Annotated in this window: 54 protein-coding genes (2 of these 54 only partly in view); 32 read left to right on the top strand and 22 right to left on the bottom strand. The window is 39.9% G+C overall.

Annotated elements, in window-relative coordinates; all coding sequences use genetic code 11:
• Nucleotides 1-1,088, bottom strand: the 5' portion of a protein-coding gene (locus tag F984_RS15840) for a glutamate-5-semialdehyde dehydrogenase (RefSeq protein WP_002053346.1). 178 nt of this gene lie to the left of the window's left edge; 1,088 of the gene's 1,266 nt are visible here — the first part of the coding sequence; its start codon is at nt 1,086-1,088; its stop codon lies off the left edge, out of view.
• Nucleotides 1,089-1,387: 299 nt separating this feature from the next.
• Between F984_RS15840 and F984_RS15835 the strand changes: the two genes are divergently transcribed.
• Entirely contained in the window at nt 1,388-2,701 is a 1,314-nt protein-coding gene (locus F984_RS15835; protein WP_004710665.1) for an alpha/beta fold hydrolase, read from the top strand.
• Between the two features lie 60 nt (nt 2,702-2,761).
• Here F984_RS15835 and F984_RS15830 read toward each other — a convergent pair whose 3' ends face one another.
• A complete protein-coding gene (locus F984_RS15830) occupies nt 2,762-3,604 on the bottom strand; it encodes a class I SAM-dependent methyltransferase (protein WP_004710664.1) in 843 nt (280 codons plus the stop codon).
• Nucleotides 3,605-3,900: 296 nt separating this feature from the next.
• Nucleotides 3,901-4,920 carry a beta-N-acetylhexosaminidase gene (gene nagZ / locus F984_RS15825; protein WP_004710663.1) on the bottom strand — a complete coding sequence of 340 codons (1,020 nt, stop codon included), beginning with the start codon at nt 4,918-4,920 and terminating at the stop codon, nt 3,901-3,903.
• A gap of 192 nt (nt 4,921-5,112) precedes the next feature.
• On the opposite strand from nagZ, the gene F984_RS15820 reads away from it, so the two are divergent.
• The 14 genes from F984_RS15820 to F984_RS15755 all read left to right on the top strand — a co-directional run bounded on the left by F984_RS15820 (nt 5,113) and on the right by F984_RS15755 (nt 19,773).
• A complete protein-coding gene (locus tag F984_RS15820; RefSeq protein ID WP_004710662.1) occupies nt 5,113-7,296 on the top strand; it encodes a carboxy terminal-processing peptidase in 2,184 nt (727 codons plus the stop codon).
• Nucleotides 7,297-7,433: 137 nt separating this feature from the next.
• A complete protein-coding gene (locus F984_RS15815; RefSeq protein ID WP_023188485.1) occupies nt 7,434-8,732 on the top strand; it encodes a glycosyltransferase family 4 protein in 1,299 nt (432 codons plus the stop codon).
• 24 nt (nt 8,733-8,756) lie between these two features.
• On the top strand, nt 8,757-9,308 hold the full coding sequence (locus tag F984_RS15810; protein WP_004710660.1) for a phosphatase PAP2 family protein: 552 nt from the start codon (nt 8,757-8,759) through the stop codon (nt 9,306-9,308).
• A 99-nt stretch (nt 9,309-9,407) separates the two neighbouring features.
• Nucleotides 9,408-9,608, top strand: coding sequence for a Fe-S cluster assembly protein IscX (iscX, locus tag F984_RS15805; RefSeq protein ID WP_000524329.1), 201 nt, complete (start codon nt 9,408-9,410; stop codon nt 9,606-9,608).
• 113 nt (nt 9,609-9,721) lie between these two features.
• Complete coding sequence (gene ndk, locus F984_RS15800; RefSeq protein WP_000963851.1) at nt 9,722-10,153, top strand: nucleoside-diphosphate kinase; 432 nt, start codon at nt 9,722-9,724, stop codon at nt 10,151-10,153.
• Between the two features lie 122 nt (nt 10,154-10,275).
• Nucleotides 10,276-11,508 (top strand): dual-specificity RNA methyltransferase RlmN, encoded by a 1,233-nt coding sequence (gene rlmN, locus F984_RS15795; RefSeq protein WP_002053401.1) that lies wholly within the window; start codon nt 10,276-10,278, stop codon nt 11,506-11,508.
• Between the two features lie 15 nt (nt 11,509-11,523).
• A complete protein-coding gene (pilW, locus tag F984_RS15790) occupies nt 11,524-12,324 on the top strand; it encodes a type IV pilus biogenesis/stability protein PilW (RefSeq protein WP_004710659.1) in 801 nt (266 codons plus the stop codon).
• Nucleotides 12,315-13,106, top strand: a complete 792-nt coding sequence (locus tag F984_RS15785; RefSeq protein ID WP_002053491.1) for a helix-turn-helix domain-containing protein — start codon at nt 12,315-12,317, stop codon at nt 13,104-13,106. The genes pilW and F984_RS15785 overlap by 10 nt, the downstream gene beginning before the upstream one ends.
• A 21-nt stretch (nt 13,107-13,127) precedes the next feature.
• Nucleotides 13,128-14,243 carry a flavodoxin-dependent (E)-4-hydroxy-3-methylbut-2-enyl-diphosphate synthase gene (gene ispG, locus F984_RS15780; RefSeq protein WP_004710658.1) on the top strand — a complete coding sequence of 372 codons (1,116 nt, stop codon included), beginning with the start codon at nt 13,128-13,130 and terminating at the stop codon, nt 14,241-14,243.
• Complete coding sequence (gene hisS, locus F984_RS15775; protein ID WP_004710657.1) at nt 14,240-15,532, top strand: histidine--tRNA ligase; 1,293 nt, start codon at nt 14,240-14,242, stop codon at nt 15,530-15,532. Before ispG ends, hisS begins: the two co-directional genes overlap by 4 nt.
• 28 nt (nt 15,533-15,560) lie before the next feature.
• Nucleotides 15,561-16,259 (top strand): YfgM family protein, encoded by a 699-nt coding sequence (locus F984_RS15770; RefSeq protein ID WP_002053293.1) that lies wholly within the window; start codon nt 15,561-15,563, stop codon nt 16,257-16,259.
• A complete protein-coding gene (gene bamB, locus F984_RS15765) occupies nt 16,259-17,404 on the top strand; it encodes an outer membrane protein assembly factor BamB (RefSeq protein WP_004710656.1) in 1,146 nt (381 codons plus the stop codon). The genes F984_RS15770 and bamB overlap by 1 nt, the downstream gene beginning before the upstream one ends.
• Before the next feature lie 188 nt (nt 17,405-17,592).
• Complete coding sequence (der, locus tag F984_RS15760) at nt 17,593-19,002, top strand: ribosome biogenesis GTPase Der (RefSeq protein ID WP_002053398.1); 1,410 nt, start codon at nt 17,593-17,595, stop codon at nt 19,000-19,002.
• Between the two features lie 114 nt (nt 19,003-19,116).
• Nucleotides 19,117-19,773, top strand: coding sequence for a 4'-phosphopantetheinyl transferase family protein (locus F984_RS15755; RefSeq protein WP_004710655.1), 657 nt, complete (start codon nt 19,117-19,119; stop codon nt 19,771-19,773).
• 71 nt (nt 19,774-19,844) lie between these two features.
• Here F984_RS15755 and secB read toward each other — a convergent pair whose 3' ends face one another.
• The 4 genes from secB to rsgA all read right to left on the bottom strand — a co-directional run bounded on the left by secB (nt 19,845) and on the right by rsgA (nt 22,172).
• Nucleotides 19,845-20,303 (bottom strand): protein-export chaperone SecB, encoded by a 459-nt coding sequence (gene secB, locus F984_RS15750; protein ID WP_002053511.1) that lies wholly within the window; start codon nt 20,301-20,303, stop codon nt 19,845-19,847.
• A gap of 27 nt (nt 20,304-20,330) precedes the next feature.
• Nucleotides 20,331-20,588 carry a glutaredoxin 3 gene (gene grxC, locus F984_RS15745; protein ID WP_000729828.1) on the bottom strand — a complete coding sequence of 86 codons (258 nt, stop codon included), beginning with the start codon at nt 20,586-20,588 and terminating at the stop codon, nt 20,331-20,333.
• Between the two features lie 11 nt (nt 20,589-20,599).
• Nucleotides 20,600-21,016: a rhodanese-like domain-containing protein gene (locus F984_RS15740; protein ID WP_000443006.1), complete on the bottom strand. Its 417-nt coding sequence runs from the start codon at nt 21,014-21,016 to the stop codon at nt 20,600-20,602.
• 97 nt (nt 21,017-21,113) lie between these two features.
• On the bottom strand, nt 21,114-22,172 hold the full coding sequence (gene rsgA / locus F984_RS15735) for a ribosome small subunit-dependent GTPase A (RefSeq protein ID WP_002053397.1): 1,059 nt from the start codon (nt 22,170-22,172) through the stop codon (nt 21,114-21,116).
• Nucleotides 22,173-22,297: 125 nt separating this feature from the next.
• Between rsgA and orn the strand changes: the two genes are divergently transcribed.
• From orn to F984_RS15720, 3 genes are all read left to right on the top strand, one after another.
• The gene (orn, locus tag F984_RS15730; RefSeq protein ID WP_002053300.1) at nt 22,298-22,864 is read left to right on the top strand and encodes an oligoribonuclease; all 567 of its coding nucleotides are present in this window, start codon (nt 22,298-22,300) and stop codon (nt 22,862-22,864) included.
• Between the two features lie 154 nt (nt 22,865-23,018).
• A complete protein-coding gene (locus F984_RS15725; RefSeq protein WP_002053496.1) occupies nt 23,019-23,750 on the top strand; it encodes a Bax inhibitor-1/YccA family protein in 732 nt (243 codons plus the stop codon).
• Nucleotides 23,751-23,886: 136 nt separating this feature from the next.
• Nucleotides 23,887-24,690: an enoyl-ACP reductase FabI gene (locus F984_RS15720; RefSeq protein ID WP_002027450.1), complete on the top strand. Its 804-nt coding sequence runs from the start codon at nt 23,887-23,889 to the stop codon at nt 24,688-24,690.
• A gap of 69 nt (nt 24,691-24,759) precedes the next feature.
• On the opposite strand, the gene F984_RS15715 is transcribed toward F984_RS15720, so the two are convergent.
• The 7 genes from F984_RS15715 to F984_RS15685 form a co-directional block, all read right to left on the bottom strand.
• Nucleotides 24,760-26,154, bottom strand: coding sequence for an efflux transporter outer membrane subunit (locus F984_RS15715; protein WP_080631655.1), 1,395 nt, complete (start codon nt 26,152-26,154; stop codon nt 24,760-24,762).
• Nucleotides 26,155-26,176: 22 nt separating this feature from the next.
• Nucleotides 26,177-28,171 (bottom strand): MacB family efflux pump subunit, encoded by a 1,995-nt coding sequence (locus F984_RS15710; protein ID WP_004710652.1) that lies wholly within the window; start codon nt 28,169-28,171, stop codon nt 26,177-26,179.
• A gap of 2 nt (nt 28,172-28,173) precedes the next feature.
• Nucleotides 28,174-29,514 carry a MacA family efflux pump subunit gene (locus tag F984_RS15705; protein WP_004710651.1) on the bottom strand — a complete coding sequence of 447 codons (1,341 nt, stop codon included), beginning with the start codon at nt 29,512-29,514 and terminating at the stop codon, nt 28,174-28,176.
• Nucleotides 29,515-29,621: 107 nt separating this feature from the next.
• Nucleotides 29,622-30,611, bottom strand: a complete 990-nt coding sequence (holA, locus tag F984_RS15700; RefSeq protein ID WP_002053357.1) for a DNA polymerase III subunit delta — start codon at nt 30,609-30,611, stop codon at nt 29,622-29,624.
• A 20-nt stretch (nt 30,612-30,631) separates the two neighbouring features.
• The gene (locus tag F984_RS15695; RefSeq protein WP_002053498.1) at nt 30,632-31,141 is read right to left on the bottom strand and encodes an LPS-assembly lipoprotein LptE; all 510 of its coding nucleotides are present in this window, start codon (nt 31,139-31,141) and stop codon (nt 30,632-30,634) included.
• A gap of 27 nt (nt 31,142-31,168) precedes the next feature.
• Nucleotides 31,169-33,793 (bottom strand): leucine--tRNA ligase, encoded by a 2,625-nt coding sequence (leuS, locus tag F984_RS15690; protein WP_004710650.1) that lies wholly within the window; start codon nt 33,791-33,793, stop codon nt 31,169-31,171.
• Nucleotides 33,794-33,980: 187 nt separating this feature from the next.
• Complete coding sequence (locus F984_RS15685) at nt 33,981-34,334, bottom strand: DUF4124 domain-containing protein (protein ID WP_004710648.1); 354 nt, start codon at nt 34,332-34,334, stop codon at nt 33,981-33,983.
• Between the two features lie 503 nt (nt 34,335-34,837).
• On the opposite strand from F984_RS15685, the gene F984_RS15680 reads away from it, so the two are divergent.
• From F984_RS15680 to F984_RS15660, 5 genes are all read left to right on the top strand, one after another.
• Nucleotides 34,838-36,562, top strand: a complete 1,725-nt coding sequence (locus F984_RS15680; RefSeq protein ID WP_002053493.1) for an acetolactate synthase 3 large subunit — start codon at nt 34,838-34,840, stop codon at nt 36,560-36,562.
• Nucleotides 36,562-37,053: an acetolactate synthase small subunit gene (ilvN, locus tag F984_RS15675; protein ID WP_001215920.1), complete on the top strand. Its 492-nt coding sequence runs from the start codon at nt 36,562-36,564 to the stop codon at nt 37,051-37,053. The genes F984_RS15680 and ilvN overlap by 1 nt, the downstream gene beginning before the upstream one ends.
• A gap of 32 nt (nt 37,054-37,085) precedes the next feature.
• Entirely contained in the window at nt 37,086-38,102 is a 1,017-nt protein-coding gene (gene ilvC / locus F984_RS15670; protein ID WP_001165443.1) for a ketol-acid reductoisomerase, read from the top strand.
• A 462-nt stretch (nt 38,103-38,564) separates the two neighbouring features.
• Nucleotides 38,565-40,619 (top strand): bifunctional diguanylate cyclase/phosphodiesterase, encoded by a 2,055-nt coding sequence (locus F984_RS15665; protein WP_004710647.1) that lies wholly within the window; start codon nt 38,565-38,567, stop codon nt 40,617-40,619.
• A gap of 604 nt (nt 40,620-41,223) precedes the next feature.
• Nucleotides 41,224-41,787, top strand: a complete 564-nt coding sequence (locus tag F984_RS15660) for a TetR/AcrR family transcriptional regulator (RefSeq protein WP_002053434.1) — start codon at nt 41,224-41,226, stop codon at nt 41,785-41,787.
• A 234-nt stretch (nt 41,788-42,021) separates the two neighbouring features.
• Here F984_RS15660 and F984_RS15655 read toward each other — a convergent pair whose 3' ends face one another.
• Entirely contained in the window at nt 42,022-42,594 is a 573-nt protein-coding gene (locus F984_RS15655; RefSeq protein ID WP_002053226.1) for a TetR/AcrR family transcriptional regulator, read from the bottom strand.
• A 330-nt stretch (nt 42,595-42,924) separates the two neighbouring features.
• Between F984_RS15655 and F984_RS15650 the strand changes: the two genes are divergently transcribed.
• From F984_RS15650 to F984_RS15620, 7 genes are all read left to right on the top strand, one after another.
• A complete protein-coding gene (locus F984_RS15650) occupies nt 42,925-43,788 on the top strand; it encodes a heme oxygenase-like domain-containing protein (protein WP_004710645.1) in 864 nt (287 codons plus the stop codon).
• A gap of 227 nt (nt 43,789-44,015) precedes the next feature.
• Nucleotides 44,016-45,608: a peptide chain release factor 3 gene (locus tag F984_RS15645; protein WP_004710644.1), complete on the top strand. Its 1,593-nt coding sequence runs from the start codon at nt 44,016-44,018 to the stop codon at nt 45,606-45,608.
• Nucleotides 45,609-45,677: 69 nt separating this feature from the next.
• Entirely contained in the window at nt 45,678-46,520 is an 843-nt protein-coding gene (locus F984_RS15640; RefSeq protein WP_004710643.1) for a hypothetical protein, read from the top strand.
• Between the two features lie 87 nt (nt 46,521-46,607).
• Nucleotides 46,608-47,549: an RsiV family protein gene (locus tag F984_RS15635; protein WP_025469352.1), complete on the top strand. Its 942-nt coding sequence runs from the start codon at nt 46,608-46,610 to the stop codon at nt 47,547-47,549.
• A complete protein-coding gene (locus F984_RS15630; RefSeq protein ID WP_004710641.1) occupies nt 47,549-48,361 on the top strand; it encodes a TatD family hydrolase in 813 nt (270 codons plus the stop codon). Before F984_RS15635 ends, F984_RS15630 begins: the two co-directional genes overlap by 1 nt.
• 124 nt (nt 48,362-48,485) lie before the next feature.
• Nucleotides 48,486-51,242 carry an aconitate hydratase AcnA gene (gene acnA / locus F984_RS15625; protein WP_004710640.1) on the top strand — a complete coding sequence of 919 codons (2,757 nt, stop codon included), beginning with the start codon at nt 48,486-48,488 and terminating at the stop codon, nt 51,240-51,242.
• Between the two features lie 366 nt (nt 51,243-51,608).
• Nucleotides 51,609-52,370, top strand: coding sequence for a tRNA threonylcarbamoyladenosine dehydratase (locus F984_RS15620; protein WP_004710639.1), 762 nt, complete (start codon nt 51,609-51,611; stop codon nt 52,368-52,370).
• Nucleotides 52,371-52,435: 65 nt separating this feature from the next.
• On the opposite strand, the gene F984_RS22595 is transcribed toward F984_RS15620, so the two are convergent.
• On the bottom strand, nt 52,436-52,558 hold the full coding sequence (locus tag F984_RS22595) for a hypothetical protein (protein ID WP_009503237.1): 123 nt from the start codon (nt 52,556-52,558) through the stop codon (nt 52,436-52,438).
• A gap of 102 nt (nt 52,559-52,660) precedes the next feature.
• On the opposite strand from F984_RS22595, the gene F984_RS15615 reads away from it, so the two are divergent.
• Nucleotides 52,661-53,554 carry a LysR family transcriptional regulator gene (locus F984_RS15615; protein ID WP_004710638.1) on the top strand — a complete coding sequence of 298 codons (894 nt, stop codon included), beginning with the start codon at nt 52,661-52,663 and terminating at the stop codon, nt 53,552-53,554.
• Between the two features lie 11 nt (nt 53,555-53,565).
• On the opposite strand, the gene F984_RS15610 is transcribed toward F984_RS15615, so the two are convergent.
• Entirely contained in the window at nt 53,566-54,075 is a 510-nt protein-coding gene (locus tag F984_RS15610) for a hypothetical protein (RefSeq protein WP_004710637.1), read from the bottom strand.
• Between the two features lie 336 nt (nt 54,076-54,411).
• A complete protein-coding gene (gene dusA / locus F984_RS15605) occupies nt 54,412-55,431 on the bottom strand; it encodes a tRNA dihydrouridine(20/20a) synthase DusA (protein WP_004710636.1) in 1,020 nt (339 codons plus the stop codon).
• A 119-nt stretch (nt 55,432-55,550) separates the two neighbouring features.
• On the opposite strand from dusA, the gene F984_RS15600 reads away from it, so the two are divergent.
• A complete protein-coding gene (locus F984_RS15600) occupies nt 55,551-56,717 on the top strand; it encodes a tyrosine-type recombinase/integrase (protein ID WP_004710635.1) in 1,167 nt (388 codons plus the stop codon).
• A 12-nt stretch (nt 56,718-56,729) separates the two neighbouring features.
• Here F984_RS15600 and F984_RS15595 read toward each other — a convergent pair whose 3' ends face one another.
• The 4 genes in view from F984_RS15595 to F984_RS15580 are tightly spaced (at most 2 nt apart) and all read right to left on the bottom strand, a layout consistent with a single transcriptional unit that may run on beyond the window.
• Nucleotides 56,730-56,981, bottom strand: a complete 252-nt coding sequence (locus tag F984_RS15595) for a hypothetical protein (RefSeq protein ID WP_004710634.1) — start codon at nt 56,979-56,981, stop codon at nt 56,730-56,732.
• Nucleotides 56,981-57,277: a hypothetical protein gene (locus tag F984_RS15590; protein WP_004710633.1), complete on the bottom strand. Its 297-nt coding sequence runs from the start codon at nt 57,275-57,277 to the stop codon at nt 56,981-56,983. The genes F984_RS15595 and F984_RS15590 overlap by 1 nt, the downstream gene beginning before the upstream one ends.
• 2 nt (nt 57,278-57,279) lie before the next feature.
• The gene (locus tag F984_RS15585; RefSeq protein WP_004710632.1) at nt 57,280-57,582 is read right to left on the bottom strand and encodes a hypothetical protein; all 303 of its coding nucleotides are present in this window, start codon (nt 57,580-57,582) and stop codon (nt 57,280-57,282) included.
• Nucleotides 57,579-57,671, bottom strand: partial view of a hypothetical protein gene (locus F984_RS15580; RefSeq protein WP_004710631.1) — the end only. Its footprint extends 486 nt past the window's final position; the window shows 93 of its 579 coding nt (coding positions 487-579); the start codon falls outside the window, past its right edge — the gene reads right to left on this strand; its stop codon occupies nt 57,579-57,581. Before F984_RS15580 ends, F984_RS15585 begins: the two co-directional genes overlap by 4 nt.

Below are 57,671 nucleotides of genomic sequence, written 5' to 3'. Positions count from 1 at the left end.
ACACGAGCCAAGAACTGACGAGCTAAAGTATAGTTTTCAGTCACAATTGCATCGGTATGATGCGAACCATATTTATTGATATGGTCAATTGCTTCATCAATCCCGCTAACCACTTTAATTGCAAGAATTGGTCCTAAATATTCGGTATACCAGTCTTCTTCTGTTGCAGGTTTGACAGTCGTACCCAAAATACGACGTGTTTCTGGACAGCCACGTAACTCAACTTGTTTTTCAGCATAAAGTTCAGCAATGCGTGGTAAGAAAACATCTGCAATTTTTTCATCAACAAGCAGTGTTTCCATCGCATTACAAACACCGTAACGATGAGTTTTGGCATTTAAAGTAATCGGTAATGCTTTTTGCAAGTCTGCTTGTGCTTCTACAAACACGTGGCAGTTACCATCAAGATGCTTAATCACAGGAATACGGGCTTCGTTGGTCACACGCTCAATTAAGCTTTTACCACCGCGTGGAACAATGACATCTACATACTCAGCCATGGTAATGAGGTGACCAACTGCCGCACGGTCAGAAGTTTCAATCACTTGTACTGAGTGCTCAGGTAAACCAGCAACTTTTAAACCATGTTTAACTGCTTCTGCGATTGCTTTGTTTGACTCAAGTGCTTCTGAACCACCACGTAAAATAATGGCATTGCCCGATTTAATCGCTAACGAGGCAGCTTCAAGTGTTACGTTTGGGCGTGATTCATAAATCATACCTACTACACCCAAAGGCACACGCATTTTCCCAATTTGAATGCCTGTGGGGCGATATGCAAGATCCGTAATTTCCCCAATTGGATCGACGAGAGCGATCACATCTTTTAAACCTTGCAACATCCCCTTAAAACGTGCGGGCGTAAGTTCAAGACGATCAAGTAAGGCACTGTCAAGTTGGTTACTACGGCCTTTTTCCATGTCGAGTTGATTCGCCGCCAAAATCGCTGCCTGATTATTTTCTAAAGCAGTGTAAATAGCAGAGAGTGCATGATTTTTAAGCGAAGTCGAAGCACTTGTTAAAACACGTGAAGCCTCACGTGCTTGTTGCCCGACTTTTTGCATGTATTGTTCAATTGAATCTTGCATAGCAGTTTTTAATCATTTACCAATGACTACGATAGTAGCAGTCAAATGCGGAACAATGAATGGCTTTTTTTGAAAAATGTGACCGCTATAAAAAAACATTTAAATATTTTGCAAACTATTCGCGGCTTAAACAAGATGAGCGGTCATTTCAGCGATTGCGTATATTTCAGACAATTGTTTAGAATGGACTTGTGCAATACAAACTAATACAAATTTTAAAGATTTGTGCATAAAAGATTACATGTTCAAGAAGGAACTCTTGCAGCATAAAAAAATTACAGCAAGGAGGAAGCAAGGATATGAATTCCATTATTCAAATGGATTCGGAGATAAACCAAGCTTATGCCGGTTTTGGGTTTTTCGATATCTACCATAGAGATAGTTTTAAACAGCCAGCTCGTACCACATGGATTGACGGTTGGAAAATTGAATACATGGCGATTGCAGACCCAAAAACCATTCACAAAACACCGATTGTGATTGTTGGTGGTGCTTTTCAAAATTTTAACTCTTATAAATATTGTGTTGAGCAACTGTTTGAAAGTGGCCCGGTCATTTTAATCGACTTGCCATCTATGGGCGCAAATCAACAAATTACCAATCGAGATACCGGAATTTCTGCTGGAACATTAGAACTACCTGATTTGTCCGAAATGTTAGGTCGCTGGTTAGATATTGTGGGAATTCAAAAAGTTTCTGTAATGGGAATGTCGTTGGGTTCAGTTGTTGCTTCTTGTTTTGCTTATCACCGTCCAGATTTAATGGACCGTATGATTTTAATGGGTGTCATGCAAAAGACCCGTAAAAGTTGGCGGATGATTTTGGAAGAATCACTCAAACTCATGCAAGAAAACCGTATGGAAGAGTTTGGACAAGCGGTGATTCTATATTTGGTGAATCATGCCAAATTAGATAAAACACGTATGTCACCGACAGCTAAAAAATTATTTTTTAGGCAAATGGCTGAGTTTACGGGGACCGAGCGTGAACGTTATGACATTAACTGTAATCGACTTTTACGCTTAACAGATGTACCGATTCCACAGTGTAAAACACTGGTCGCAGCAGGGCAGTACGATAGTTTTACTTTGCCTCATGAAAATGCCAATTTTGCTTTGCAATGTCCGGATATGGAATTTGCTCTGATTGCTAACGCAGATCATGTGCCACAGCTTCAGCGCCGTAAAGAAACTATGAGTTTGTTCACTTCATTTTTGAAGGGTGAATCTATCCAAAATCTGGATGGCATTATTCCAATGACGCGTGAGCAAATGCAAAACATGGAACGCCGAGGTGAAGAGCGTATACCAGTTCTCCAGCCTAAAACGAAACTGAGCCACCGTGAATGTCAAACAGAGGTGCCAGTGACGATTGTTGATGTGACTTTCTTTGGGATGTATTTGAAGTTAGAGGATGTGAAACAGCTCGACTTTGTAAATGAACACCCACGTGATTTGGCTTTACATTTAGAAGATGAAGAGGGCGCTTTTTCGATTGAGTGTTTAATCTTTGAAGCTACTGAACAAGGAGTCCGTGCCTTATTTAAACATGGTAGTTTTGAGCTTGCTGACCGTTTAAGCCGCTTCATTGCTCGCCAGAAACAAGCAGCTTAACGTTTAACTCTTTTATGATTTGGAAGCCTCAAGACCAAGACTCAAGAGGCTTCCATTTTTTTACTTTAATTGAGCATGGACAGTCCAGACTAAGTCGCCTAAATGCTCTTCATCGCTCTCTTTAGTAACTTGTCCGAAGAATATTTGCGGTTGTTCAACGTTAACTTGATTAAAGCCTGCATCTTTAAAAAAGTCTTTCACTTCTAGTGGAGTCTTAAAATGAAAACTAAATGAGCTTCGAGACATAAGTTTAAGTAATTTACTACTGTTCCAGATAATACTTGCGAGTTTGTTCTTAACGGGTTCAGGATACAGGTCAGTTAAATAATGAAGCTTTTTAAAGGAAGCACCATAGTGGGCAATGGATTGGATCAGTTGCTTTAATAAGTCTTTATCAAAATAGTTAATTAAACCTTCACTGATGATAACCAATGGGCGGCTAGGGTCAAACACTTCAAACGCTTGTGCGAAAGCCTCGGTAAATAAATCGACCGATAAAATTTCAGGTGCATTTTTTTCAATTTGTTTTAGTGCATTTTGTTTTGTCTGAGCCATATCGGGCAAATCAAGCTCCCGATAGGTAATAGAAGGATAATGCTGCCTAAACCACCAACCACGTGGTGATAAACCACAAGCAATTTCAAGCACCTGTAAATCAGGATGTTCTTGAATTAACTTCTCTAAATCATGATCAAGCATGGTATGGCGCTGTTTAAGCGTCGTGCGCATACTGCCACCGACATATTTCTCTGCCCAAGATTCTAATGGGTGAACTAAATATGCCAACGATTTTCCTTTGTTGGTGGCAAGTGCTTCGTGTGAGATCCCCATTTGGTACCAGATATAGCCTGTATAGTGGGCTGTAAAAGAAATGTGGCGGTGTTTTGAAAGGTGTTGTGTCATTCGTCCTGAACTCGATTTATTGTTTTTGTGTGATCTTAGTTGCCTAGGCATTTATAAGACCTTGCATTGAAGTTATGTCATTTAAGCTGACATACATCACGGCAGAGTTTTACTGTGTAAATGTTTCATTTCGGCAGTAACCTTCGGTTCGACCTACTTTTGTTTCGACAAAAGTAGGCAAAATCATTGTCATCTGCAAAACCTGTTAGATGTATCCATCTGTCTTATATATTGCAAATACAATATCTATTTAAGAACTACGCAGGTTGCAGATGACGCTTCCACGTATTCCTACTTTAGAGTGAGTTTTTAAACTCTTCAATGGCTGTTTTGACAGCTTGCCATTCATTTCCAAGCGATAAAGTTTCACCAACTTGGATTTGTGGAATTCGACCACGCATACGTTCTAAACGTTCTTGATTTGGTAGTTCTAAGTTTGCAATACCATCGAGTGCTGTACATGCTGCACTACGGTCATTACACACTAGCCCCATATCACAACCAGCTGCCAGAGCTGCTTGAATACGCGCATCTGCACCTCCAGCGACACAAGCAGCTTGCATGCTTAAGTCATCAGAGAAAAGTACACCATTAAACTTCAAACGATTACGAAGGACTTCTTGAATCCAGAAAGGTGAGAAACCTGCCGGATTTGGGTCAACCTTGTCGTAAATTACATGTGCAGGCATGAGCGCATCGAGCTCAGGCATAAGCTTAATGAAGCTTTGCATATCATGGTTGTAAATTTCGTCATAGCTACGGCTGTCAATTGCGGCTGCGACATGTGAATCGGCTTTGACCGAACCGTGACCCGGGAAGTGCTTACCAGTATTTGCCATGCCGGCTTTTTTCATGCCGCGCATAAATGCACCAGCAAGCGGAGCAATATCCTCAATATTTTTAGAGAAGCCACGGTCACCAATCACATCACTAATCGCATTGAGGTCTAGAACCGGTGCAAAACTAAAATCGATCCCCACAGCTAAGACTTCAGTTGCCATTAACCAGCCACACTGTTCGGCCAGTTCTAGAGCCTTTTGTGGTTGAGTAATATAGAGTTCGCCAAAGCGGCCCATGGCTGGCAATAGCGTAAAGCCAGATTTTAAACGTTGAACACGGCCACCTTCTTGGTCAACGGCAATTAAAATATCTGGGCGAATATGGCGCATATGGTCGGTTAAAGCACGGACTTGTTGTGGTGATTCAATATTTCGTGCAAATAAAATCATGCCACCGACTTGCGGAGCTTGTAATAGTTCAATATCTTCTTTAGTAAGTTCTGTGCCAGCAATGTCCAGCATCAACGCGCCAATCATATTGGTTCCATTTGAATTTTGATTGAAAAACAATAAGCGAATTTTGCAATGATTTGCTACATTTTGTCAGTACAGAATATGATAAAACTACACGGTATAAACAATTTAGTTGGTTAAGATGTTGAATCTGCTTAGTTCATATCGAAAACAGAGCGTGTAAGATACGAACACCCAAGGAAGTATTAAGAATTTATGAAACTTCAAACTATAGCTTGTGCAGTAGCAATCGCGACTGGCGGTTTATTCTTCTCTCATACGATGAACGAAGCAAGAGCAGCAACCAATACAGCTGCTGTTTCTCAATCGATCCAGCCAACGCAAGAGCAGGCCTTGGTGGCTCGTCAACTGGCAACTTTAGTTGATCGCCAACATTATTTAAATATGCGTTTGGATGCGAATACATCTAACCGTATTCTCGATATGTATTTAGATAGCCTTGATCCAGACCATTCATTATTTTTAGACGCTGAAGTTCAAAATTATAAAAAGCTCTATGGTTCAAATTTTGGTGCTTCATTAAAAGCGGGGAATTTAACTGGACCGTTTGCTATTCACCAGCAATATCGTGAACGCTTAAAACAATTTTATGAGTTCATGCTTGCTGAGTTAAAGAAACCACAAAATTTAAAACAGCCAAATACCTTTATTGAAGTAGATCGCGAAAAAGCACCGTATTTTAAAACATCGGCTGAGCAGCAAAATCACTGGCGTAAAATGTTAGTTTCGCAGTTAATTAATTTAACGATTAGCCGTGAAGAAGAGCAGGCGAAACAAAAGGCATTAAAAGAAAATCCATCACTTGCTGATGGTCAAGACTTAACAGGCCCAGAAGATTTAACACCGGCTCAGACTTTGACCAAGCGTTATACACGTCAGCTTGAAAGAATTAGCCGTGTGAAAAGCGACGATGTTTTAGATAAAACATTAAATGCAATGTTGGCGACTTATGATCCACATAGTAACTATTATCCGCCAATTGATGCGATAGAACTGAACCGCCAAACGACCTTGCAACTTGAAGGTATTGGGGTATCGATTCGTCCAGAGCGTGGCAATGAAGATTACACCAAGATTGAAACCATTGTAGAAGGTGGTCCGGCAAGTAAGTCTGGTCAAGTGAAATCAGGAGACCGAATCGTTGGTGTCGCTCAAGAGGGCGGTAAAATGATTGATGTGGTCGGCTGGTCGAGTTCAGAAATTGTTGGGTTGATCCGTGGTAAACGTGGCACAAAAGTAACGCTGAAACTTCTTGGTGCTGGTGCGTCAATGAGTCAGGCACGCAATGTGACCTTGGTGCGTGATGTCATTCAAGAAGAAGATGCGGGCGTCCGTTCACGTACAGTTGAAGTAACACGTGATGGTAAAAAACATCTATTAGGTGTCATTGAAATTCCATCGTTCTATTTTGACTATCGTTCACGTCGTGCTGGTCAGCAATATCGTTCAGTTTCTGAAGACACTGCAAATGCGTTTGAGGCATTAAAAGCTAAGAAAGTCGAAGGTATTATTATTGACTTGCGTAATGACCCAGGTGGTTCATTAGAAGAAGTTGCACGTATGCTTGGGCAGGTAATTAAGTCAGGTCCGGTTGTGCAAATTCGTGACGGCAATGGCAATGTAAGTGTATTTGAAGACAACGATGGTGGTCAGCAAATCTATACAGGTCCACTCGCTGTATTGGTAAACTTGGCATCGGCATCTGCAAGTGAAATTTACTCTGCTGCAATTCAAGATTATGAGCGTGGCATTATCATTGGTAGTACAACCACAGGTAAAGGTACAGCTCAGGTCCAACTCGATACTTTGGCATATGGTCAAGCAACCTTAACTCAGCGTAAATTCTACCGTGTTACCGGTGGTAGTACGCAAAACAAAGGTGTAGTGCCAGATATTAAGCTTGTTGATATCTATAACGAAGAGTTTGGTGAGCGTAAATCGAAAAATGCGTTAAAGTGGGATACGATTCCAACTGCACCATTTAAACGTGAAGGTTCAGTGCAGCCATATGTGGCGAAGTTGTCTCAACTTTCAGAGCAACGTGTAGCAGTCGATCCGCAGTTTAAATATTTAAATAAACGTACGGCAATCGCAAAGGTGACTAGCGATCAGAAACAAGTTGTTCTTGATATTGATAAGCGCCGTGCAGAGCTTCTGAGTTTAGAAAAGCAAACTTTAGATGCTGAAAATGAACGCCGTGTAGCGACAGGTCAAAAACCTTTTGCTAACTGGGAAAGCTATCAGGCTTCCTTAGATGCATTGGCTGAATCTCGTGCCAAAATGAAAGCCAACCAACGTCCTGCATTACCAGAAGAAGAAACATTTGTGAATGAAGCAGCAAATGTACTTATGGATTATGCAAAATTGCAGAACCGTTAAGTTCTTTGTCTGTTTATAAAAAAGCACGCTGTTCTCAGCGTGCTTTTTTAATTTTTCATGTCAGTAAACTGTCATGCATTTATCATCAAAGTGTCAAGAAAGCTGCTTAATCTTTAAGCATGAAAATAAATACATTGATGGATGGCGCTATGCAAGGCTCATACGCGACAGCACTATTAAAACAACAGCAACTCCCTGAAAGCTTCCACTTCTATTTTAAACAAAAACAGCAGTTGTCTAATACTCAGGAATTGCACCAACTCCACGGGTTGGTTCGTCCTCGTTTAAAAATTGCGATTGTGACAGAGACATGGCCACCAGAAATTAATGGTGTAGCGCTTTCCTTATTACAGTTATGTCAAGGTTTGCAAAAACAAGGTCATAAAATTCTACTGGTTCGCCCAGAACAAAAAGCCAAGTGTCATGATTTTCTACCAGAGCAAGAATGTCTCGTCATGTCACAGGCTATTCCTAAATATCCAACTCTGCAATTTGGTTGGCCTCAATATTTAAAAGTTTCAAAAGCTTTTGAAAAATTTGCGCCAGATGTTGTGCACATCGTGACGGAAGGGCCTTTGGGCTTAACTGCCATGCAAGCTGCAAAAGCAAAAGATATTCCGGTCTCTAGTGGCTTTCATTCACCATTTCAAGATTTTAGCCGATTCTTTGATTTGGCTTTTTTAGTTAAGCCAATTCAAAAATATCTTTGCTGGTTTCATAACAATACTCAAGTGACTTGTGTGCCAAGTAAAGATACCGAAGAAGCTTTACGTGGTTTTGGTATTACCTGTCCACTGGTTGTGGTGGGACGAGGGGTCGATACCACACGCTTTTCACCAAAACATCGTTCGGAAAGCTTACGCCAGCAATGGGGTGCCGATGCCGATACTCGTGTCATGCTGTATGTAGGGCGTTTATCACCAGAAAAAGAAGTTCAATTGATAGTTGAAAGCTATGCAGCTATGCAAAATATGCAGCAACATAAAACTAAACTTGTGGTGGTAGGAGATGGCCCAGATCTTGCTCGATTAAAAGCATTACCTGAAGCGACAAATGTCATTTTTACGGGTAGTTTGCGTGGACAAGATTTAGCAATAGCATATGCAAGTGCTGATGTCTTTGTATTTGCGAGTCAGGTTGAAACGTTTGGTAACGTAGTTTTAGAGGCAATGGCAAGCGGTTTGCCTGTTATCGCGTATGATTATGCATGTGCACATCAATATTTAGTCCATAACGTAAGTGGCTGGTTAAGCCCACTTGGACAGAAAAACCATTTTATACAACAAATTTATCAACTCCCTTCAGTACAACAACTTAGAGAAATGGGCATACAAGCCTGTCGTAAAGTACAGCAAAGCGGTTGGCAACTTCCGGTACAGCAATTAGAACAGGCATTTTATCAGGTAGTGAAGGAATCCTCGGTGGACTTCACCTAAGTATCCTAAAATAGGAGAACAACCATGAAATTAAAGAATGCAAAAATAAAAATACTCGATCTAGATTTACGAGGCTGTTTATACCTCAATCATTTTTCCCATTCACAGCGTGTAGCTTTATTTTTCAAAATTATTAGCCGTGCGGGTGATGGGCCATTTTGGTACCTCATGCTGGCAATTGTATGGGGAATGCATGGCATTACCTATAGTTTGCAAATTATCTATTTGCTACTTGGCGGTTCAGTCGGAACGGCAATTTATAAATTCTTAAAACATAAAACCACGCGTCCACGCCCTTACCAAGTACATCAGGTGATTGTGCTTGGGGAGAGACCACTTGATCACTTTAGTTTTCCATCAGGCCATACGCTACATGCAGTGATGGTGACAATTGTGTTGGGTTATATCCAGCCTGTGTTGCTGGCTGCCATGTTGCCATTCATGGTGCTTGTGGCATTGTCTCGTATGGTGCTTGGACTTCACTACCCAAGTGATGTGATTGTAGGCGCACTTATTGGTGCGGCAGTAGCAAGTCTGATTATTTTTGTCGCGCCATTATTGGGCATTGCTTTATAACGAACAGTAATTTTTATCAGCTTAAGCTATCGATTACGTTTGTGGATTTGCTAAAGTACACAGTTCGTGATTTAGCAGATTAAACAGATAGGAGCCGCTATGGGCTTACGTTGGACAGATACGATTGATATTGCCATTGAATTGTCAGAAGCACATCCAGAAGTTGATCCGCAATGGATTCGTTTTACCGATTTACATGCATGGGTATGTGCGTTACCAGACTTTAGTGATGACCCAAATAAATCAACTGAAGGATTGCTAGAAGCCATCCAAATGGCTTGGTTAGATGAAGTTCGCTAAAAACAGTAGAAAAAATCGCAACTTTTACACATTCAAAGCTGATTATTGCCTATGACATCGGTATAATGCGGCAAATTTTTTAAAGTTTAAATCTTAAAATAAAGGAGCCACTCATGGCAATTGAACGTACTTTGTCTATCGTAAAGCCAGATGCTGTGTCTAAAAACCACATCGGTGAAATTTTTGCTCGTTTCGAAAAAGCGGGTTTAAAAATTGTTGCGACTAAAATGAAACACCTTTCTCAAGCTGATGCTGAAGGTTTCTATGCAGAGCACAAAGAACGCGGTTTCTTTGGTGACTTAGTTGCATTCATGACTTCTGGTCCAGTTGTAGTATCTGTTCTTGAAGGTGAAAACGCAGTTCTTGCTCACCGTGAAATTTTAGGTGCTACAAACCCTAAAGAAGCGGCTCCTGGTACTATCCGTGCTGATTTCGCTGTAAGCATCGACGAAAATGCTGCTCACGGTTCTGACTCAGTTGCTTCTGCAGAGCGTGAAATTGCTTACTTCTTTGCTGACAACGAGATCTGCCCACGCACTCGTTAATCGAAAGCATTCAAACCAGATAAGTGGTATACTACTTATCTGGTTTTTTTATTCTCTCAAGAGCATATTGTTTGATTCTTGAACAATATATTCTTTTTTTGACATGGTTTAGGTAAATACACATGAGTTCTGCAGTGGTCGTTTCATCTGAAAATCTTGATGGACAGCAGCAATCTTCGTCCACGCCAGCATCGCCTGCTGCCGAAAAAGTGAATTTACTCGGCATGTCACGCGCTCAATTAGAAAAATTCTTTGAAGATATTGGTGAGAAAAAGTTTCGTGCCGGGCAGGTTATGAAATGGATTCATCAATATTTTGTCACTGATTTTGCTGAAATGACCAATATTTCAGGCAAATTGCGCGCAAAGCTTGAACAAATTTGTGAAATTAAAGCCCCTGAAGTGGTTCACCGTCATTATTCAAAAGACGGAACGCGTAAATGGGTGTTTCGCGTAGGTGAAGGTTCTGGCTCTTTAGTAGAAACTGTATTAATTCCTGCCGAAGATAAAACTGGTTCACGCAAAACCTTATGTATTTCTTCACAAGTGGGCTGCGCATTAGACTGCTCATTTTGTTCAACAGGTAAGCAAGGTTTTCAGCGCGATTTAACGCCAGATGAAATTATTGGGCAACTTTGGATGGCAAACTATTCCTATATGGAAGAAGTGCCTGTTGCCGAGCGCGAGCGTTCAGTAACTAATGTGGTGATGATGGGTATGGGTGAGCCATTACTCAACTATGATGCTGTATTAAGCTCAATGCACATTATGCTTGATGACTTTGCTTATGGCATGTCAAAACGTCGCGTGACTTTGTCAACGTCTGGTGTTGTACCGAAAATTGACCAACTTGCACAAGATATTGATGTTGCATTAGCAATTTCTTTACATGCACCAAACGATGAACTACGTAATGAACTTGTACCTATTAATAAAAAATATCCATTGGCTCAGTTGATTGCAGCGTGTCAGCGTTATATTGCCAAAGATGGTAATGAAAGTGCGCGTAAACATGTGACTATCGAATATGTGATGTTAGAAGGTGTAAATGATCAGCCTGAACATGCACAGCAGTTACTTAAGTTGCTTAAAAACTTACCAAGTAAAATTAATTTAATTCCATTTAATCCATTCCCTCATGCGCCATATGGTCGCTCAAGTCGAAATCGTATTATCTCGTTCCAAAAAACTTTGTCTGATGCCGGATTTGTGTGTACGATTCGTCAAACACGTGGTGATGATATTGACGCTGCATGTGGACAGTTAGTGGGTCAAGTTGCTGACCGTACGCGCCGTGCTGAGCAGTGGCAAAAGAAAGTAGCACAGCGACAAGAGATTTTACGTACACAAGGATAAAGTTGAGGGCAGACTTTGAGTACTCCGAAGTTAAAGATCATGTTATGTATGGGGGTTGCTGTTGCATTTCTGGCCAGTGGTTGTCAGTCTTCGCCAACGCTTAAAAAGGACCCGGAAAAAGCAGTTAAGGTGCGTACGCAGCTTGCCGCAGAATACATTCGTTCTGGTGACTTGGACTCTGCAAAGCGTTCCCTTGACCAAGCTTTAAGTGTCGATAGCCGTGATGCAACGGCAAATATGATGATGGGCATTTTATTGCAACAAGAAGGCAGTAAACCCAATTTAGAAAAAGCAGAACATTATTTTAAACGTGCAATTTCATCTGAGCCAGATAATGCTCAGGCGCGTAATAATTATGGTACGTATTTGTACCAAATGGAGCGTTATAATGATGCCATTGAGCAATTCCGTATTGCTGGTGCAACATTAGGTTATGATCAACGCTATCAAGCCTTAGAAAATCTAGGGCGGATTTATTTAAAATTAGGTGATATTGCGAGTGCTGAAAAAACATTCAAACAAGCACTCCTTGCTAACCGCGATTCTTACATTTCAATGTTAGAGTTAGCAGAAATTTTTTATTTGCAGCAGCAGATTCCGGCTGCTACACAAATGTATGAACAATACGTTCGTACAGTGGGGCAGAAAAATCAGGGTGCTCGCGCACTTTGGATTGGTTTAAGAGTGGCTCGAGCCAATGCGGATAAAATGGGAATGCAAGTTTTAGTAAACCAGTTACGTGCTTTATTCCCGGAAAGTCCAGAATATCAACGTTATTTGCAATTACAGTATAGTACTGAGGCCGTATGGAAATAAATCCTAATTCACAGCAGCCAACTGGCTCAAGCTTACCGACTTCTGCTTTAGGAAATATTCAACGTCCTGGTGAGTATTTACGTCAAATTCGCGTTTCTCAGAAAAAAGAATTAGAGCAAGTATCTTCAGATTTAAATATGCCGCTTAAAACGCTAAGTGCGTTAGAGCAAGACGATTATAAATCTTTGCCAGAAGCAACTTTTATTAAAGGTTATTATCGTTCTTATGCGAAATATTTAAATGCTGATGCAACTGCAATTATTCAGCGTTTTGATGAAATTTATGCGAACGATACAGGTCTTTTGCCAAATCATGCTTTAAACAACTCACCAATTAAAATCATGGGTAAATTACCGGGTTCTAATAGTGATCGTAACAAAAAATGGTTAAAGCGAGCGTTACTTGCGATTTTGATTATTGCTGTCGTGTCATTGATTGTGATGGGTGTCCAAAAATGGACTTCAAACAAAGAAGAAGCTGATGTGCCAAAAGCCAATCAGTCTAATGTTGAAGTTTTACCTATGAAAGGAAGTGCCTCTGCAACAGCGGGTGATCAATTGGTGTTAAACTTTAACCGTCCAACTTCTGTTCATATTGTAGATGCAACAGGCAAGGTTTTAGCGACGGGTCGTCAGGCATCGACTTTAACCTTAAATGGTGAGTCTCCATTCCAGATTCGTCTTGATGATGCAACAGCTGTGTCATTAAGTCTAAACCAAGAACAGATTTCATTGTCTCCATATACGGTAAACGGTAAAGCTGAATTCCGTTTATCCCGCTAATACCATGAGTTGAGCGATACAATGATAGAGAACCCAATTAAACGTCGACCAACACGTAAAATCCGTGTTGGTTCGATCTATGTCGGTGGCGATGCACCTATTAGCGTGCAAAGTATGACAAATACCGAAACTTGCGATGTCGATGCAACTGTTGCTCAGATTGAGCGTTGTGTTGACGCAGGTGCAGATATTATGCGTGTTTCAGTTCCTTCTATGGAAGCAGCTGAAGCCTTTGGTGCGATCCGCAAACGTGTTTCAGTTCCATTAGTGGCTGATATTCACTTTGACCATAGAATTGCCTTGGCAGTTGCAGACTATGGTGCAGACTGTTTGCGTATTAACCCAGGTAACATTGGTTCAGATCAAAAAGTTCGTGAAGTTGTTGCTGCTGCACGCCATCACGGCATTTCTATGCGTATTGGTGTGAATGCGGGTTCTCTAGAAAAAGATTTACAGAAAAAATATGGCGAGCCAACAGGGCAGGCACTGCTTGAGTCAGCTTTACGTCATATCGATATTTTAGACCGTCTAGATTTCCATGAGTTTAAAGTCAGCGTAAAAGCATCAAATGTGTTTTTAACCATGGATGCTTATCGTTTGCTTTCTCAGCAAATCGACAATCCATTACACCTTGGTGTGACTGAAGCTGGTATTTACCGTACAGGTACTGTGAAATCAGCGATTGCTCTTGGTGGATTATTGATGGAAGGTATTGGCGATACCATGCGTATTTCACTTGCTGCTGAACCAGAAGATGAAATCAAGATTGGTTTTGACATCTTGAAATCGCTTGGCCTACGTTCTAACGGTATTAACTTTATTGCTTGTCCAAGTTGTTCTCGCCAAGAGTTTAACGTGATTCAGGTGATGCAAGCCTTAGAAGAGCGCCTAGAAGATATACGTACGCCAATGGATGTTTCAGTTATTGGTTGTAAGGTAAATGGCCCAGGTGAAGCAAAAGAAGCAGATATCGGGGTTGTTGGGGCTGCGCCTCGTTCACTGGTTTATCGTAATGGTGAGAAAAGCCATTTAATTGATACCAATCAATTGGTTGATGAAATCGAAACTATGGTTCGTCAACGTGTTCAAGAGCTTGAAGAAGCTAAATCTAAAGAAATTATTCGTAGTTCATCATGAGTTCAATTGTCGCAATCAAAGGTTTTAATGACGTTTTACCAACGCAAACAGCAGCGTGGAGACGTCTCGAGCAGCATTTAGCATCGTTAATGGATGCTTATGGTTACCAACAAATTCGTTTGCCGATCGTTGAACAAACGGGACTGTTTAAACGTGCTATTGGTGATGCAACCGATATCGTTGAAAAAGAAATGTATACATTCTTCGATAAAGGAAACCCACCTGAATCATTAACTTTGCGTCCGGAAGGAACAGCTGGTTGTGTACGTGCTTTGGTTGAACATAACTTGTTGCGTGGTGCTACACCGCGTGTGTGGTATATGGGACCTATGTTCCGTTATGAAAAACCACAAAAAGGCCGTTATCGTCAGTTCCATCAGTTTGGTGTAGAAACTTTTGGTGTGGCAACTCCTGATATTGATGCTGAATTGATTCTGTTAACAGCTCGTTTGTGGAAACGTATGGGCGTTGATCATATGGTTCAGCTTGAGTTGAATACTCTAGGTGAAACCGATGAGCGTACAGAATATCGTAATGCTTTGGTTGCCTTCTTAAATGAACATAAAGATGCTTTGGATGAAGATTCACAGCGCCGTTTAACAACAAACCCATTACGTATTTTAGATTCTAAAATTGAATCGACTCAGAAAATTTTGGAAAATGCGCCGAAATTACACGACTTTTTAAAAGAAGACAGTCTAAACCACTTCCAGCAATTACAAGATTATTTGACTGCTGCGGGCGTTAAATTTGTAATTAATCAAAAACTGGTACGTGGTTTAGATTATTACAATAAAACTGTTTTTGAGTGGACAACAACAGCTTTAGGTTCGCAGGGTACGGTATGTGCAGGTGGGCGCTATGACGGCTTGGTTGGCCAACTAAAAGGCAAGGCTGATCAGTCTGTACCAGCAGTTGGTTTTGCAATGGGTATGGAGCGTTTATTGCTTCTACTTGAGCAAGTTGAAAAAGCTGAAATTGTACGTGATTGTGAAGTTTTCTTGGTAGCAGAGCCAGCTTATCAAGCTAAAGCATTAGTTTTGGCAGAACAATTACGTGATCAGTTAGAAGCTGCTAATAGCAATGTTCGCATTAAAACGGGTTCACAGGGTAGCATGAAGAGTCAGATGAAAAAGGCTGATCAGGCTGGGGCCGTTTACGCCATGATTTTGGGTGAACGTGAATGGGACGCACAGCAGCTTGCTATCAAAGAGTTGGCAACAGCTGGGCAGACACAAGTTGCACTAGCTGAACTCGTACCATTCTTAATTGAAAAATTTACAAAATAAACTGAAACATCTGGAAAAGGACAATCACATGAGCTTAAGTGATGAAGAACAATTCGACAGCTTAAAGTCGTTCGCCAAAAAATATGGTTCTGCCATGATTAGCGGGATTCTCATTGCATTGATTGCCTTTTTCGGGTGGGAATATTGGCAAAAAAGAAACCTTGCAACAAGTCAGACAGAAACTGCAAAAGTACAGCAGTTAATGGATGAAGCGAATGCAACAGCCGATAATCCAAATGCTTTAGCTTCAATAACAGCATCGGCAGATAAACTTGTAAAAGACGATATTGATTCAGTTCAGGCGATACAAACTCAATTTGTATTAGCAAAGCTTGCATATGAAAAACAAGATTATGCTGCTGCTGAAAAAGCTTTGAAAAAAGTTGAAAACTCAAAAGTAAAAGATGAAGGATTGATTCAGGTTGTAAAATTGCGTTTAGCAGATGCACAATTAGCGCAAAACAAATATGATGAAGCTCTAAAAACCCTGTCTGGTAATGTCGATCCGGCATTTAAAGCAACAGTAGAAGAGTTACGTGGTGATATCTTTGTTGCTAAGAAAGATATTGATTCTGCTAAAAAAGCGTATCAAGCTGCATGGGATTCGTTACTGGAACGTAAACAAGAGCGACAAATTTTACAAATTAAACTCGAAAGTGTTGGCGTTTTAGTTGAAGATCCACAGATTGAGCGCCCAATTTTGGAAACACAGGTGGAAGAGTCTTAATGAATCAGAAATTCAAACTGCCTTTGGCAATTGCAATCGCATCGGCTGTATTGGTCGGATGTTCTAGCAACAAAGTAAAAGAAGCAAAACCAAATCCACTACCGAAATTGACTGAGTCAAATAAGAGTTTGGTGCCTGTGTTTTCACGCAGTGTTTCTTCTACGAATAAGGCAGATCCATTACGTTTACAACTTGACGCTAGCGAAGGCGTTGTTTTTACCCTTGACCCTAAAGGTGAAGTTGCTGCATACCGTGGTAAACAACGTCTTTGGGAGAAAAAAGTTAGTAAATTGGGCTTAAGCTCTGGTGTTGAAGCAGCTGAAGGTATTGTTGTTGTTGGTAACAGTAAAGGTCAGTTATTTGCTTTAGATCAGGCAACGGGCGAGCAAAAATGGACTGCACAATTATCTGGTGCTTTATTAAGTCCTTCTTTAGTTCAGTCTGGACGTGTGATTACAATTGCAAACGACGGTACTGTATTTGCACATGATGTATCATCAGGGCAACAAGTTTGGGCATATAAATTGCCAAATGTTCAGTTCAGTTTACGTGGTCAGCCATCGCCAGTGAGTCTTGACCCCCGTACTGTTTTAATTGCTTCTGCAAATGCATATGTTTATGCAATTGATACAATTAGTGGTATTCCGCGCTTCCAACGCCGTGTTGCAGTAAGTGAAGGGCGCTCTGATATTCAGCGTTTAATTGACATTGATGGTGATCCGGTTGTTGCGGGTCAACTTATGGTAACAACTAGTTTCCAAGGGCAAGTCACAGTGACTGATTTGGCTTCTCAACGTGTAGTTTGGAGTGAAGATTCAAGCAGCACCAAGCGTCCAGAAGTTTATGACAATAAAGTATTTGTTTCATCAACTGATGGCAAGTTGACTGCTTATGATTTATCTACAGGCGAGAAGCTTTGGGAAAATGATAGCTTGTTGAATCGTCATTTAAGTAACCCTGTTGTGTTGGGATCGGACCTTATTGTTGGCGATTTGGATGGTGTTTTACACCTGATCGACCCAGCAACTGGTAAATTGGTAGGTCGTTCTAAAACAAGTGGTGAGGTCAATACTTTACGTGTTATTGAGAATCAACTCTACGTTTCGACCCGAAAAGGCGATTTAAGTATTTGGCAGAATCGTTAATTTTGTTCGCTTGTGCTAAAATAGCCGCTTAACAAATTACGCTGTTAAAAAATATCGGGGTGTTTGAATTAAATCAGTTCAAAGCCCCGTCTTTTATTATGGTCATATCTGACCTTAAAATATATCTCCTGTACTGTTTCTAATGCTCATGCCATGAGATATGGCTGGTCTTGAATTAAGGTTATTGTATGAAACCCGTTATTGCGCTCATTGGTCGTCCGAATGTCGGAAAATCAACGTTATTTAACCAGATTACCAAGAGTCGTGATGCACTTGTAGCCGACTTCGCGGGTCTGACTCGTGACCGTAAATATGGTGATGCGACTTATCAAAATAAGTCTTTCATTGTTGTTGATACGGGTGGTATCGGTGAAAGTGAAGGCGGTATCGATAACTACATGGCCGAGCAGTCAAAAACTGCCATCAACGAAGCAGATATTATTATTTTTGTGGTTGATGCGCGTGCTGGATTGTTAGCTTCTGATGAACAAATCGCTCGTGAACTTCGTACGTTAGGCAAGAAAATTTATCTTGTTGCGAACAAGGTAGATGGTGTGCATGCTGAAGCTGCTTTAGTTGAGTTCTATAAACTTGGTATGGGTGAACCATTACAAGTTGCAGCGAGTCATGGTCGTGGCGTTCAGCAAATGCTTGAAGATGTACTTCAAGATGTTCCTGAAGATGAAAACCCAGAAGAGCATGATAAAGATACTGGTTTACGTTTAGCCATTATTGGTCGTCCAAACGTGGGTAAATCAACGTTGGTAAACCGCTTACTTGGTGAAGACCGTGTAGTGGCATTTGACCAACCGGGTACAACTCGTGATTCTATTTACATTCCTTTTGAACGTGAAGGCCGTAAATACACTTTAATTGATACAGCGGGTGTACGTCGTAAAGGTAAAGTTGATGAAATGATTGAGAAGTTCTCAATTGTGAAAACTTTACAGGCAATGAAAGATGCTCACGTTGTAGTGGTTGTCGTTGATGCACGTGAAGGTATTGTTGAGCAAGACTTACATTTAATTGGCTATGCGCTTGAAGCTGGTCGTGCCATGGTGATCGCCATTAACAAATGGGACAACATGAGCGAGTACGACCGTAAACAATGTAAGCTTGACGTTGAACGTCGTTTTGACTTCATTCCTTGGGCAAAAATTCACTTAATTTCTGCTTTACATGGAACAGGTGTAGGTGAGTTATATCCTTCTATCCACCGTGCTTATGAGTCTGCAAATTTAAAAGTTTCACCAGCAAAATTAACTCAAATTTTGAGTGATGCGACAGAAGCTCACCAACCGCCAATGATTAGTGGTCGCCGTATCAAAATGCGTTATGCGCATATGGGTGGACAAAACCCACCGACTATTGTGATTCATGGTAACAAGGTTGATAAGACACCTGCGGACTATCGTCGTTACTTAGAAAACGTGTTCCGTAAAGTGTATAAACTTGAAGGTACGCCAGTTCGTATTGACTTTAAAACTTCTGAAAACCCGTTTGAAGGTCGTAAGAGTCAAGTTGATGAACGTACAGCTGCGCGTCGCCGTCGTTATATTCAGAAATTCAAAAAAGCGGAAAAGAAATTTAATCGTTAATCTGTATAAATGTAAAAAAGCCCAAAGTATTCTTTGGGCTTTTTATTATATGGTTTAATAAGTTATTGGTATTTTTATATTAGCTTTAATCCTTAATTAGATGGATTTAAAAAGATGAATGATAGGAAAATTGAGGTTTATATAGGAAAGCTCAATGAGTTTTTAAAACAAGAACAGCAAGACTTTCCTGACTTTCGTACATTTAATAATTATAAAAAGCAGCAAATACAGCATATTAAAAATAATTTATTAGCTCAAAAGCTAAATGTAAATCCAGAAGATTTGTTATTTGCTAAACATGAGTATGGCAAACCTTATTTGTTAAATCATACGTTGCATTTTAACCATTCACATAGCCAACAATATTATGCTTTAGCGCTAAGTGAGCGAGTTAAAGATATTGGTATAGATGTTGAAGAACTTGACCGTAAAGTACGTTTAGATAGTTTGGCACAACATGCTTTTCATACTGATGAATATGCAACATGGCAAAATCTAGAACAAGATAGAGAGTATTGGTTTAAAGTCTGGACGACTAAAGAAGCTGTTTTAAAAGCATCGGGCCTTGGTATACGTTTAGATTTAAATACCTTAAACACTCAAGCACACCCTACAAATCATGGCGGATTATGTTCGCATGAACTTATTGGAACATTTGCTTATCAAAACTTTATCTCAGGTAACATGATTTTAACAGTGGCATGGCGTTCAGAGCAGTCTTGCCGTGGGTTTCAGTTACCTTCTATTCAGCTTCATTCACTTGAAGGATAGAGTGAGCCAAATAGCACATATAAAAAAACCGCGAATTACGCGGTTTTTTTAGTTGAGAGCAAGCTATAAAATTAAGCTTGACCTTCAACAGCAGCAGCTTGAGCACGTTCCATATTTGCTTCGAACTCTGCATCAAAGTTGATTGGAGTAAGAAGTAATTGTGGGAAGCTACCCTTAGTAACTAAGTCGTTTACAGCTTCACGTAGGAACGGGAACAAAATGTTCGGGCAGTATGCACCCAAAATGTAAGGTAAGCGGTCTTCTTCGATATTATCGATTAAGAAAATACCAGATTGAGTTACATCTACGATGAATGCTGTTTCATTGTCGTTATTGGCTTGAACCACAACTTTTAAAGATACTTCAAAGTGAGTTGGGTCAATCTTTTCAGCAGCAGATGAAAGATTGATGTTAAGTTCAGGTTGCCATTGTTTAGTAAAAACTTGTGCCCCTGGAACCTCAAAAGAAATATCTTTTGTATAAATACGCTCTAAAGCTAATTGTGGTTGAACTTGTTGTTCTTCGCTCATTGTTTTTTCCTTAATATGGATGCGATGTTAAGCCAATAATTCGTCGAGTTTACCTTCACGCTCTAAAGCATAAAGTTGGTCAAAACCACCGATAAACTGATCATTAATAAAAATTTGTGGAACAGTACGATGATTTGTACGTTGCATTAATTCAGCACGTACTTCTGGTGCCTCAACAGAAAGATTTACTTCTTTGTAAGCAACACCTTTACGCTCAAGTAATTGTTTCGCGCGAACGCAGTACGGGCATACAGAAGTTGAGTAAACAATGACATTTGCTGCCATAACAATTCTCCTTAAGCTTTTGGTTTGCTTTTAACGAGAGGTAAGCCTTGAGCTTTCCAGTTACTGATACCACCATCAAGGCGATAGCTGTCATGGTGAGCAACTTTCTGTAAAGCGCTACCAGCAACTTGCCCTAGGTTGCAAATAAATACCAATGGACGGTCACTTGCTTTTAATTCATCAGCATGACTTGCAATTTGGCTATAAGGAATATTGCGGCTACCACTAATGTGACCTTCGCGGAAGTCTTTGCTATCGCGTAAGTCAATCAAAAGAGCATTTTTCGCTTTCACTAAAATACCAAGCGACTGTGGAGAAATTTTACGACCGTTACGTTGACCTTCAAAAATGAAGAACAATACGATCAAGACTCCGAGTGTACCAAACAAAATGGGGTGATTCCCCATAAACTCTAACCAGCGTTCCACAAGTCACCTAAAAAAATTAAAAACAAAATTGACCTAGAGTATAGCGTATATAGATGGTGATCAAAATCACCACTTCAAGGGCAAAAGGGGTAGAAAATTAGTTTTTTTGCTGCGCTTCTTGAATCTCGTCGATTAAACGTAAGAAGCTATCTAAGCGTCGCGGCAAAATTTCACCTGCTTCAACAGCCTGTTTTAAGCCACAGTTCTTTTCATGAGTATGCGTGCAGTTACGGAACTGACATGAACCTAAATGCGCTTCAATTTCAGGAAAACCCATACGAATTTTATCTAAATCGAGATGCCAAAGCCCAAACTCGCGAATTCCCGGCGAATCAATTAAGGCGCCATTTTTACCAAAGTTGATTAAGCGCGTAGAAGTCGTGGTGTGTTGTCCAAGTGCCGAGTTTTCAGAGATGATATTGGTTTTCTGCTCGGCATCTGGAATGAGCACATTAATAAGTGAGCTTTTACCAACACCTGACTGGCCTACAAAAGCTACTGTCTCACCATCAAGTCGTTGAGATAATGCTGAAATATCACCTTTAGAATGACAAATCATGACTTCATAACCTAAATTTTCATACTCTTTGAGCATGTCGAGAATCGGATCATTTTCAGTGAGTAAATCCGATTTATTTAGTACTAGAAGAGCAGGAATATTTGCATCTGCACATGCTACTAAATAGCGATCAATTAAAGTCGGTGCCGGTTCTGGAAGCGGAGCAAAAACAATAACGATTAAACTAATATTGGCTGCTACAGGCTTTACTTTATGATAGCGATCTGGACGAGTAAGTAATGAAGTACGAGGGTGAATTGCAGTAATAATCCCTAAGCCTGTGTTAGGGTCTGCTTGCCACTTCACTCTGTCACCCGTGACTAGTAATTCAAGATTTGTACGAGTGTGGCAACGCCAAATACTTTTTAGTTCAATCGGTTTCCAAAATGGTTCTGGTTCGCCTTCGGCAACTTGAGGTTTTTCTGGGTGATGCTCGGGTACAGAAAGTGCCTGTACTTCAAGTTGACGGCCATAGTGCTGCACAACCAGCCCATCTAGATCTTGTGAAGTATCGACTTCTTCTTGGCGAGTTTTATGCTGTTTTTCAATACGACGTTGCTGTTGCTCAGTTAAACGACGCTTACGAATTAGAGCCATTCATATCCCAAAAAAACCATTGTTTGAAGACCGCAAAAATAGCACGAAGCTGGTATGGAATTACAGCGCAGAAGCAAGAAATTTGCTACTATTGATGTTTTTACGGCATTTTAGAACGTACATACATGAGCAGTACTTTAAATACACGATTAATTTGGATTGATCTGGAAATGACCGGTTTGGATACCGACAACGACCAGATTATTGAAATCGCAACAATTATTACAGATGATCATTTAAATGTACTTGCCGAAGGTCCGGTTTTGGCTATTCATCAACCTGATCGTATTTTAAATGCAATGGATGAGTGGAATACGCGTCAGCATGGCCAGTCAGGTTTAATTGAGCGAGTTCGCCGTAGTAAATTGACAGCTCGTGACGCTGAGTTACAGACTTTAGAATTCTTAAAAAAATGGGTCAATCCAAAAGTTTCACCAATGTGTGGTAACTCGATTTGTCAGGATCGCCGTTTCTTGCATCGTCTTATGCCTGAGCTAGAGCAGTATTTCCACTATCGTAATCTCGATGTGTCTACGATCAAAGAACTCTCAAAACGCTGGCGCCCTGAAATTATGAGCGGTCTGAAAAAGAATGCATCGCATTTAGCTATGGATGATATTCGCGATTCAATTTCAGAGTTGAAATACTACCGCGAATATTTCTTCATTATGAACACTGATGGTAAAGATTGATTACGTTGTTCAAGTCATATGAAAGGGGGCGGTAGCCTCCTTTTTTATTGCTTATAAGACATCGTTACAATAATACCAAGGGGTAATTTGGCTTTCATATTCATTTTGCTTAAAATGATGTTTTAAGTTTATTTATTATAAAAAGAGAGCATTTATGCAAAGTAATAACCCGATACTGACTCGCGTTGAAACGGTCAGTGACTACAGTCAACCAATGACCGTGCAAGGTGCGATTCAAAAATCTGTGATGTTGACTATCATTGCTGCTGCAGTGGGTGTCGCTTTATTTTTCTATGCAGCCTTTACTGCAAATGTTGGTATTGCTTACGCAGCTTCAATTGTGGGTGCAATTGGTGGCTTGGTTTTAGCTTTAATCACAACGTTTAAACCAACGACTGCGCCAACTTTAGCAATTCCTTATGCTTTATTCGAAGGGGCATTTATTGGTGGTATTTCTTTTACTTTCCAGTTGAAATATCCGGGCGTTCCGCTTCAAGCCTTATTAGCAACTTTCGTTACCACTTTAGTGATGTTTGGTCTCTATAAGTTCCAAATTATACGCGCAACCGAAAAGTTCAAATCAGTTGTAATTTCGGCATCTCTAGCAATCTTTATTGTATTTATTGTACAGATGGTGATGCGTTTAGCGTTTGGTTCAAGCATTCCTTATATTTTTGAAAGCAACTGGTTGGGTATTGGTTTTGCTGCATTTGTTGCAGTCATTGCTTCACTTAACCTGATTTTAGATTTTGACTTGATCGAAACCAATGCAGCATACCGTGCTCCAAAATTCATGGAATGGTTGTGTGGTATTGCCTTACTTGCAACTTTAGTTTGGATGTATATCTCGTTCTTACGTCTACTTGGCTTATTGTCTGATGACTAAAAATGAGATGATAAAAAGTCGCTCCTAAATCGGGGCGATTTTTTTTCGTGCGATTTTTGAAAAAAGATGCATTATGCAATTTCGAAAAATGTTGAATATTGGCATTATGCTGGAAATTGTTTTGAGTGAGATCGGCATGACACAAGGACTTTTAGCAGGTAAACGCTTTTTGATTGCAGGCGTTGCTAGTAAATTATCAATTGCTTATGGTATTGCACAAGCATTACACCGTGAAGGTGCTGAGCTTGCATTTACTTATCCAAACGAAAAATTAAAAAAACGTGTAGATGAGTTTGCTGAGCAATTCGGTTCTAAACTTGTGTTTCCATGTGATGTTGCCGTTGATGCTGAAATTGATAATGCATTTGCGGAACTTGCAAAACATTGGGACGGCGTAGATGGTGTTGTACATTCAATCGGTTTTGCACCTGCACACACGCTTGACGGTGACTTTACTGACGTGACTGACCGTGATGGTTTTAAAATTGCTCATGACATTAGCGCATACAGCTTTGTTGCAATGGCACGTGCTGCAAAACCTTTATTACAAGCTCGCCAAGGTTGTTTATTAACTTTGACTTACCAAGGTTCTGAGCGCGTTATGCCTAACTACAATGTAATGGGTATGGCAAAAGCTTCTTTAGAAGCTGGTGTTCGTTACTTAGCATCAAGCTTAGGTGTTGATGGTATCCGTGTAAACGCGATTTCTGCGGGTCCAATCCGTACTTTAGCTGCTTCTGGTATTAAATCTTTCCGTAAAATGTTAGATGCTAACGAAAAAGTTGCACCGTTAAAGCGTAACGTAACGATTGAAGAAGTGGGTAACGCAGCGTTATTCCTATGCTCACCTTGGGCTTCAGGTATTACTGGTGAAATTCTATATGTAGACGCTGGTTTCAATACTGTCGGTATGAGCCAATCTATGATGGATGATGAATAAGTCTTAAGATTTATTCAGACATAAAAAAAGCCGTAGTTGAAGGACTACGGCTTTTTTACTGGGCGCAAGTTATTGTGGCAATTCTTTTACAGGTGAACCACCTAATGCCTGCATGAGGGTGACATAAGCGTTGTATTGGCTTTGTTTGGTTTCAACAAGACTCAAGCGCGCAGTACGTGTTGTTTGCTGGGCATCGAGAAGTGTTTTTAACGCAACAGCGCCATAACGGTAACGTACTTCGGTTAAACGTTCGGTTTTTTCTGCAAGTTCAACATTACGTTGTTGCAGTTCTACTTGTTTGTCGAGTTCTGTGCGTTTTGATAACGCGTTTTCTACATCAGCAAAAGCCTGATAAAGCGTTTGGCGATATTGAATAATCGCTTTTTCATAATCAAGATTACTAATCGCAATATCTTTCTTCATATCGTTATATTGCAAAAACGGTAAGCTCAAACTCGCCCCAAGCGTGAGAGCAGGGTTGCGTAATAACTCGGTTAACGATGTGCTGCTTGAACCTAAACTACTGGTTAAGCTAATAGACGGATAGTAACTTGCTTTGGTCGCATCTTTGGTTGCCAGAGCCTTTCTTAAACGAAGCTCGGCTGCTTGCAAGTCAGGGCGGCGTGACAAAATATCCGCCGGTAAACCTGCACCAATAGCAGGAAGCGCTGTACGTGGTAAACGCTGTGGTTCTTGAATGTTGAGTTGCTGTACTGGCTCATGCAATAACACTGCAATGGCTGTACGTGTTTCTACAAGCTGTTGTTCAATTTGGCTTAAACTTGCTTTTTGACTTTGAACAGATTGCTCGGCTTGCGTAAGGTCTAAGCCTGAAACTGCACCTGCTTTATACTGAGTTTGAACTAACTCATAAAGCTTTTGTGAAGTGGCTAAGCTCTGCTGTGCAGTTGCATAACGTTCATTTAAGTAGCCCAGTTGCCAGTAGAGTTTCGCTGTAGTGGCAATCAGACTTTGACCTGTAGACTGTAAGTCTTGTTCAGTCGCTAAAGCTTCCCATTTGCTCGCTTCGGTTTGGCGAGCAAGCTTGCCAAACAAATCAAGTTCATAACTTACGCCTGCACTTAAGGATAGTCCTTTAGCACTATCATCGCCTGAATTTAAGTCGAAAGTATGGCCTGTAGAAACATTTGAACTGGTACGTAGGCCTTGTTGATTTGCCGTTAAATCAGCTTTTAAGCGAGCTTGCTTTAAGGTAATTCCCGCTACAGCTAAATCGCTATTACGCTCTAATACGTTGTTTACAAGCTGATTGAGCTGTGCATCTCCAAACAGTGTCCACCAACGGTCAGAGTATTGTTCAACTGATGCTGTTTTAGTTTTAGTCGTATCGTACTGAAAACTACCCGGAACTTGTACAGACGGTGCTTGGTAAGGCGTTTTAACCATTGCCGCACATCCCACAAGAGAACTGCTGAGGAGAAGTGCTGCGCTAAGTTTAGTCATTGAAAAAGACATGCAATTTTCCTTATTCTCGTGATAGTGCTGCAACAGGGTCAAGTTTTGCGGCATTTTTGGCAGGCAAGAAACCGAATACGACACCAATCAGTGTTGAGCAAACAAATGCTGCCACAATCGAAGTCGTTGAATATGCCACTGCAAAATTACCTGCGGCTACTTTGTTAATAAGCTGTCCTAACCCCAGCGAAAGTAATACGCCGAGAACACCACCAATTAAACACACTAAAATTGCTTCAATTAGGAACTGTTGCAAAATATCACTTTGTCGAGCACCGACAGCCATACGTACACCAATTTCTTGCGTACGTTCAGTTACCGAAACCAACATAATGTTCATTACACCAATACCACCAACTACCAGAGAAATGACGGCAATTGCTGAGACCAGAAGGGTCATGGTGCTGGTTGTTTTTTCAATGGTTTGACGGATACTGTCACTGTTCATAGTGAAAATATCTTGGGCACCATGTCGCTGCGTTAATAAATTAACGATGGCGTTTTCAGCAGCGCTGGTCGAGTATTTATCATTAATACGTACAACAATATTGCGGACATGTGCCTGACCTAACATACGGCTCATGACCGTGGTATATGGCATATACACATTAAGCGTATCATCTGAGCCCATACTACTGGTCTGAGGTTCAACAATGCCGATAATACGAGCCGGCACACTACCTAGTAAGACCACTTGCCCGATTGGGTTGGTGCCATCGCTAAAGAATTGTTTTTGCGTATTCGTGTCAATCACTACATCTTGTGAACGGTCACGTACACTACGTTGATCAAAAGTTTGACCATCTTTAAAAACCAGACCTTTTACATCAAAAAAATCGTTACTTACGCCATTAATGGTCGCGTTCGCTTCATTTTGTTGATAACGCATAGTTTTGGATGTGCTGACCATTGGACTGACAGCACTCACATAAGGCTGCGTCATTAATGCATCGGCATCGGCAGGTACCAATGTTTTAAAATTGGCCGTCTTGGAGTTATCACCAAAACCACGCCCTTGGAATACCGTAATTGTGTTAGTACCGAGGCCGCTAATATTTTCCAAAATCTGCTTTTGTGAACCATTACCCAGTGCGACTACCGTTACGACAGATGCAATACCAATAATAATCCCGAGCATGGTTAAAAAGGTACGCATACGGTGGGCATTCATAGACAGCAAAGCCATTTGGAACGCCTCAGATAAGCGGTCTAAAGTTGAACGCCAAGCTGAAATGCTTTTACCTTTTTTCTGCTTATTTTGTAGAGCAGGGGCAGCATCGGGGTCAGATTTAACTTCTTCTGTAGATTGGTCTGGAACATTAGGACGGTCACTAATAATTTCTCCGTCACTAATTTCGATAATACGCGTTGCATTTTTCGCAACTTGCATATCGTGCGTGACCAAAATAATGGTGTGACCAGCCGCATTGAGTTCACGCAAAATTCGCATTACCTCAATACCACTATGTGAGTCGAGTGCACCTGTTGGCTCATCGGCTAAAATCACATCACCGCCATTCATTAAAGCACGGGCAATTGAAACACGTTGCTGTTGACCACCTGAAAGTTGGCTTGGTCGGTTTTGTGTTTTTGTGCCTAAACCTAACTCGGTAAGTAAGGCGGTTGCACGCTGTTTACGATCTGAAGGTGTAACACCTGCATAAACGGCTGGAACTTCAACGTTACCTTCGGCTGACAAGTCACCAAGTAAGTGATAGCGCTGGAAAATAAAGCCAAAATATTCACGGCGTAATTGGGCTAACTGGTCAGGTTCTAGCTTACCGGTTTCTTGACCATTAACCTTGTAACTACCACTTGTTGGGCGATCCAGACAGCCCAAAATATTCATGAGCGTTGATTTACCAGAACCGGACTGGCCGACAATCGCAACCAGTTCACCTTCATAAATGGTCAGGTCAATGCCTTTTAAAATTTGAATCGTGCTTTCGCCAGCAGGGAATTCCCGGACCAGATTGCTGACTTCAAGCAAAGCTTGTTTTGTCATGCTTACATTCCCATTGGACCATTACGGCGACGGTTATTACCACTATTTGCAGAGGCAGCAGAGTTTTCTGAACTATCCGCAATTACAACTTGATCACCTTGTTTTAATCCGGCAAGTACTTGTGCATTTACACGGTTATTAATACCTACCAAAATTTGTGTTGGTTTAGCTGTACCATCTGCTTGTAAAACACGAACTACGCTCAAGGTTGCTTTACCTTGTTCAATAAGTTGTTTTTGTTCAGGAGTTAAGTTTAAGCGTTCTAAACGGGCACCATTACCTGAATGTTTTCTTTCGGCATTTGGAGTTGAAGCTGCTTTATCTGCTGACTGACCAGGTTTTTTCTGACCAGAAAATTGTTTGCTACTTAAGGCAGAAGATGGAACCAGTAAGGCATTTTTTGCTGAATCTAATACGATATAAACTTGAGCAGTCATATCAATACGCAATTTGCCATCTGTATTTGGAACGTCAAATAAAGCGTTGTAGTAGACAGCTGAGCTACTAGTTGAACTTGTAGTACTGTTTGACTCACTAGAAATTGAATCTGGTGCTGGCTCAATCTGACGTAATGTCGCATAACGCTTACTGTCATCGCCTAAAGTAGTGAAGTAGACTTTTTGACCTTTTTCTACTCGCATGATATCTGCTTCACTTACCTGCGCTTTAATCGTCATATTTTGCAGTTTTGCAATTTTAACGATCGTTGGAGCACTTTGGTTCGCGTTTACGGTTTGGCCTTCTTCAGTCACAATCGCAACAACGGTGCCATCAGTTGGCGCAACAATACGGGTATAACCAATATTTGTTTGTGCTGTTGAACGAGTAACTTTCGCAGACTCGATTTGTGCATCTAATGCTTTGACTTGTGCTTGGGCTGTTTTATAAGCAGCTTCAGCTGACTCTAAATCTGCACGAGGTGTCGCATCTTGAGCATACATTTGTTGCTGACGACGATATTCGAGTTGCTTTTCATTTAAAGATGCCACTTGTTGAAGGCGCTGTGCCTCTAAGTTTTTAATATTGGCATCAGATGTTTTTAAACTGTTTTCTTGGGTGGTTGAGTCAATTTGTGCAATAAGTTGACCTTGTTTCACTTGATCACCAAGCTGCACATACATCTTTTTAACCTGACCGGATACCTGAGCACCGACACTAATGAGCTTGGTTGCATCAAGCGTACCGGTTGCAAGTACATTATTCTCAATATCTCCGCGAGTTACCTCAGCTGTAATATATTGAGGCTGCTGCTGTTTAGGTTTAAAAAACTTCCAAGCTAATGCAGCAATAACGGCTATACAGACGACAATAATAACGAGTTTAATGGGCTTTATTTTTGGCATGGCGAGAGGTCGAAAAGTCTAAAATTTTAATTAGTATAAGAGTCAATTGAGGATAAAACGTGAATTTTTATGATATTTCAACAAAGCAGACAAAGGATTTGGCCGCTCTATTGTATAAATAATGTTTTCCCACACAACTCGGCAATCGCTTGTTGCATTAAATGTTCGGCATTTTCATTAGACATGCCTTTAATTGCCGCATCGATTTGCAAGAGTAGAGCAGACCATCCCAAAAATTGCTGTGGATTGAGTCTTCTTAAAGCTTGTTGATATAAGCTAACTTTGGTTTTCCAAATACCGAGTTGCAATGCATTGTGTGGCTGTTCAAACAACTGCATTAATAAACGCATTTCTTTACTTAATGTCCATAAGATCAGACTTTCTGGTTCACCCGAACCAATTAAATATTGGAAAATCTTAATAGACTGAGCAAGATTGCCTTCTAATAAAGCATCGCTTAAATCATAAGTGGTGTAACGAGACTGATCTTGCAAACAAGCATATAACTGTTCAATTTGAATCAGTTTCTGGTCTGGGAAAGTATCTCTTACGCGCATCAAACTATTTTTAGCTGCGAGTAAATTGTGCTCATGATGCTGCATGAGCCACTGCCAAGCATCATTGTCGAGTTGAATTTCAAGCTTTTCTGCTTCAGCAGCTAAAATTCTTTGGCGGTCTTGCGGATAGTTTGCAGTAAGAGCAACAACAACGCCGTTTGCTTCAACAACTTGGAAAAAAGCAGACTTTAAGCTACTGCTATCTTGTTTGGGTAAAACAATTAACAGCAGGTTGGTTTCATTATGCTGAATATAACTTTTAAGCTGTTTTAAACCATTTGCATCGGGCTTGATATTGCCGTGAACTTCAATAGCAAGTTGCTGTGAAAATAAAGACAAGCTGTTCAGGGCATTAAACACATTTTTCCAGTCACTCACACTACTAATGTCATAGCGCTGTCTTTCAATGTCTTGTTGCTGCCAGCTTTTACGGAAAGTATCTAGTAAATTTTGTTCAAGTAATGGTTCCTGACCATGCAGGATCCACGCACCCCGAGCTTCCGGAATGCGTTTAAGGGCTTGTAAGTAGTCAAGTTTCATTACTAAAGAATAGATAAATCTTATGGTTGAGCTTTTGGTAAGCGATTAGCTGAAATTTGACGAGTAATTTGCTGAGCAATGTCATCAATCACAATACGTTGCAAGTAACCTTCTTGCTGGTTTTCAGTGTTGACAGTTGCCAAGTCGTATTGATAACTACGAGCTGCGGTTAAAGTACGAGGCTCGGTAATTTTATTCCCTTGACGGTCTTCAATTTGGAAAGTCACAGTCAGACGTAATAGAACTTCTGTAAGCTTACCATTTAGAAGTTGACGACGAGGCGTGTACTCTAAAACATGAAGAACATAGGCGTCGTTGTCATTGGTGAGCTGAACGCCATTTGCTGTTAAGTACACTTTTAATTGTGTTTCTAAGTCATCGGTTTTTGCCGGTAACTCAAGGCTCAACTTTTTATAAACAAGTGGAGTCGCAGTCGGGTTAGTTCCTTTTAAATGGAAACCACACCCGACTAAGCCTGCACTAAGGCCTAAGGTTAAAACAACAGCGGCTAAACGTTGGGCTAAGTGCATGCTTGATCCTCTCATTAATACCTGTAATTAAACCACGAGGTTAACCAATTTGTTTGGAACCACAATTTCTTTTTTGGTTGGTCCTGTTAAGAACTGTTGAACTTCTGGTAACGCTTTAGCTTGAGCTAATAATTCATCTTTAGAAATATCAACAGAAACTTCAAGTTTACCGCGAAGTTTACCATTTACTTGTACAACAATCGTTTGGGTATTGCGTGTTAACGCAGAAGCATCAACTTCAGGGAAAGTTGCTTCTGTTAAGTCCGTACCAAACTGAGCCAATAAAGTCTGGCTTAAATGCGGAGCAAATGGAGCAAGCAACGTTAACAATGTCGTGATTGCTTCACGTTCTACAGCAACGTCGTTGTCATCTTTTGCTTCAAACTTATTGCTTGCGTTTAATAATTCCATTAATGCGGCAATTGCAGTATTGAATGCATGACGACGTTCAATATCATCACTTACTTTTTGAATCGTTTCGTGAGTCTTACGACGTAAATCTTGAGCGTCTTTAGACAAGTTTGCCGTATCGATTGCAGTTGCAGCGTTTCCTTTTTCAAGGAAGCTTGCTACCAGACGCCATACACGTTTCAAGAAACGGTTTGCGCCTTCAACACCTGCATCAGACCATTCTAAAGATTGATCTGGTGGAGCAGCAAACATCATAAATACACGTGCTGTATCTGCGCCGTATTGATCAATAATGGCTTGTGGGTCAATACCGTTATTTTTCGACTTAGACATTTTTTCTTGTCCGCCGATAATCACTTCTTGACCGTCACCTGAATATTTTGCAGAAATGATGCGACCTTTCTCATCACGTTCTAATTCGATGTCAGCAGGGTTGAACCAAGTTTTCTTACCATTTTCGGCTTCACGATAGAATGTATCTGCAAGCACCATGCCTTGAGTTAACAGGTTGGTAAATGGTTCATTACCTTGTACAACGCCTTCATCACGCATTAATTTGTGGAAGAAACGTGCATAAAGTAAGTGAAGAATCGCGTGTTCAACACCACCAATATATTGGTTTACAGGAAGCCAGTTTTGAGCTGCTTCAGGTTTAACCATACCGCCAGTGAAGTCTGGAGATGCATAGCGTGCGTAGTACCAAGATGACTCTACGAATGTATCCAATGTATCTGTTTCACGGCGTGCATCGCCACCACAGCAAGGACATTTCGTTTCATAGAATTCAGGCATTTTATTAAGCGGGTTACCTGAACCATCTGGAACAACGTCAGTTGGTAATACAACTGGAAGTTGGTCTTCTGGAACTGTGACTTGACCACAAGTATCACAGTTAATCATTGGAATTGGACAACCCCAGTAACGTTGACGAGAAACACCCCAGTCACGTAAACGGAATTGAACTTTAGAGTTTGCTAAACCTTGTGGTTCTAATTTCGCAAGGAATGCGTCAAACGCAGCTTGGAATTCTAAACCGTCAAACTCGCCAGAGTTAACAAGTTTACCTTCTTTAGAACCGTACCATTCTTGCCACTCAGTTGCAGAGTAGTCTGCATCGTCAGCGCCTTTGGCATCAATCACTTGTTTAATTGGCAAGTTGAACTTGTTTGCAAATTCAAAATCACGTTCGTCATGTGCTGGTACAGCCATTACTGCGCCAGAACCGTAAGACATTAATACGTAGTTTGCAATCCAGACAGGAAGCTCTTCACCAGTTACAGGGTGTTTTACAAACAAGCCTGTTGCCATGCCTTTTTTCTCGGCTGTTGCCAAGTCAGCTTCTGCAACTGAACCCATGCGACATTCTTCAATAAATGCAGCCAATTCAGGGTTATTTTCAGCAGCTTTAAGTGCAAGAGGGTGTTCTGCTGCAACAGCAACGTATGTTACGCCCATAAGCGTATCAGCACGTGTTGTATACACAGTTAAGCCGTCAGCATAAATTTCGGTATTGGCAGATGGGAAAGTAATTTCCATACCTGTAGAGCGACCAATCCAGTTACGTTGCATGGTCAACACTTGTTGAGGCCAGCCTTCTTGTAGGGTGTCTAGGTCGTCTAATAATTCTTGTGCATAGTCCGTAATACGGAAGTAGTACATTGGAATATCGCGTTTTTCAACCAATGCACCAGAACGCCATCCGCGACCATTTTCAACTTGTTCATTTGCCAAAACTGTTTGGTCAACCGGATCCCAGTTTACTGTTGAAAGTTTACGGTAGATCAAACCTTTTTTATAAAGCTGAACAAACAACCATTGTTCCCAGTGGTAGTACTCTGGTGTACACGTTGCAAATTCACGGTCCCAATCAACAGATAAACCTAATTTTTTTAATTGGTCACGCATATAAGCGATGTTTTCAAATGTCCATTTTGCCGGAGCAACTTTATGGGCAATTGCAGCGTTTTCCGCAGGCAAACCAAAAGCGTCCCAACCCATAGGTTGTAGTACGGTTTCGCCTTTTAAACGATAGAAACGGCTAATTACATCGCCAATTGTATAGTTACGCACATGACCCATGTGCAGTTTGCCACTTGGGTAAGGGAACATTGACAGGATGTAACGATGTTTACCTTCGACAGTGTCGGCAACTTTAAAGACTTTACGATTTTCCCAATCTTGTTGGACGGATGGTTCAATCGTGTTTGCTTGATATTCTGGGTCAATGTGAGAAATAGTCATAGACGTAAGCTATACAACGAAAATTGAAATGAAAGATTGCTGCACAGCATAGCGCAAAATAGAGGAAAATGTCAGTTTTTAGATCACGATTTTATCTTTTAATATGCGCTATAAAAATTTCCCAACTTATTCTTCTTTATTTTAAATCCGAGAAGAGTGGTGAAAGTATTCACCACTCTCATTTTACTTATCGTGGTGCTGAAGCTGATGGAGCAGGTGCGGGTGCAGCAGGTGAAGCTGCTACTGCAGGTGCAGTTTTTTCCTGCGTGGCGTTAGCTGCTTCTGGTACGGCTTTATCTGTTTTAGTCTGAGCTGGTTGTTCTGGGTTTGATGTCGGATTCTTTACAGAAGGCTGGGTACCGTAAGTTGAAACTTTGTTCAAATGTTTCGCACCCTTAGGTGGTGGCGTCGTGGTGTAATGTGTCGAGCCGTTTTTATCTACCCATTTATAATACTGCTCGGCCTGACTTTGAGTTGAGCAAACTAAAATTGCTGTGGTGATTACTGTATATAAGCTTGTTTTTAAATAAGATAAATTCATATTAGATGTTCCCCAAAAAATACTGACTATATTTAAATAAAGTTCATAAATAAGCAATTTAGAATGCATGGTTTTATATAAAAAAGAGTGTTTTTTTAATAAAAATGGAGAGGGGATGAACAAATTTACGGCTTAATATTAGATTAAAAAAACAACAGCTAAAACTTTTTATGGAAAAACCATTTCTTTATTCTTGACTTTATATATAGAAACAACAAAAATGCTTTCTCTAGTTTTATATGTATTTACTCGATCACCCTTCGAATAAATATCATGTTTTGTAATAGACATTCTCTCTAGCCGAGAGATTGATTTTACTAAAGTATGTATATCCAGACATGCTTTATTAATGTTAAAACAGCTTATACGGCTGAAAAACAGAAATTTTTCTATTGCAACGAAAACTAGACAATATGTGTGCTATAACAGTGCAGACAATTCAATGAATGAAACACTATTTGTGCCTTCCATAAATAGTGATAAAAATTTTAGGGTGAATCACGTTGGAACTTTTATCTGGTGGTGAAATGCTCGTTCGTGCTCTTGCGGACGAAGGCGTTGAACATGTTTTTGGTTATCCAGGCGGCGCTGTATTACATATTTATGATGCGCTATTTCAACAAGACAAAATCAATCATTACCTCGTGCGCCATGAGCAAGCTGCTGGTCATATGGCAGATGCCTACTCGCGTGCTACAGGTAAGACTGGCGTAGTACTGGTCACTTCTGGTCCGGGCGCAACCAATACAGTAACTCCAATTGCAACAGCTTATATGGACTCAATCCCAATGGTGATTTTGTCTGGCCAGGTTGCATCACATCTGATTGGTGAAGACGCTTTCCAGGAAACTGACATGGTTGGTATTTCACGTCCTATCGTGAAACACAGCTTTCAGGTCCGTCACGCGAGTGAAATTCCTGCAATTATTAAAAAAGCATTCTATATCGCGTCAAGTGGGCGCCCTGGTCCAGTTGTAGTTGATATTCCTAAAGATGCGACGAACCCTGCAGAAAAGTTTGCCTACGAATACCCTGAAAAAGTGAAGATGCGTTCATATCAACCGCCTTCACGTGGCCACTCTGGTCAAATTCGTAAAGCAATTGATGAATTACTTACTGCAAAACGTCCTGTTATTTATACAGGCGGTGGTGTCGTACAAGGTAATGCTTCTGCGTTATTAACCGAACTTGCACATTTACTTGGTTATCCGGTAACTAACACACTTATGGGGTTAGGCGGATTCCCAGGCGACGATCCACAATTTATTGGCATGTTGGGCATGCACGGTACATACGAAGCCAATATGGCAATGCACCATGCAGATGTAATTTTGGCGATTGGTGCGCGTTTTGATGACCGCGTAACAAATAACCCAGCCAAATTCTGCCCGAACTCAAAAGTGATTCATGTCGATATCGATCCTGCGACCATTTCAAAAACGATTATGGCGCATATCCCGATCGTTGGTGCAGTAGAGCCTGTTCTTCAAGAAATGTTGGCACAGTTAAAACAGTTAAATGTGTCTAAACCAAATCCTGAAGCAATTGCGGCTTGGTGGTCTCAAATTAATGAATGGCGCAAAGTTCATGGTTTGAAATATGAAAACCCATCTGATGGCACCATGAAGCCACAGCAGGTTGTTGAAACTTTATATAAAGTAACCAATGGTGATGCCATCATTACTTCTGACGTTGGTCAACATCAGATGTTTGGTGCACTTTATTATAAGTATAAACGTCCTCGTCAATGGATCAACTCAGGTGGTCTTGGCACCATGGGTGTTGGCTTACCTTATGCAATGGCTGCGAAGCTTGCTTTCCCTGACCAACAAGTTGTTTGTATTACGGGTGAAGCTTCAATTCAGATGTGTATTCAGGAACTTTCAACCTGTAAACAATATGGCTTGAACGTAAAAATCTTGTGCTTGAACAACCGTGCTTTAGGTATGGTGAAACAATGGCAAGATATGAACTATGAAGGTCGTCATTCAAGTTCTTATGTTGAGTCATTACCTGACTTTGCCAAGTTAATGGAAGCTTATGGTCATGTAGGCATTCAAATTAATCATGCCGATGAACTTGAATCTAAGCTTGCAGAAGCAATGGCCATCAATGATAAATGCGTATTTATCAATGTTATGGTTGACCGTAGCGAACACGTTTATCCAATGCAGGTTGCAGGTCAATCTATGCGTGACATGTGGATTTCTAAAGGGGAGCGCATTTAATGAGACATATTATTTCTGTACTCGTTGAAAACGAAGCTGGTGCGCTTTCTCGTTTGGTGGGCTTATTCAGCCAACGTAACTACAACATTGAAACTTTAAATGTTGCACCAACCGAAGATCCGACATTATCGCGTTTGACGTTAACGACTTATGGCGATGACCATAAGATCGAACAAATTACGAAACAGCTCAACAAACTTGTTGAGGTGGTAAAAGTAGTTGATTTATCAGAAGGTTCACACATTGAACGTGAACTCATGCTAATCAAAGTAAAAGCATTAGGTGCTTCACGTGCTGAAATTAAGCGCACTGCGGATATTTTCCGTGCGCAAATTGTAGACGTGACACCAACGACCTATACCATTCAAATAGCAGGGACAACTGAAAAATTAGATGGTTTTATCGATGCGCTTGCAGAAAACACCATTCTTGAAGTCGTTCGCTCAGGTGTATCAGGTATCGCCCGTGGCGAAAAAGTTTTAGCCATTTAATTTTTTAAAAAGTATTTTAGCGGAGAACACAAATGCAAATTTTTTACGATAAAGACTGTGACTTATCAATCATCCAAAGCAAGAAAGTTGCGATTATTGGTTACGGTTCTCAAGGTCATGCTCATGCACTTAACCTTAAAGACTCAGGCGTAGACGTAACTGTAGGTTTACGTGCAGGTTCAGCTTCTTGGAAGAAAGCTGAAAACGCTGGTCTTAAAGTTGCTGAAGTCCCAGCAGCAGTTAAGCAAGCTGACCTCGTAATGATTTTGACTCCAGATGAATTCCAATCACAACTTTACCGTGACGTGATTGAGCCAAACATCAAAGAAGGCGCGACTTTAGCATTTGCTCATGGTTTCTCTGTTCTATATAACCAAGTTGTTCCACGTAAAGACTTAGACGTAATCATGGTTGCGCCTAAAGCTCCTGGTCACACTGTACGTTCTGAATTCCAACGTGGTTCAGGTGTTCCTGACCTAATCGCGATTCACCAAGACGCTTCTGGTAATGCACGTAACGTTGCACTTTCTTACGCTTCTGGCGTAGGTGGTGGTCGTACAGGTATTATCGAAACTTCATTCCGTGAAGAAACTGAAACTGACTTATTCGGTGAGCAAGCAGTTCTTTGTGGTGGTGCAGTTGAACTTGTTAAAATGGGCTTCGAAACTTTGGTTGAAGCTGGTTATGCACCAGAAATGGCTTACTTCGAATGCTTACACGAACTTAAGTTAATCGTTGACTTGATGTTCGAAGGCGGTATCGCTGACATGAACTACTCAGTTTCTAACAACGCTGAGTACGGTGAATACGTAACTGGTCCTGAAGTAATTAACGAACAGTCTCGTGAAGCTATGCGTAATGCATTAAAACGTATTCAATCTGGTGAATACGCGAAGATGTTCATCCAAGAAGGTGCGTTGAACTACCCATCTATGACAGCTCGTCGTCGTCAAAATGCTGCACACGGTATTGAACAAACTGGTGCTAAATTACGTGCGATGATGCCTTGGATTCAAGCAAACAAGATCGTAGATAAAGAGAAAAACTAAGTTTTTTCTTTAGCTTGAAACGCGCGTTAGCGAAGTAAAACTTCGCTCTTGCGCTCGGGTAGAGCAATGCTCTACTAGTCCTTGCTCATACCTTGGATTCAAGCAAACAAGATCGTAGATAAAGAGAAAAACTAATACTCTTTTCTATTGTTTAAAAAGACCCTGCTTCATGCAGGGTTTTTTTATTTTAGAGCAGCTAAAATAAGCTTAAAAAAACATCATTAAGGTCAATTGACCTAGATTTAAGAAATCCTATATTTTTCATATAATTGGATGCTTAATTTTTGTTTACTTTATTGATTTCTAAAGTAAAAAATACTTGACCAAATGTTAGATAATGTTATTGTTTATAACTGACCAAAAAAGTCGAATTTACTATTTTTCTTTAACGTGTTTAATTGTATTTTGTGCAATGAATTGAACAAAATAAAAAAAAGTATTGAATAATCATGGAAGTCCAATATGGGTCATGTTGATTACGATAGCACATTGATCGTCGGCTCTTTTATTGCGGCTGGCGCTATTTGCTATATTGTGATTTCCATGGAGCAATTAATATTTAAGCAAGCCTATCAAAAGATTGAACCGCTTATTTTATTATTTAATGGATTATTACTCGCTGCGGCTATTAGTATTGTCCATATTGTTGGCATGCATGCTTATCATTTATTTGAAACTGCCAACGCTAATCTTTCTTTAATTACGCTTTCTTTTGGTATTAGTGCTGTACTTTCTTGTGTGGCAATTTGGCTCACTTCCCGTTTTACACTACCATTATTTAGGTTGGTTTTAAGCTCAGTCATTATGGGCATTGGTATTTCAGCTTCATATTATGTGAGTATGCTGGGCTGGAATATTGATATTTATAAGAAAGATTACACCTCATTTCTCATTTTATTTTCTGTCTTAATTGCCATGAGTGGTTCAGGTCTAGCTTTTTTGTTGGCGTATAAATTAAAAGAGAGCGAGCGTAATCGAGTAAGTTTAAAACTCGCTTTTGCAGTCATGATGACTTTAAGCATTATGGGCATGCACTATACGGCACTCATTGCGACTAATATTACCGATAAATTTGTGAGCCAATATCAGGCTGAACATGACCTGTTGCTGTTTACTATTATTCTAGTTACATGTCTGGTGCTGGTCGCGAGTTTTATTGTCGCCGTGCTGGAACAACGACTGAACCAACGAAATTTAGAACTCCGTAAAGCCAATAAAGAACTCGCCAATCTCTCCATTCAAGATAACTTAACTAAACTACCAAACCGACTTTATTTAGTTGATTACGCAGAAGTTCTTCTGTCAGACCATCGTTATAAAGACCAGAAAATTGCTTTTCTCTATATTGATTTAGACCGTTTTAAATCGGTAAATGATGCCTTTGGTCACCACATTGGTGATCAACTGCTTATACAAATGGCCAATCGCTTACATTGGCAACTCAATGAAAAGTGTAAGTTGCTTAGGATTGGCGGAGATGAGTTTTTATTAATAGCTGAAAATACCGATACTGAAGAGGCAATGCAACTTGCTGAAAAAGTATTGCAGCTTATTCAAGACAGTTACCAGATTTCCGGTAAAGAAATTAATATTTCGGCAAGCCTTGGCATCGCATTGTTCCCTGAACATGGGCAGAATGTTCAAGACCTGCTAATGAATGCCGATGCCGCCATGCTGATGTCTAAAGAGCAGGGCCGCAATACTTACACCGTCTTTAGTTATTCAACCCACCAGCAAGAAACCAGAAGTCAGTCAAAACTGATCAATGATTTATATAAAGCAGTCGAAGAAAAACAATTTGTTCTTTATTACCAACCTAAATTTAATACCAATCTTGAGATTTGTGGGGTTGAGGCACTCATTCGCTGGAACCATCCGTCTTTAGGTATGCTGACACCACATATGTTTATTGGTGGTGCAGAAAAGACAGGTTTAATTATTCCAATGGGATATTGGGCACTTGAGCAAGCTTGCCAGCAAATTCAGGAATGGGAACGTAGCAATACGCAGTTTTATCCAATCGCAGTCAATTTATCGGCTTTGCAGTTTGAAAATAAAAAGCTCTTTAGTACCCTCGAAGGTTTGTTAAAAAAATACCAAATTAAGCCTCATCACCTCATTATTGAAATTACTGAATCAACTGCAATGCGGCATATCGACTTAAGCATTCGTGCTTGTGAGCGGCTGCGTGATATGGGCATTCGTGTCGCAATTGATGACTTTGGAACAGGGCACTCAAGCTTCTTATATTTAAAAGACTTACCAGTCGATGAGCTTAAAATTGACCGTGGTTTTATTGTCGATTTAAAACCGGGTTCCAAAGAAGAAGTGATTTTAGAAAGTATTATTCATTTGGCGAAAAAGTTAGGCTTAACCGTAACAGCCGAAGGGGTGGAAACTCAGCAGCAAGTCGAAATTTTAACGCGTTTAGGCTGTCAGCAGTTCCAAGGTTACTTGTTAGGAATGCCTGTAAATGTAGGGCAACTGATTCAGTCACAAGGCGCTCATTTTGTTTAACGAACTTGTGATAAATTTTAAAACTACAACTTTATATAATATCTAAAATAATAATTTAGTTAATCTAATGAAAAATAATAAGAATTTTGAAAACTTGTCATAAATTCCACATTGACACTTCTAAACTCTCAGATTATCCTTTGCCTGCTGGCCTACATTGCCAGGTGGTTTTGACAGACCACATACGACCGCATCAGAGTTTTCCCGTCTGAGGGATAGTTCTGTGTGTAAGCTCCTCGTCTCCTCCCGTAGCGGTAGGACGGGAGAGGGACACCTTCGGGTGTGCTGGCGTCGTACCAGTCTGTCAACCCTCTTTCGTTCTGCCACCATAATTCTTTATTAATGCTTTGGCAGAACTCCCCATATAAGGAGTTGGCTGTGCATACTTTTTTTACACCTCCCGATTAGTCTTTAGCGTTGTTTGATCACTTTCGAGTTTTCAGGCTTTAGTTCGTCACGACTAAAAAATCATATCAACAATAAAACTTGAGATGCCTTAGGGCCATCTTTGGGGCCTTTACATGCTTTTTTTGCCTAGAGTAAAAGTTGCGGCTGTTTTATCTCATTTAGACACAACAACAAATTATTTTATAACGGTACATATATGCCATATTCAGATCTCTCATTTCGCGCGTTAAGTGTGCTTCATACATCTCGTTATCTTTTTAATGACCATGGTTTTCACAACGTTGGTGTAGACCGCATTGTAGAAGAAGCGGAAGTGACCAAAACCACGTTTTATAAATATTTTCAGTCTAAAGAGCGGCTTATTGAAATGAGTTTAAACTTTCAAAAAGATGCTTTAAAAGAAAAAGTCTTCTCAATTATTTACACACAAAAAGATTTAGTGGTGCGTGAAAAGTTAAAGGAAATATTCTTTTTACATGTCAATCTGGAAGGGCATTATTATTTGCCATTTAGAGCTATTTTTGAAATTGAAAAAATTTACCCTACAGCCTATCAAGTGGTTATACAGTACCGTCAATGGTTAATTGATGAAGTTTATAAATTGCTTTTAACAGCGAAGAACGATGCTACTAAAAAAGATGCTCATATGTTTTTATTTGTAATTGATGGTGCCATTATTCAACTGCTAGATGAAACGAAGGCTGATAATAGAGAACTGTTATTGCAATATATTTTAAAAAGTATTTTTCTTAGTGATTAATTAATTAAATAGATGAGCTTAACTAACATTAGAGTTTTATTAATAAATTTTTTTAAGAAAAGCTTGAGCTTATATAAAATAAGGCCGCTATGCATTTAAAACATAACGGCCTAATCTATATATAGCTAAGAAGATGAAACAAGTCTGTTCATGTAAAAGAGTATGTATTCAAGCTTTCGTATGGGTTAAAACAAGGTTTATTTATGAGATAGCATCATAAATAATTAAATCTATTTACGCAGCCGCACAGCTCTGCGTTGTTTCAAGCTCAATGAGTTTATTTATATAAGACCATGTTCTTTCAGCATTAATTTCTGGTTTATTAATGGTGCCATCGATAATAAGCCCATCAATAATATTTAGAAAAAGGCTGCTTAGAACTGTTGGATCTTCAATTTCTAGCTCTAAAAACATAGAGACTACTAAGTCGTAAATCCATTGTCTATATTGGTTCACTTGGCTTTTAATGGATGGATACATTTGTAAAACTTCTATAGTCGCTTTTTTAAATAAACAACCATAAAAATCTTCAGTGTTAATCCAGTCTATATACCAGTTAAAAACATTTTTAAGTTTATTTAACGGATCATGTGCGCGGTTTACCTTTTCTAATAAAGAAGCCTGCACTTCCAAAATTCTTCGCTGAAGGCATTCTTCAATTAAAACTTCTTTAGAAGAGAAGTACTTATAGAAAGTCATTTTTGCAACATTGGACTCAGCAATAATTTTGTCTACCCCAATTGAGGTATAACTTTTCTGATTAAAAAGGGTCATTGCTGTTGTTATAATCGTTTCTCTTTTTGACATTGGTTGCCCCGTCATAGATATTTTTTGATTAACTTTGCTATTGTAAAGTATGAAAGCTTAAATAAAACTTATTTTATGATATTTAAAAAATTATATTTATTCAATAGTTTGGTTTATTTTAAAAAACAATAATATATATTTTTTATTGGCAATAGTTTACTTTTTTAAATAATATTAATTAATCCATTGATTTGTTGAGATAATAAACATAATATCGACTCGTTAAGTATGGGTATATGGAATTTATCCTTTTAGCAATTGAGTGCGAAATGGAAATAGAGGGATAAGCCTTAGCTTAACTATAAGAAAAACTTTTTATTGAGAATGATTATGTCAAAAAAATTTGAAGACTTTGATAATCCAAGACAAAAAGCATTACAAGGTATGAAAAATAGTATTTCTGCCCAACAGTGGGAAGAAAACTTACAATTTCTCAAACAGTTAAGGAATAGAATTGCACATTTACCAGTAAGTCATCATCCAGCCATTGAAATATTAAATAACGGTTATCTTGATAAACAAACCTTGACACGTATTCATTTAGAATATCGTCATGCCATCGTACAAATTTTTACTGATGCTTTATTACAGGCACAGTTTTTAACAAAGCAATTGGAACCAAAGCTTCACTCTGGCGCCAAAATGTTTCCACGTGTGCTATTAAGCCTAAATATATTAGATGAATTTGGTTTTAGACCGGGTTTGGGTAAAGATAATTATTATTTAGGAAACCCTGAATACGCACATTATCCATTATATGAAGATTTATTAAATGACTACGGTTTGTCTGAGGACGACCGCCGTAATTATAAACCTTCAAAAATTGCAGATCAGGTGAGAACATTTTTAGAAGCTTCTTATGATAGCTATATGAATGTAGTGGCTTTATTGGCTGTAGCAGAAGAAGAGGTTATTCTTTTTAGCCCGCCATTAAGACAAGCCACCAAGTTTGTTAATATTGATGTTGAGGGTGGTGGTTATTATCACGTCCACGGCGTCTCAACAGATGAAACAGCAGAAGCTGCTGACGATGATCATCAAGATGACTTGTGGTTTGCATTAGCACAAGCGATTACCAAAGATGATTATGAAAGCTTGACCAAACTATGTCTTGATTATTGTGCATTGTGGACTGAGTTTTGGGATGCACAAATTGCCGATGTTCATTTTATTGAAGAAAAGAAATTGGCATAAGTTTTTTAAGTTCACTTGTAAAAGCCTGTTTATATTGGACAGGCTTTTTTATTGGTGTGAGGACCCGAATTTTTATATTTTCACCAAAGTTATTTCAAATATGAAAACACGGGCCAACAACTCAACAATCTCTAAACAGTACCTATAAATCTGCTACAATTACGCCAATTTTTATTTTGATCGACTTTAGATCTTTGGCACTGCAGTCTCCGCAGTAGGTGTATTTCATGAGTTTTAAAGATGAGTTAGCGGCACAGGTCGCTCAACGACGCACATTTGCTATTATTTCCCACCCCGATGCCGGTAAAACCACCATGACAGAAAAACTGTTGTTATGGGGTAAAGCGATTCAGGTTGCAGGGATGGTAAAAAGCCGTAAATCTGACCGTGCAGCTACATCTGACTGGATGGAAATGGAAAAAGAACGTGGTATCTCGATCACCACGTCTGTTATGCAGTTCCCATATAAAGGTCACACCATTAACTTACTCGATACACCGGGGCACGAAGACTTCTCGGAAGATACTTATCGTACGCTTACCGCGGTTGACTCTGCACTGATGGTGATTGACGGTGCAAAAGGTGTCGAAGAACGTACCATCAAATTGATGGAAGTGTGTCGTATGCGTGACACACCAATTATTTCTTTCGTCAACAAAATGGACCGCGAAATTCGTGAACCACTTGAGTTGTTAGACGAAATCGAAAACGTTTTAAATATTCGCTGTGTACCAATTACATGGCCACTTGGTATGGGTCGTGACTTTGCTGGTGTATACAATATTCTTGAAGATAAATTGTATGTTTACAAAGCAGGTTTCGGTTCAACCATTACCGATATTGAAGTACGCGATGGCTATGATCACGCCGATATTCGTGAAAAAGTAGGTGAGTTGGCTTGGGCTTCTTTTGAAGAGTCGCTTGAGTTGGTACAAATGGCAAACGAACCATTAGACCGTGAACTTTTCTTACAAGGTAAACAAACACCTGTTCTATTTGGTACAGCATTAGGTAACTTTGGTGTTGACCATGTTCTCGATGCATTTATGAACTGGGCGCCTGAACCTAAAGCACATCCAACGCAAGAGCGTATGGTTGAAGCGAAAGAAGAAGGTTTCTCTGGCTTTGTATTTAAAATTCAAGCCAACATGGACCCTAAACACCGTGACCGTATTGCCTTTATGCGTATTTGTTCAGGTAAGTACGAAAAAGGCCTGAAAATGAACCACGTGCGTATTGGTAAAGAAGTCCGCATTAGTGATGCCTTAACTTTCTTGGCTGGTGAACGTGAACACTTAGAAGAAGCATGGCCGGGCGATATTATTGGTTTACACAACCACGGTACCATCCAGATTGGTGATACTTTCACTAGCGGTGAAAACTTACACTTCACTGGTATTCCACACTTTGCGCCAGAAATGTTCCGTCGTGTACGTTTGAAAGATCCATTAAAGTCAAAACAATTGCAAAAAGGCTTGAAAGAGTTGTCTGAAGAAGGGGCAACTCAGGTGTTTATGCCACAAATTAGCAATGATTTGATTGTGGGTGCGGTTGGTGTGCTTCAGTTTGACGTTGTTGCTTACCGCTTGAAAGAAGAATATAAAGTTGACTGTGTTTACGAGCCAGTAAGCGTAAATACTGTGCGTTGGATTCATTGTGATGATGACAAGATTCTTAATGAGTTCAAGAAAAAAGCACATGACCAACTTTCAATTGATGGTGGCGGTCACTTAACGTATCTTGCTCCTAGCCGAGTAAACTTGCAGATTATGCAAGAGCGTTGGCCTGATATTGAGTTCCGTAGTACACGTGAACACTAAGCATATAAATGTGACAAACAGCTTCGAACAGAAGCTGTTTTGTTTTGAAAAATAAGAAAGGATGATGAAATGAATTTGAGTAAGAAGGCAATTATTGCGCTTGTAGTTGCAGCCGTAACACTAATCTCTGCTATTTCTGCATTTGTCTGGAAAAGCACTCAGTCCTCATCATCTTCTGAAAAAAATATAGCTTCTGCTCAAAAGAATACTACTGAAAAGGCAGAGGTTTTACCTTACTTAAACTTGACTGAAACCAAGGCAAATTATGCAGTGCCTTTTTGTGAAAAGAAAAACTGTATTGATGTCGACATTCAAACTATAAAAACCCAAGATGCATGGTTAAATAGCTGGATCGAAAAAAATCAGGCGAAAGTCATTCAGACTCAAATTAATTTGAAAAAAGATTTGAACCTGCAACAAGCAGTTGATGCTTACGTTAAAAAGTCAGACGAATGGCAAGATAAATATTCTAAAAACCGTGCCTATGAATTACACATTCATACACGTATTGCTTCGCAGCGTAATCAATATGTATTACTACAACTGGCTTTGGATAGTAAACAAGAAGAGATCACCATAAAAGATCGTTATTATTTTTTCGTGGCTGATCGTAAATTGCATAAAAGCTTAACTTTGCTTGATGTACTTCAAAAAGATCAGCAAACCACTGTGCATCAAATCGTGCAAACTGCGTATCAGGAGTGGCTGAAAAAACAAAATGCTGACGTTAAAAAAGACGCACCAAAAACTTTGTATTGGGGACAGGCCGACTGGTTCTTTGATGGTGAGGGTGTAGGTCTGCATTATCAGGCAAATCAGATTACCAAAGATGCGCCTCAGCTCGATATTTATTTAACGACAGAACAAACCAAAAAAATATTACAACCTGAGGTTTATGAACAAATGTTTTAAGTTGGTAGCAGTATTTGCAACCTACTTATAGATGCGCTAACTTCATATGAGTTATGCATAATCTTCTCAGAATAAAGGCAAAATATGATGTTAACTTCTAAGGCCTCGCTACGTTTAACGCTACTTGCTTCTGCACTATTTTTAGTGGCATGTCAGCCTAAAAGTGATCCTAAAGAGTCGAAAGATCAGCAAAAGCCAGCAGTGGTTGAGCAAAAGCCTGTGGAACTGACTTTAAAAGGGGAAACAGTTCAAAGTAAGGTGGTTTTGCCAGACTGTAGTGGTAAAACTTGCCCTGAATTTACTGTAGAGCGCTTGCAAAGTAACTATCCATTTATTGATAAGATTATTGATCAACAAGTTTTAAAAGCACTCGGACAGATTCTTGAAATTGCAGAACCAGATGCAAAAACAGCAAAAACTGATAAAAAGGCAGAAGCTTCGGGAGTTGCTGCTGCTGACCAACAAGATAGTTTCGATGCTCAGGTTCAGCGCTATGCAAACTCATTTATTGGTTTAGACAAGGAACTAAAAGAGTTAAGTAGTAATCATCAGATTAATCTTTTAGTAAAACCTAAAATCATACAGTCGCAAGGTAAGGTCGTAACTGTTGTGGTTAACAGTAGTAGCTATTTGGGCGGGGCACATGGTTCGGCTGCACAGCACTATTACAATTTTGATTTAAAAGAGGAAAAGCAAGTTAAACTTGAAAACTTGCTGCGTCCAGAGAAAAAAGCGGCTTTAGAAAAGTTAGCACATGAGGCGTTTAAAGCTTGGGTGACTGACTCAAAACTTGCCAATAGTGTGAGTGAATATGAACAAGCTTGGCCATTTAAACTCACCGAAAACTTCTTGCTCGGTGATCAGGGCTTGATTCTTCAATATGGCGAATATGAAATTGGTCCTTATGTTGTGGGGTTGCCTCGTTTAGTTATTCCATACGACCAATTACAAGATGTATTGAAAGAAGAATATTTGCCGCAGCCTAAAGCTAAACCAGCTTCGACACCTGCCGAAAAAAGTGCTAGCTAATGCATTTGTTTGATACCCATACCCATTTCGATGTTGCCGATTTTGATAAAGATCGGCAGCAGTTAGCACTTGAGGCTAAAAAAGTGGGTGTGGATGCTTTGGTGTTAATTGGCTTTTTACAGTCACGTTTTGATGATTTGGTACACACTCATCATCAGCTCAAGCAGTGGGAGAATGTGCCCACTTCTTATTTAGCGCCGGGGTTGCATCCATTTTATATTGAGCAACATAGGCCAGAGCATCTTTCTCATCTTGAACAAATTTTGCAGCAAGAAGACTGCGTGGCAGTGGGTGAAATTGGCCTCGACACTTTTTTGAAAGAGCATAAGCAGCCCGATATATATGCCAAACAAAAACAGTATTTTGCCGATCAGTTAGATCTGGCAACTCAATACCAAAAGCCAGTGTTACTTCATATTCGAAAAGCACACGGGGACGTATTAGCAATATTAAAAGCACATAAGTTTAAACTCGGTGGAATTGCTCATGCCTTTAGTGGTGGAGTGGAAGAGGCAAAAGGCCTGATTAAGCTTGGTTTTAAAATTGGTGTGACGGGACAAGTGACTAACCCGAATGCGAAAAAGCTTCATACTGTGGTACAGGCTATAGGTGCAGAGCATTTAGTGATTGAAACAGACTGTCCTGATATGACCCCGCTTTGCTGTCAAACTTCAACTGAGCAGCGTACCCGCAATACGCCTGTGAACTTACCTTATGTACTCAAAAGTTTGGCCGAAAATTTAAATATGGCCGAGGCAGATTTAGCTGATTTGCTATGGAAAAACTCACTATCAGCATTGAAATTATCGTAATAAAAATCAAAGATTAGAAATAGTAACTAAAACAAAACACAGCGATGAAAAAAGAAGCTTAAAGTAAGAAAACAACATGTAAAAACGTGAAAAATAACATTGCCAGACATGGGAGGATAACCCAATGGCTAAGTATAGCAATATCAATAGTTTTAATGCTCTACAGACGCTAACAGTAGGTTCCAGCAATTATCAGATTTTTAGCTTAACCCAAGCCGAGAAAAAGCTAGGTGACATTGCCAAACTGCCGAAATCATTAAAAGTACTGTTGGAAAACTTATTACGGTTTGAAGATCAGCACAGTGTTAAAACAGAACACATTCATGCTTTAGCTGAGTGGCTAAAAACCCGTACTTCCGATCAGGAAATTCAATATCGACCTGCACGGGTTTTAATGCAAGATTTTACCGGTGTTCCGGCAGTTGTTGACTTGGCTGCAATGCGTGCTGCAATGGCACAAGCGGGCGGCGACCCTGAAAAAATTAATCCTTTATCACCTGTAGACTTAGTCATTGACCACTCCGTGATGGTAGACTATTTTGCCGATGATCAGGCTTTTGAAGAAAACGTTCAAATTGAAATGCAGCGTAATGGCGAGCGATATCAATTTTTGCGTTGGGGACAATCTGCATTTAATAACTTTAGTGTTGTGCCACCGGGTACCGGTATTTGCCATCAGGTCAATTTAGAGTATTTGGCTCAAGCGGTGTGGCTAGGTGAAGACAATGGTCAAACCTTTGCTTTCCCTGACACGTTAGTAGGTACAGACTCACATACCACTATGATTAATGGTTTAGGGGTTTTAGGTTGGGGTGTTGGTGGTATTGAAGCAGAAGCTGCCATGTTGGGTCAGCCTATCTCTATGCTTATTCCTGAAGTGATCGGTTTTAAACTGACCGGAAAATTACAAGAAGGAATTACGGCAACTGACTTGGTACTCACCATTACTCAAATGCTTCGCCAAAAAGGTGTGGTAGGTAAATTTGTAGAATTCTATGGCGATGGCTTAGCCGACTTACCACTTGCTGACCGGGCGACCATTGCCAACATGGCACCTGAATATGGCGCAACTTGTGGCTTCTTCCCAATTGATGAAGTGACTTTGGGTTATTTGAAATTAACTGGCCGTCAAAGTGACCGTATTGCACTGGTTGAAGCATATAGCAAGGCACAAGGCTTATGGCGTAATCCGGGTGATGAACCTGTTTTCACAGATACCTTAAGTTTAGATATGAGTACGGTTCAGGCAAGTTTGGCAGGTCCAAAACGCCCTCAAGACCGTGTGCTTTTATCAGAAGTACCAAAAACGTTTAATGCGCTCATGGAGCTAACACTTAAGCCAGCCAAAGAAGCCAAAGAGCGTTTGGAAAATGAAGGCGGTGGTGGTACGGCTGTAGAAGCGACCAAAGCCAATATTCAGCATGAAAGCCCGTCTTGTGTGATTGAAGGGCAGGAATATCCATTAAATCATGGTGATGTCGTCATTTCAGCGATTACTTCATGTACCAATACCTCTAACCCAAGTGTAATGCTGGCGGCAGGTTTACTTGCTAAAAAAGCCATTGAAAAAGGCTTGCAGCGTAAACCGTGGGTAAAAAGTTCACTTGCACCTGGTTCTAAAGTCGTAACCGACTATTTATTGGCTGCTGGACTTACCCTGTATTTAGATGAGTTAGGCTATAACTTGGTAGGTTATGGTTGTACAACGTGTATTGGTAACTCGGGTCCTTTACCTGAACCAATTGAAGATGCAATTCAGTGTCATGATCTAAACGTGGCATCTGTACTTTCGGGTAACCGTAACTTTGAAGGTCGTGTACATCCATTGGTTAAAACCAACTGGCTTGCTTCGCCACCACTCGTAGTTGCTTATGGTTTAGTTGGGAATATCCGTACCGATTTAACGACTCAACCAATCGGGCAAGGGAAAGATGGGCAACCTGTTTACTTAAAAGATATCTGGCCAAGTCAGGCAGAAATTGATGCCGTCTTACAAAAAGTAAATACCGACATGTTCCACAAAGAATATGCTGCGGTGTTTGATGGTGATGAAAGCTGGCAAGCGATTCAGATTCCAAAAAGTAAAACTTACGAATGGGCTGATGATTCGACTTATATTCGTCATCCGCCGTTCTTTGAAGGTATTGGTGAGCCACCAAAACCAATCAAAAATATTGAACAGGCACGTATTTTGGCAGTGCTTGGAGACTCGGTAACCACCGACCATATTTCACCAGCGGGTAATATCAAAAAAGACAGCCCGGCAGGTCGATACTTACAAGAGCAAGGTGTTGAGCCAAAAGACTTCAACTCTTATGGTTCACGACGTGGTAACCATGAAGTCATGATGCGAGGTACCTTTGCCAACATTCGTATTAAAAACGAAATGTTGGGTGGCGAAGAAGGCGGTAATACCATTCATGTACCAAGTGGCGAGAAACTTGCCATTTATGATGCGGCGATGCGTTACCAACAAGAACATACACCGCTTGTGATTATTGCTGGTAAAGAATATGGAACAGGTTCTTCACGTGACTGGGCTGCCAAAGGTACGAATTTGCTAGGTGTTAAAGCTGTGATTGCTGAAAGTTTTGAACGTATTCACCGTTCAAACTTGGTGGGTATGGGCGTGTTGCCATTACAGTTTGTTGATGGTCAAACCAGACAGTCGCTTAACTTAACTGGTCATGAGGTTATTTCGATTCGTGGTTTATCGGATGGCATTCAGCCTCATGAAATTCTTGAAGTTGATGTGAAGGCGCCAAATGGAGTAGCCAGCCACTTTAATGTGTTATGTCGAATTGATACGTTAAATGAGGTTGAGTACTTTAAGGCAGGTGGTATTTTGCATTATGTACTACGGAATTTAATTGCTGGTTAATGTTGTCTTGAGATTAATACCAATCAATATTTTTATTGGTTGGTATTAATTGAGCTTTTACATTAGAACTTTTCATTTTATTTGCTTGAGCTAATCATCATTCACAACCTGCCCATTATAAAAAGATAATAGTTTCTGCGATTCTTCTGATACTCGTGAACAGATGACAGGTTTTGTGAATGAGAAAGTTTTTGCTTACTTTTTTAAAAAAGTAAGAAGATTTAGCTGTTAGTAATTGAATTATAATGATAAGACTTGTCGTGAATTTAAATATCACCATCTCAAGTTTTCTTTGATCTGAAATACACTTTCTTCTGAAAAGCAGTAAAATACTCTCCGTGTTTTATATCCCCTCAAAGAGTAGCAATGACCGATCTTCAACAAGATGAATATGACCGCCGTTTTGCAGGTGTAGCCAAAATTTATGGTGATTCATCGTTCCAGCACTATGAACAAAGTCATGTGATGGTGATTGGTATTGGTGGGGTTGGCAGTTGGGCGGTAGAAGCTTTAGCACGTACAGGTATTGGCGAGATCACACTAGTCGATATGGATGTGGTTGCGGCATCAAATGTGAACCGTCAGCTACCTGCAATGACCTCTACTCTGGGCTGTGAAAAAGTTGAGATTATGGCGGAGCGTTGTCGCCAAATTAACCCACGTATTAAAGTTAATATTATTGATGACTTCTTAACACCAGAGAATGTCGCAGAGCTTTTAAACCCTATACCAGATATTGTTTTGGACTGCATCGATGACGTTAAAGCAAAACTGGCTTTAATGCTCCATTGTCGTTTTAATAAAATTCCTTTGATTGTGTCGGGTGGGGCAGGTGGTAAGCTCGATCCACTTAAAATCCGTGTGGCTGATTTATCAAAAACAGAGCAAGACCCAATGTTAGCGAAGTTACGTAGTCAGCTTCGTGCTCGCGGCATATGTAAAAAGCCAAAAGAGAAATTTGGCATTACCTGTATTTATTCTATCGACAATCCGTTTTCTAGTGCGGATGTCTGCCCATCGGCAGGGTTGCGCTGTGGTGGCTATGGTTCAGCAGTAGTAGTGACTTCAAGCTTTGCCATGATTGCTGTGGCCGAAGTTTTGAAAAAACTCGATTTAAAGAAAGCCTAATTTAAATATTGAAAAGGCATGCGCTTAGGTGAGAGTACATGCCTTTTATTTTTGAGAGAAACTATTTAATCGTACAGCTCTATGTGGTCTTGCTGTGGCTGTGTAGGTAGCTGCTGATCATAAAATTTAAAGCACCATAAAATTAAAATAACGATGGTGCATATTGCGAAACCTTTTAAATACTTCATGAAGAATTCAATCAAGTGAATGGTCTTAATAAAATTCTAGCGAAGGGAATCTATCTAATCTAATATAGAAAATAGACCGAATGATCTAATTTTGAGATGATAATGCTCACATTAAAACAATTCCAATATTTCATAAAAATTGTTGAAGAAGGGAGTTTTACCGCTGCTTCCGAAAAGCTATTTATTGCTCAGTCTGCTTTAAGTCGACAAATGAAGCTATTAGAAGAAGAGATAGGTTTTCAGTTGTTTGATCGCACGGATAAAAGGGTAAAACTCACGGCAGCGGGAGAAGTGTTTTATAAGAAAATAAAAGATAATTTGCTCTACTTAAATGAAATTATTGATCTTGCCAAGAGTGTTTCGGAAGGGAAAAACCGCCAGATTAAAATTGCTCATTCAAGTAGCATTGTTATGGATCATAAAAAGGTACAAATATTAAAAGAAGTTAGCTTAACGCAGCAGCTGAGTTTTGAGATCAATACCTTGTCATCCGAGCAGCAAATCTTAGCTTTAATGAACGGTGAAATTGATATTGGTTTTATTAGACCTCCCGTTCGGCACACTCTAGATGAGATGAGCATTCTTAAGTTATATGAAGAGCCTTTAATGGTGGCTGTGCATACCGAGCATGCCAAATTTGCTAAAGCAGAAAAGGTTTATTTAAAAGACTTGAAAGATGAGTGTTTTGTAACTACAGCTCATGCTGACAGAGGGGGCTTAAGTTATTTGGTCGCAAATCTGTGTTTAGCTGCAGGATTTACTCCACAAAAAGCCCCCATTCTGTCACGTAAGGTTTCGCAGTTACAATTGGTCGCTGCAAATTTGGGAATCAGTATAGTTCCTGAAGAGTTCAAACAAATTTTGCCTAATCAGGTAAAGCTATTACCTTTGGCAGATGATTTGTCATTCTCAGAAGTTTTGTTGGTTTATAGAAAAGATCAGGATGAAATGATTCAGCATTGTGCCGAGCAAATTCATCAAATGTTTCGATCTTAAAAAGCAGTAAATTAACCTAATCTGTAGTAAGTATAGGTGACGTTGTCATCTTTATAGACGTCGTAACTGCTTTGTTTGAAGTCCGAAACCCATTCACTTCCTGTGTAACCAGCGATGTGACCATAAACATGGTTGCGAGTTCTGTGAATGATGTAAATGTCACCTTCTTGAGGCTCATCAAAAGCTGGGTTAATTTCTTTATAGCCAATCTTTTTCAGGGTATCGCCCCAATCAGATGCTGCAATTGGGTGGTTTTCAACATCGGCACCAGCAGATTCAAGTGCAAGACGAATGCTACGTGCACAACGAGCTTTGCTGCGTCTAGAAGTAACACTTTCTAATTTTGCTACGAATTTTTCTACATCAATGGCTGGAGGGGTATTGCTTGCAGTGCGGTGATTGTTGGGTTTCATGGTGAAGGGATAAGGAAGGCTTGGTGTGCTGTGTGATACAACAATCGCTGCCTGATTTGAATCCTGATACATATAGTTATCAGCTACTTGTCCGTCATAAATAATCATCGTGAAATCTCTACCCGTACTACCTATATCCGTATTTAGAAAATCACCACCTACCTGTGGCGTTCAGAGATACTAATTGCCCAAACTTAAAAGTTTTGTTTATGTTATGTAATAACGTATCTTTTTTCCAGTTTTTATTTCTGACTGCGAAAAAATAGCCTAGTTAAAATAGTAGCTAAAACTAGTAAAATTTAAGTAACTGATATTATTGAGTATAAATAAATAATCAGAGCTTAAATTTGAATATTTCGAGCCGACATTTGCGAATATACTCAAAATCTAAGTCTCTGATTTAAAATGCCACATTTTCTTACAATTTAAGAAGGCTGAGTGGGCTTAAGCCTGATGCTCTTTCACATATTCTTCAGTACGAATAATCGCAGCTTGCATGTTTCGAATAGCATTCTCGACATCAGCTAAAGTTTTTGCATTTCCACCGCTTAATGCTTGACGCCATTTACGGGCACCCGGTAGATTTTGAAATAAACCTAAAATATGACGCGTAATGATAGAGAGTGGAGCTCCTTCCGCCATACGTTGTTCAATATAAGGCAACATCTGCTCCATGATATCGAAACGGTCTGGTGCTTCTAAATTCCAAAGTTGGCCAAGCTCAGCAAGTAGATAAGGGTTGTGATAGGCTTCACGACCAATCATCACGCCATCAACGTGCTGTAAATGAGCTTGAGTTTCGGCAAAAGTTTTAATTCCGCCGTTAATTTCAATCGTTAAGTGCGGGCGTTCTTGCTTTAAACGGTAAACATCTTCATAGCGTAGCGGTGGTACTTCTCGGTTTTCCTTCGGAGATAAACCTTTTAATATCGCAATACGGGCATGTACGACAAAGTGTGTGCAGCCCGTTGCCGCAACGGTATCTACGAAGTGCAGCATTTCTTCGTAAGACTGCATGTCATCAATACCAATACGGTGCTTAACCGTTACTGGAATATTCACCGCTTTTTGCATGCTATGAATACATTCAGCAACTAAGTCTGGCTCTGCCATTAAACATGCGCCGATTTTATTGTTCTGTACACGGTCACTTGGGCAGCCTACATTCAGGTTGACTTCGTCATAGCCCCAGTCTTCAGCCATTTTTGTACAAGTGGCAAGCTCTTGAGGATTTGAACCACCAAGTTGCAGTACGATTGGGTGTTCTTGAGCGTTATAGTCCAAGTGGCGTTTTGCATCGCCAAATAAAATCGCGCCTGTTGTCACCATTTCGGTATACAGCACAACGTTTGGGTTAAACAACCGTGCAAAGAATCGGTAATCCTTTGTAGTCCAGTCCATCATAGGAGCAACGGATATTCTTGGAGTAATTGATTTAATTACGTTTTTAGAAATATCAGTCATTTAAGCACCTATCTTAATGTGTGAATACTTGCGTTTACTCGTGTTTATTTGCGTTTATCTGTGTTTTGTGCAACCTTATTGCAACCTTCAATCACACAAAATGTTTTGATATTGCAACCATGGGAACTATTACAAAACGTACGACAACAAAGGGCGAGGTTCGCTATCGTGCTTTACTGCAAATTCGCAAGCAGGACGCGAAGTATACAGAATCTAAAACTTTTAGTAAAAAGTCTCTAGCCGAAGCCTGGCTAAAAAAACGTGAATCTGAAATTGAAGAGAATCCAAGCATAATTTTAGAACTTAAAAAAAAGTTAGGTGATATAACTTTAGCTGAAGCAATTGAGTTATATCTTGAAGAGGTCACAAGTTATGGCCGTTCAAAAAAATCTACACTTAAACTTCTTACTAGATTTCCGATCGCTAAAAAACAAATATCAACTTTAACTAGGCAGGACTATGCCGAACATATCCGTGCACGTAGAGAAGGAAAATTAGAGGAATATAGAGTTAAAGCTATTGGACCAGCGACCGCAAATATGGATTTACAATATATAAGAACGATTTTGAATCATGCGGATTTAGTTTGGGGTTTAAAGGTAAATTTTGATGAGCTTGAAAAGGCTTCTAAAGGGTTAAGAAATGCCAGGGCAATAGGTAGTTCACGAAAACGACTTAGATTACCGACAACTGAAGAGTTGCAAAAATTGACTACTACAGCGCTCCAGTATTACTACATGACTCAATACCCGGATGTCCCAATTCATCTCATTATGTGGTTAGATATTTATACTGGCCGTCGGCTTAACGAATTATCACAATTAAGAATAGATAATTACGACAGGGAAAATCATCGCTGGTTGTTAAAGGCTGTAAAGAACCCAAAAGGTACAATTGGCAATGATAAATACTTTGTAGTGGACGAAAGAGCCGAAAAAATAATTGATCTTTTGCTTGAGCCTGAATTAAGAAAACGTATGTTAAGACGCGGTGGTGATCCAGCGTTATTACTACCATTTCATGATAACGTAATTGATCGTAGCTGGCAGAAAATTAAAAATATGGCTGGTATTGAGGGATTAAGGTTTCATGATTTGCGTCATGAAGCTGCAACAAGGCTTGCTGAGAAGGGTATGAGTATTCCATTAATACAACAGTACACATTGCATGAAGATTGGAATAGTTTAAAAATTTACGTTAATTTAAACACAATAAGAAAGACTGTATTAGATTTTGATGAAGCTATAGAAAATGCTAGAAATGCCAAATTAGGTGATTTTATATAATATTAAGCCCCTTTATTCAGGGGCTTTTTCTTCAGCTTTCTTTAGATCGTCCAGTACTTGAGCCATGACTAGAAAGCCAAGTCTTACACGTTCCACCGCTTTGTTTATTGTAGGATCATCATAATGAAACTTGTGATCTCGTAATCTTGGTATAGGTGGGCTTTTTCCTTCACGTAAATATAAATCAACAATTGTTCCTGTTAATTTTGATTCCAGTTTTTTGACAAACTCAGGATCAGCAAGCATTTCGATATAGGTAGCCATTAGAAGTCACCCCCGCTTAGCATGGTGCCTAAACCGCCATCAGCAGCCTCTAACTCCCGTTGAGGGCGACCACTTGAGCCATGAGAGTTCCCAAGCATTAAAACTAGACCATCGTTCGCACTGTAATACTCTGCATCAGGGAAGCTTTTGCGAATGTCTTTCATAAGTTTTTCAAGACCTTTGGTTAGTCTTTTGAATCGCTTCTCAAAGTTTGGGTTAGCTTGGTTTAAACAATCATTAGCATCGACATCACCACCAGCGATTGCGTTCAGTACATCTTCTTCTGTCATATACATTTTTAATAAGCCTCTTTAAGTTCTTCTTTTAAGTTATAAAGCTCAATACCTTCATCATCTCCTAAAGGTAGTAAATACTTTCCTTCGTAACCAACATCACCATAATATTTAACGCTACCATCCCAGATTATAATTCCGCTGTCACAAGCAACTTCCCATATCCCATGAGCGATATGAGTACCTGTTGGGTCTCTACATTCAACACTTTCATGATATGCAATGATTTTCACAAGTTTGCCATCATTCTCATGACAAACAATGTCACTGATAATCATAGCTAAACCACCTACCTGTAATCTGCTCATGAATTATCTCCTGGAATTGAGGTAGACCAATCTGGACCTTCAGCTAAATCAATTCCTATTGTCATGCTGGTATATGGGAAAAATACGCA

Source organism: Acinetobacter nosocomialis NIPH 2119, from assembly GCF_000368085.1.
Taxonomy (GTDB): Bacteria; Pseudomonadota; Gammaproteobacteria; order Pseudomonadales; family Moraxellaceae; genus Acinetobacter; species Acinetobacter nosocomialis.
This window is presented reverse-complemented; position numbering and strand designations above follow the sequence as displayed.

Bases quoted from the DNA above. Each gene is read 5' to 3' on its own strand.
- der (WP_002053398.1), top strand. From the start codon at position 17,593: ATGAAACCCGTTATTGCGCTCATTGGTCGTCCGAATGTCGGAAAATCA.
- ilvN (WP_001215920.1), top strand. From the start codon at position 36,562: ATGAGACATATTATTTCTGTACTCGTTGAAAACGAAGCTGGTGCGCTT.
- F984_RS15660 (WP_002053434.1), top strand. From the start codon at position 41,224: ATGCCATATTCAGATCTCTCATTTCGCGCGTTAAGTGTGCTTCATACA.
- F984_RS15620 (WP_004710639.1), top strand. From the start codon at position 51,609: ATGACCGATCTTCAACAAGATGAATATGACCGCCGTTTTGCAGGTGTA.
- ilvC (WP_001165443.1), top strand. From the start codon at position 37,086: ATGCAAATTTTTTACGATAAAGACTGTGACTTATCAATCATCCAAAGC.
- F984_RS15770 (WP_002053293.1), top strand. From the start codon at position 15,561: ATGAGCTTAAGTGATGAAGAACAATTCGACAGCTTAAAGTCGTTCGCC.
- ndk (WP_000963851.1), top strand. From the start codon at position 9,722: ATGGCAATTGAACGTACTTTGTCTATCGTAAAGCCAGATGCTGTGTCT.
- bamB (WP_004710656.1), top strand. From the start codon at position 16,259: ATGAATCAGAAATTCAAACTGCCTTTGGCAATTGCAATCGCATCGGCT.
- F984_RS15630 (WP_004710641.1), top strand. From the start codon at position 47,549: ATGCATTTGTTTGATACCCATACCCATTTCGATGTTGCCGATTTTGAT.
- F984_RS15595 (WP_004710634.1), bottom strand. From the start codon at position 56,981: ATGGCTACCTATATCGAAATGCTTGCTGATCCTGAGTTTGTCAAAAAA.
- F984_RS15830 (WP_004710664.1), bottom strand. From the start codon at position 3,604: ATGACACAACACCTTTCAAAACACCGCCACATTTCTTTTACAGCCCAC.
- F984_RS15715 (WP_080631655.1), bottom strand. From the start codon at position 26,154: ATGACTAAACTTAGCGCAGCACTTCTCCTCAGCAGTTCTCTTGTGGGA.
- F984_RS15820 (WP_004710662.1), top strand. From the start codon at position 5,113: ATGAAACTTCAAACTATAGCTTGTGCAGTAGCAATCGCGACTGGCGGT.
- F984_RS15650 (WP_004710645.1), top strand. From the start codon at position 42,925: ATGTCAAAAAAATTTGAAGACTTTGATAATCCAAGACAAAAAGCATTA.
- holA (WP_002053357.1), bottom strand. From the start codon at position 30,611: ATGAAACTTGACTACTTACAAGCCCTTAAACGCATTCCGGAAGCTCGG.
- F984_RS15590 (WP_004710633.1), bottom strand. From the start codon at position 57,277: ATGTATATGACAGAAGAAGATGTACTGAACGCAATCGCTGGTGGTGAT.
- grxC (WP_000729828.1), bottom strand. From the start codon at position 20,588: ATGGCAGCAAATGTCATTGTTTACTCAACTTCTGTATGCCCGTACTGC.
- F984_RS15685 (WP_004710648.1), bottom strand. From the start codon at position 34,334: ATGAATTTATCTTATTTAAAAACAAGCTTATATACAGTAATCACCACA.
- F984_RS15755 (WP_004710655.1), top strand. From the start codon at position 19,117: ATGAATGATAGGAAAATTGAGGTTTATATAGGAAAGCTCAATGAGTTT.
- ispG (WP_004710658.1), top strand. From the start codon at position 13,128: ATGATAGAGAACCCAATTAAACGTCGACCAACACGTAAAATCCGTGTT.
- secB (WP_002053511.1), bottom strand. From the start codon at position 20,303: ATGAGCGAAGAACAACAAGTTCAACCACAATTAGCTTTAGAGCGTATT.
- iscX (WP_000524329.1), top strand. From the start codon at position 9,408: ATGGGCTTACGTTGGACAGATACGATTGATATTGCCATTGAATTGTCA.
- leuS (WP_004710650.1), bottom strand. From the start codon at position 33,793: ATGACTATTTCTCACATTGACCCAGAATATCAAGCAAACACGATTGAA.
- F984_RS15785 (WP_002053491.1), top strand. From the start codon at position 12,315: ATGGAAATAAATCCTAATTCACAGCAGCCAACTGGCTCAAGCTTACCG.
- F984_RS15705 (WP_004710651.1), bottom strand. From the start codon at position 29,514: ATGCCAAAAATAAAGCCCATTAAACTCGTTATTATTGTCGTCTGTATA.
- dusA (WP_004710636.1), bottom strand. From the start codon at position 55,431: ATGACTGATATTTCTAAAAACGTAATTAAATCAATTACTCCAAGAATA.
- F984_RS15810 (WP_004710660.1), top strand. From the start codon at position 8,757: ATGAAATTAAAGAATGCAAAAATAAAAATACTCGATCTAGATTTACGA.
- F984_RS15610 (WP_004710637.1), bottom strand. From the start codon at position 54,075: ATGATTATTTATGACGGACAAGTAGCTGATAACTATATGTATCAGGAT.
- rlmN (WP_002053401.1), top strand. From the start codon at position 10,276: ATGAGTTCTGCAGTGGTCGTTTCATCTGAAAATCTTGATGGACAGCAG.
- F984_RS15665 (WP_004710647.1), top strand. From the start codon at position 38,565: ATGGGTCATGTTGATTACGATAGCACATTGATCGTCGGCTCTTTTATT.
- F984_RS15725 (WP_002053496.1), top strand. From the start codon at position 23,019: ATGCAAAGTAATAACCCGATACTGACTCGCGTTGAAACGGTCAGTGAC.
- F984_RS15710 (WP_004710652.1), bottom strand. From the start codon at position 28,171: ATGACAAAACAAGCTTTGCTTGAAGTCAGCAATCTGGTCCGGGAATTC.
- acnA (WP_004710640.1), top strand. From the start codon at position 48,486: ATGGCTAAGTATAGCAATATCAATAGTTTTAATGCTCTACAGACGCTA.
- hisS (WP_004710657.1), top strand. From the start codon at position 14,240: ATGAGTTCAATTGTCGCAATCAAAGGTTTTAATGACGTTTTACCAACG.
- F984_RS15695 (WP_002053498.1), bottom strand. From the start codon at position 31,141: ATGCACTTAGCCCAACGTTTAGCCGCTGTTGTTTTAACCTTAGGCCTT.
- F984_RS15835 (WP_004710665.1), top strand. From the start codon at position 1,388: ATGAATTCCATTATTCAAATGGATTCGGAGATAAACCAAGCTTATGCC.
- F984_RS15720 (WP_002027450.1), top strand. From the start codon at position 23,887: ATGACACAAGGACTTTTAGCAGGTAAACGCTTTTTGATTGCAGGCGTT.
- F984_RS15635 (WP_025469352.1), top strand. From the start codon at position 46,608: ATGTTAACTTCTAAGGCCTCGCTACGTTTAACGCTACTTGCTTCTGCA.
- nagZ (WP_004710663.1), bottom strand. From the start codon at position 4,920: ATGATTGGCGCGTTGATGCTGGACATTGCTGGCACAGAACTTACTAAA.
- F984_RS15640 (WP_004710643.1), top strand. From the start codon at position 45,678: ATGAATTTGAGTAAGAAGGCAATTATTGCGCTTGTAGTTGCAGCCGTA.
- F984_RS15600 (WP_004710635.1), top strand. From the start codon at position 55,551: ATGGGAACTATTACAAAACGTACGACAACAAAGGGCGAGGTTCGCTAT.
- F984_RS15645 (WP_004710644.1), top strand. From the start codon at position 44,016: ATGAGTTTTAAAGATGAGTTAGCGGCACAGGTCGCTCAACGACGCACA.
- F984_RS15655 (WP_002053226.1), bottom strand. From the start codon at position 42,594: ATGTCAAAAAGAGAAACGATTATAACAACAGCAATGACCCTTTTTAAT.
- F984_RS15615 (WP_004710638.1), top strand. From the start codon at position 52,661: ATGCTCACATTAAAACAATTCCAATATTTCATAAAAATTGTTGAAGAA.
- F984_RS22595 (WP_009503237.1), bottom strand. From the start codon at position 52,558: ATGAAGTATTTAAAAGGTTTCGCAATATGCACCATCGTTATTTTAATT.
- F984_RS15815 (WP_023188485.1), top strand. From the start codon at position 7,434: ATGGATGGCGCTATGCAAGGCTCATACGCGACAGCACTATTAAAACAA.
- rsgA (WP_002053397.1), bottom strand. From the start codon at position 22,172: ATGGCTCTAATTCGTAAGCGTCGTTTAACTGAGCAACAGCAACGTCGT.
- F984_RS15585 (WP_004710632.1), bottom strand. From the start codon at position 57,582: ATGAGCAGATTACAGGTAGGTGGTTTAGCTATGATTATCAGTGACATT.
- orn (WP_002053300.1), top strand. From the start codon at position 22,298: ATGAGCAGTACTTTAAATACACGATTAATTTGGATTGATCTGGAAATG.